Annotated in this window: 48 protein-coding genes and 1 pseudogene (2 of these 49 cut by a window edge); 18 read left to right on the forward strand and 31 right to left on the reverse strand. The window is 56.8% G+C overall.

What is annotated here, in order from left to right:
* On the forward strand, window positions 1–1,128 hold the 3' portion of the coding sequence (locus tag K227x_RS17100; RefSeq protein WP_145171345.1) for an Hsp70 family protein. The gene continues 723 nt to the left of window position 1, outside the view; only the last 1,128 of its 1,851 coding nucleotides appear in the window; its start codon lies beyond the left edge, outside the window; its stop codon occupies window positions 1,126–1,128.
* Window positions 1,092–3,971 carry a hsp70 family protein gene (locus tag K227x_RS17105; RefSeq protein ID WP_145171347.1) on the forward strand — a complete coding sequence of 960 codons (2,880 nt, stop codon included), beginning with the start codon at window positions 1,092–1,094 and terminating at the stop codon, window positions 3,969–3,971. The genes K227x_RS17100 and K227x_RS17105 overlap by 37 nt, the downstream gene beginning before the upstream one ends.
* Before the next feature lie 145 nt (window positions 3,972–4,116).
* Here the strand turns inward: K227x_RS17105 and K227x_RS17110 are convergent, their stop codons facing one another.
* Window positions 4,117–5,373 (reverse strand): PHP domain-containing protein, encoded by a 1,257-nt coding sequence (locus K227x_RS17110; RefSeq protein ID WP_145178009.1) that lies wholly within the window; start codon window positions 5,371–5,373, stop codon window positions 4,117–4,119.
* 459 nt (window positions 5,374–5,832) lie between these two features.
* On the opposite strand from K227x_RS17110, the gene K227x_RS17115 reads away from it, so the two are divergent.
* Window positions 5,833–6,075: a hypothetical protein gene (locus K227x_RS17115; RefSeq protein WP_145171349.1), complete on the forward strand. Its 243-nt coding sequence runs from the start codon at window positions 5,833–5,835 to the stop codon at window positions 6,073–6,075.
* 28 nt (window positions 6,076–6,103) lie between these two features.
* Here K227x_RS17115 and K227x_RS17120 read toward each other — a convergent pair whose 3' ends face one another.
* Window positions 6,104–6,919: a hypothetical protein gene (locus K227x_RS17120; RefSeq protein WP_145171351.1), complete on the reverse strand. Its 816-nt coding sequence runs from the start codon at window positions 6,917–6,919 to the stop codon at window positions 6,104–6,106.
* Between the two features lie 320 nt (window positions 6,920–7,239).
* Window positions 7,240–8,133, reverse strand: a complete 894-nt coding sequence (locus K227x_RS17125; RefSeq protein ID WP_145171354.1) for a ThuA domain-containing protein — start codon at window positions 8,131–8,133, stop codon at window positions 7,240–7,242.
* 381 nt (window positions 8,134–8,514) lie between these two features.
* On the opposite strand from K227x_RS17125, the gene K227x_RS17130 reads away from it, so the two are divergent.
* On the forward strand, window positions 8,515–9,183 hold the full coding sequence (locus tag K227x_RS17130; protein ID WP_246145868.1) for a hypothetical protein: 669 nt from the start codon (window positions 8,515–8,517) through the stop codon (window positions 9,181–9,183).
* A 19-nt stretch (window positions 9,184–9,202) separates the two neighbouring features.
* On the opposite strand, the gene K227x_RS17135 is transcribed toward K227x_RS17130, so the two are convergent.
* The 5 genes from K227x_RS17135 to alaS form a co-directional block, all read right to left on the reverse strand.
* Window positions 9,203–10,687 carry a serine/threonine protein kinase gene (locus tag K227x_RS17135; protein ID WP_145171356.1) on the reverse strand — a complete coding sequence of 495 codons (1,485 nt, stop codon included), beginning with the start codon at window positions 10,685–10,687 and terminating at the stop codon, window positions 9,203–9,205.
* A 175-nt stretch (window positions 10,688–10,862) separates the two neighbouring features.
* Window positions 10,863–12,923 (reverse strand): sensor histidine kinase, encoded by a 2,061-nt coding sequence (locus K227x_RS17140; RefSeq protein ID WP_145171358.1) that lies wholly within the window; start codon window positions 12,921–12,923, stop codon window positions 10,863–10,865.
* Between the two features lie 7 nt (window positions 12,924–12,930).
* Window positions 12,931–14,022, reverse strand: coding sequence for a DUF1559 domain-containing protein (locus tag K227x_RS17145; protein WP_145171360.1), 1,092 nt, complete (start codon window positions 14,020–14,022; stop codon window positions 12,931–12,933).
* The gene (locus K227x_RS17150) at window positions 14,019–14,759 is read right to left on the reverse strand and encodes a DUF2306 domain-containing protein (protein ID WP_145171362.1); all 741 of its coding nucleotides are present in this window, start codon (window positions 14,757–14,759) and stop codon (window positions 14,019–14,021) included. The genes K227x_RS17145 and K227x_RS17150 overlap by 4 nt, the downstream gene beginning before the upstream one ends.
* Before the next feature lie 197 nt (window positions 14,760–14,956).
* Window positions 14,957–17,782, reverse strand: a complete 2,826-nt coding sequence (gene alaS / locus K227x_RS17155; protein WP_145171364.1) for an alanine--tRNA ligase — start codon at window positions 17,780–17,782, stop codon at window positions 14,957–14,959.
* 722 nt (window positions 17,783–18,504) lie between these two features.
* Between alaS and K227x_RS17160 the strand changes: the two genes are divergently transcribed.
* Together K227x_RS17160 and K227x_RS17165 are read left to right on the forward strand one after the other, a co-directional pair.
* Window positions 18,505–19,365 carry a hypothetical protein gene (locus tag K227x_RS17160; protein ID WP_145171366.1) on the forward strand — a complete coding sequence of 287 codons (861 nt, stop codon included), beginning with the start codon at window positions 18,505–18,507 and terminating at the stop codon, window positions 19,363–19,365.
* A 182-nt stretch (window positions 19,366–19,547) separates the two neighbouring features.
* Window positions 19,548–21,293, forward strand: coding sequence for a proteasome accessory factor PafA2 family protein (locus K227x_RS17165; protein WP_218933321.1), 1,746 nt, complete (start codon window positions 19,548–19,550; stop codon window positions 21,291–21,293).
* Window positions 21,294–21,516: 223 nt separating this feature from the next.
* Here the strand turns inward: K227x_RS17165 and K227x_RS17170 are convergent, their stop codons facing one another.
* Complete coding sequence (locus K227x_RS17170; RefSeq protein ID WP_145171370.1) at window positions 21,517–22,692, reverse strand: DNA polymerase IV; 1,176 nt, start codon at window positions 22,690–22,692, stop codon at window positions 21,517–21,519.
* A 30-nt stretch (window positions 22,693–22,722) separates the two neighbouring features.
* The gene (locus K227x_RS17175) at window positions 22,723–23,397 is read right to left on the reverse strand and encodes an HAD family hydrolase (RefSeq protein ID WP_145171372.1); all 675 of its coding nucleotides are present in this window, start codon (window positions 23,395–23,397) and stop codon (window positions 22,723–22,725) included.
* Window positions 23,398–23,695: 298 nt separating this feature from the next.
* On the opposite strand from K227x_RS17175, the gene ubiE reads away from it, so the two are divergent.
* A complete protein-coding gene (ubiE, locus tag K227x_RS17180; RefSeq protein ID WP_145171374.1) occupies window positions 23,696–24,514 on the forward strand; it encodes a bifunctional demethylmenaquinone methyltransferase/2-methoxy-6-polyprenyl-1,4-benzoquinol methylase UbiE in 819 nt (272 codons plus the stop codon).
* Window positions 24,511–25,170 (forward strand): UbiX family flavin prenyltransferase, encoded by a 660-nt coding sequence (locus K227x_RS17185; RefSeq protein WP_145171376.1) that lies wholly within the window; start codon window positions 24,511–24,513, stop codon window positions 25,168–25,170. Before ubiE ends, K227x_RS17185 begins: the two co-directional genes overlap by 4 nt.
* 11 nt (window positions 25,171–25,181) lie before the next feature.
* On the opposite strand, the gene K227x_RS17190 is transcribed toward K227x_RS17185, so the two are convergent.
* Together K227x_RS17190 and K227x_RS17195 are read right to left on the reverse strand one after the other, a co-directional pair.
* On the reverse strand, window positions 25,182–25,520 hold the full coding sequence (locus tag K227x_RS17190) for a hypothetical protein (RefSeq protein WP_145171378.1): 339 nt from the start codon (window positions 25,518–25,520) through the stop codon (window positions 25,182–25,184).
* A 74-nt stretch (window positions 25,521–25,594) separates the two neighbouring features.
* The gene (locus K227x_RS17195; protein ID WP_145171380.1) at window positions 25,595–26,563 is read right to left on the reverse strand and encodes a UDP-glucuronic acid decarboxylase family protein; all 969 of its coding nucleotides are present in this window, start codon (window positions 26,561–26,563) and stop codon (window positions 25,595–25,597) included.
* A gap of 473 nt (window positions 26,564–27,036) precedes the next feature.
* Here K227x_RS17195 and K227x_RS31445 point away from each other — a divergent pair, with 473 nt between their 5' ends.
* On the forward strand, window positions 27,037–27,168 hold the full coding sequence (locus tag K227x_RS31445; protein WP_261343403.1) for a hypothetical protein: 132 nt from the start codon (window positions 27,037–27,039) through the stop codon (window positions 27,166–27,168).
* Window positions 27,169–28,187: 1,019 nt separating this feature from the next.
* On the opposite strand, the gene K227x_RS17205 is transcribed toward K227x_RS31445, so the two are convergent.
* From K227x_RS17205 to K227x_RS17220, 5 genes and pseudogenes are all read right to left on the reverse strand, one after another.
* The gene (locus tag K227x_RS17205) at window positions 28,188–29,501 is read right to left on the reverse strand and encodes a recombinase family protein (RefSeq protein ID WP_315854358.1); all 1,314 of its coding nucleotides are present in this window, start codon (window positions 29,499–29,501) and stop codon (window positions 28,188–28,190) included.
* A gap of 48 nt (window positions 29,502–29,549) precedes the next feature.
* Window positions 29,550–30,005: pseudogene (locus K227x_RS31225) on the reverse strand (recombinase family protein); the annotation flags it as partial.
* A gap of 272 nt (window positions 30,006–30,277) precedes the next feature.
* A complete protein-coding gene (locus tag K227x_RS30665) occupies window positions 30,278–30,454 on the reverse strand; it encodes a hypothetical protein (RefSeq protein ID WP_218933323.1) in 177 nt (58 codons plus the stop codon).
* 88 nt (window positions 30,455–30,542) lie between these two features.
* Window positions 30,543–30,914: a winged helix-turn-helix domain-containing protein gene (locus K227x_RS17215; protein WP_145171388.1), complete on the reverse strand. Its 372-nt coding sequence runs from the start codon at window positions 30,912–30,914 to the stop codon at window positions 30,543–30,545.
* Between the two features lie 273 nt (window positions 30,915–31,187).
* Complete coding sequence (locus K227x_RS17220) at window positions 31,188–32,072, reverse strand: GIY-YIG nuclease family protein (RefSeq protein WP_145171390.1); 885 nt, start codon at window positions 32,070–32,072, stop codon at window positions 31,188–31,190.
* Window positions 32,073–32,182: 110 nt separating this feature from the next.
* On the opposite strand from K227x_RS17220, the gene K227x_RS17225 reads away from it, so the two are divergent.
* The 4 genes from K227x_RS17225 to K227x_RS17240 are packed head-to-tail and all read left to right on the forward strand — an operon-like array spanning window position 32,183 to window position 37,396.
* Window positions 32,183–32,395 carry a MerR family transcriptional regulator gene (locus K227x_RS17225; protein WP_145171392.1) on the forward strand — a complete coding sequence of 71 codons (213 nt, stop codon included), beginning with the start codon at window positions 32,183–32,185 and terminating at the stop codon, window positions 32,393–32,395.
* Complete coding sequence (locus tag K227x_RS17230) at window positions 32,392–34,278, forward strand: SIR2 family NAD-dependent protein deacylase (RefSeq protein WP_145171394.1); 1,887 nt, start codon at window positions 32,392–32,394, stop codon at window positions 34,276–34,278. The genes K227x_RS17225 and K227x_RS17230 overlap by 4 nt, the downstream gene beginning before the upstream one ends.
* A complete protein-coding gene (locus K227x_RS17235) occupies window positions 34,275–35,564 on the forward strand; it encodes a hypothetical protein (protein ID WP_145171396.1) in 1,290 nt (429 codons plus the stop codon). The genes K227x_RS17230 and K227x_RS17235 overlap by 4 nt, the downstream gene beginning before the upstream one ends.
* Entirely contained in the window at window positions 35,561–37,396 is a 1,836-nt protein-coding gene (locus K227x_RS17240; RefSeq protein ID WP_145171398.1) for a CYTH domain-containing protein, read from the forward strand. Before K227x_RS17235 ends, K227x_RS17240 begins: the two co-directional genes overlap by 4 nt.
* A gap of 65 nt (window positions 37,397–37,461) precedes the next feature.
* Here K227x_RS17240 and K227x_RS17245 read toward each other — a convergent pair whose 3' ends face one another.
* Entirely contained in the window at window positions 37,462–38,169 is a 708-nt protein-coding gene (locus K227x_RS17245; protein WP_145171401.1) for a hypothetical protein, read from the reverse strand.
* Complete coding sequence (locus tag K227x_RS17250) at window positions 38,147–38,881, reverse strand: hypothetical protein (protein WP_218933324.1); 735 nt, start codon at window positions 38,879–38,881, stop codon at window positions 38,147–38,149. The genes K227x_RS17245 and K227x_RS17250 overlap by 23 nt, the downstream gene beginning before the upstream one ends.
* A gap of 175 nt (window positions 38,882–39,056) precedes the next feature.
* Here K227x_RS17250 and K227x_RS17255 point away from each other — a divergent pair, with 175 nt between their 5' ends.
* Entirely contained in the window at window positions 39,057–39,416 is a 360-nt protein-coding gene (locus K227x_RS17255; RefSeq protein WP_145171405.1) for a hypothetical protein, read from the forward strand.
* A gap of 179 nt (window positions 39,417–39,595) precedes the next feature.
* On the opposite strand, the gene K227x_RS17260 is transcribed toward K227x_RS17255, so the two are convergent.
* On the reverse strand, window positions 39,596–41,164 hold the full coding sequence (locus tag K227x_RS17260) for an AAA family ATPase (protein ID WP_145171407.1): 1,569 nt from the start codon (window positions 41,162–41,164) through the stop codon (window positions 39,596–39,598).
* 208 nt (window positions 41,165–41,372) lie between these two features.
* Between K227x_RS17260 and K227x_RS17265 the strand changes: the two genes are divergently transcribed.
* Entirely contained in the window at window positions 41,373–42,038 is a 666-nt protein-coding gene (locus K227x_RS17265) for a 7-cyano-7-deazaguanine synthase (RefSeq protein ID WP_145171409.1), read from the forward strand.
* Between the two features lie 1,412 nt (window positions 42,039–43,450).
* On the opposite strand, the gene K227x_RS17270 is transcribed toward K227x_RS17265, so the two are convergent.
* Both K227x_RS17270 and K227x_RS17275 read right to left on the reverse strand, forming a co-directional pair.
* Window positions 43,451–43,816: a phosphatidylglycerol lysyltransferase domain-containing protein gene (locus K227x_RS17270; protein ID WP_246145869.1), complete on the reverse strand. Its 366-nt coding sequence runs from the start codon at window positions 43,814–43,816 to the stop codon at window positions 43,451–43,453.
* Between the two features lie 125 nt (window positions 43,817–43,941).
* On the reverse strand, window positions 43,942–44,640 hold the full coding sequence (locus K227x_RS17275) for a DUF1003 domain-containing protein (RefSeq protein WP_145171413.1): 699 nt from the start codon (window positions 44,638–44,640) through the stop codon (window positions 43,942–43,944).
* A gap of 114 nt (window positions 44,641–44,754) precedes the next feature.
* Between K227x_RS17275 and K227x_RS17280 the strand changes: the two genes are divergently transcribed.
* The gene (locus K227x_RS17280) at window positions 44,755–45,000 is read left to right on the forward strand and encodes a hypothetical protein (RefSeq protein ID WP_145171414.1); all 246 of its coding nucleotides are present in this window, start codon (window positions 44,755–44,757) and stop codon (window positions 44,998–45,000) included.
* 87 nt (window positions 45,001–45,087) lie between these two features.
* Here the strand turns inward: K227x_RS17280 and K227x_RS17285 are convergent, their stop codons facing one another.
* The 5 genes from K227x_RS17285 to K227x_RS17305 form a co-directional block, all read right to left on the reverse strand.
* Window positions 45,088–45,780 carry a DUF502 domain-containing protein gene (locus tag K227x_RS17285; protein ID WP_145171416.1) on the reverse strand — a complete coding sequence of 231 codons (693 nt, stop codon included), beginning with the start codon at window positions 45,778–45,780 and terminating at the stop codon, window positions 45,088–45,090.
* 434 nt (window positions 45,781–46,214) lie between these two features.
* A complete protein-coding gene (locus K227x_RS17290; protein WP_246145870.1) occupies window positions 46,215–47,054 on the reverse strand; it encodes a phosphatase PAP2 family protein in 840 nt (279 codons plus the stop codon).
* A gap of 384 nt (window positions 47,055–47,438) precedes the next feature.
* Window positions 47,439–48,800 (reverse strand): DUF1552 domain-containing protein, encoded by a 1,362-nt coding sequence (locus K227x_RS17295; protein ID WP_145171418.1) that lies wholly within the window; start codon window positions 48,798–48,800, stop codon window positions 47,439–47,441.
* Window position 48,801: 1 nt separating this feature from the next.
* Complete coding sequence (locus K227x_RS17300; RefSeq protein ID WP_246145871.1) at window positions 48,802–51,546, reverse strand: DUF1592 domain-containing protein; 2,745 nt, start codon at window positions 51,544–51,546, stop codon at window positions 48,802–48,804.
* 557 nt (window positions 51,547–52,103) lie between these two features.
* Complete coding sequence (locus K227x_RS17305) at window positions 52,104–52,568, reverse strand: hypothetical protein (RefSeq protein ID WP_145171420.1); 465 nt, start codon at window positions 52,566–52,568, stop codon at window positions 52,104–52,106.
* Between the two features lie 319 nt (window positions 52,569–52,887).
* On the opposite strand from K227x_RS17305, the gene K227x_RS17310 reads away from it, so the two are divergent.
* Window positions 52,888–54,096 (forward strand): hypothetical protein, encoded by a 1,209-nt coding sequence (locus K227x_RS17310; RefSeq protein ID WP_145171422.1) that lies wholly within the window; start codon window positions 52,888–52,890, stop codon window positions 54,094–54,096.
* Window positions 54,097–54,325: 229 nt separating this feature from the next.
* Window positions 54,326–54,781: a nucleoside-diphosphate kinase gene (gene ndk, locus K227x_RS17315; RefSeq protein ID WP_145171424.1), complete on the forward strand. Its 456-nt coding sequence runs from the start codon at window positions 54,326–54,328 to the stop codon at window positions 54,779–54,781.
* Between the two features lie 331 nt (window positions 54,782–55,112).
* Here the strand turns inward: ndk and K227x_RS17320 are convergent, their stop codons facing one another.
* The 4 genes from K227x_RS17320 to K227x_RS17335 form a co-directional block, all read right to left on the reverse strand.
* Window positions 55,113–55,352 (reverse strand): hypothetical protein, encoded by a 240-nt coding sequence (locus K227x_RS17320; protein ID WP_145171426.1) that lies wholly within the window; start codon window positions 55,350–55,352, stop codon window positions 55,113–55,115.
* Between the two features lie 308 nt (window positions 55,353–55,660).
* Window positions 55,661–55,954, reverse strand: a complete 294-nt coding sequence (locus tag K227x_RS17325) for a hypothetical protein (protein ID WP_145171428.1) — start codon at window positions 55,952–55,954, stop codon at window positions 55,661–55,663.
* Window positions 55,951–57,096: a (E)-4-hydroxy-3-methylbut-2-enyl-diphosphate synthase gene (gene ispG, locus K227x_RS17330; protein ID WP_145171430.1), complete on the reverse strand. Its 1,146-nt coding sequence runs from the start codon at window positions 57,094–57,096 to the stop codon at window positions 55,951–55,953. Before ispG ends, K227x_RS17325 begins: the two co-directional genes overlap by 4 nt.
* Before the next feature lie 233 nt (window positions 57,097–57,329).
* Window positions 57,330–57,671, reverse strand: the end of a protein-coding gene (locus K227x_RS17335; RefSeq protein ID WP_145171432.1) for a hypothetical protein. Its footprint extends 1,341 nt past the window's final position; the window shows 342 of its 1,683 coding nt (coding positions 1,342–1,683); its start codon lies beyond the right edge, outside the window; the stop codon is at window positions 57,330–57,332.

Consider the following 57,671-nt stretch of genomic DNA (forward strand, 5'->3'; position numbering starts at 1 on the left):
GACGGTGAACTGAACCTGAAACGGTTGGCCGTGGGCAATCACCTGTTGCTAGGTGGCGACAACATGGACCTGGCGATGGCCCACCTTGTGGGAACTCGGCTGGCCGAACAAGGGCACGACCTTGATCCTTGGCAAAGCGTTTCGCTATGGCACGCTTGCCGCGACGCCAAAGAACAATTGCTGACAACCGATGGGCCCGCCGAACAAACGATCTCGGTCCTCGGTCGCGGCAGCTCGCTGATCGGCAACACGATCTCGACCCAGTTGTCGGCCGACGAAGCCAAGGACCTGATCATCGAAGGCTTCTTTCCCGTCTGCGAAAGTACCGATCGACCGGCTCGGCAAGCGGTCAGTGGTTTCCAGGACATTGGGTTGCCGTACGAGGCCGATCCGGCGATCACGAAACAAGTCGCTGCGTTCTTGGCCGACCATGCCGACAAAACCAACGGGCTGACGCACCTGTTGTTCAACGGTGGTGTGTTCCGCAGCCACCCACTACGCGATCGAATGCGGTCGGTGATCGCTGGATGGTGTCCCGCACCGCCCACGGTCTTAAGTGAATCCGGCGCTGGCGATCGCACGCAGGAGGCCGAAACAGATTCAAATTCGGCATCCGAATCCGCCACGGCACTGGATTCCGCCGTCGCGCTGGGTGCAGCCTACTATGGTTGGTCCAAGCAATCCGGCGGCATCCGGATCCGAGGTGGCACGGCTCGGTCGTACTACATCGGTATCGAAACCGCCGGGTTGGCGATCCCGGGCGCACCACGCCCGATGCGAGCGGTCTGTGTCGCACCGCAAGGAATGGAGGAAGGCACCGAAGCGGCTGTGCCGGGCGGCGAAGTGGGGATGGTGGTCGGGCAACCCGCACGATTCCGATTCTTTTCGTCCACGATGCGACGCGACGACGAAGTCGGCCGAACCCTGGATCGCTGGAACGACGAAGAACTGGTCGAAGGACAGCCGATCGAACTGACGCTGACGAGCGAATCGGCGGGCGACGATGCCTTCGTCCCCGTGCGTTTTGTCAGCCGAGTGACTGAATTGGGCATGTTCGAACTGTGGTGCCACGCCACGCGTAGCGACGAACAATGGAAAATGGAATTCAATATCCGCGAAAGCCAGTGATTCGCTTGTCATCGCAGGACAACATCATCGACCCCATCGATCCACCACCGCCGCGTTACGTCGTTGGGATCGACCTCGGCACCACCAATTGCGCCATCGCGTACGTCGATACGTTGGACGAAGATTGGTCGGTGGATACCTTCGCGGTCCCCCAGTGGGTCGATGTCGGACAGATCGAATCTCGCGAGACACTGCCGTCGTTCCATTACGAACTATCCGCCAGCGAGATTACGGACGCGAAGCTGCCATGGCAGCCATCTGCACCGGAGCCGCATTGCGTGGGTGTGATGGCACGTGACGTGGGCAGTCGTCATCCTGGGCGACGCATCTCGTCGGCCAAAAGTTGGTTATCACACGACGGCGTGGACCGTTCCGCCGATTTCCTGCCCTGGCACGGCGACGCCGACGTCACGCGGATGTCTCCGGTCGCGGCGTCGGCGCGATACCTGTCTCACCTGAAATCGGCGTGGGATCATCACCATCCTGATCACCCGCTCGACCAGCAAGACGTGGTGGTCACGTTACCGGCATCGTTCGACGAAGTCGCCCGCGAACTGACGATCGGAGCCGCCAAACAAGCCGGGCTGCGGCGAGTCCATTTGATCGAAGAACCGCAGGCTGCGTTCTATGCCTGGATCGATCGCCATCGGGGCGATTGGATGGAACAGGTACGTCCAGGACAGTTGATCCTGGTCTGCGATATCGGCGGCGGCACGACGGACTTAACACTGATCCGAGTCCAACCCGCCGGCGATGATGGCGACCAGGTCCAGTTTCATCGCGTCGCCGTCGGTCGCCACCTGATCCTGGGCGGCGACAACATGGATTTGGCGGTCGCAAAGCTGGCCGAAGCCAAAATCCGTAAGCAATCCGATGTCGAATTGTCATCCAGCCAATGGGACCGGTTAGTCCAGGCTGCACGGGGCGTCAAAGAAACGATGCTTTCGGCAAACCGGCCCGATCGCTACACCATCCACCTTTCGGCAGAGGGATCTAGCCTGCTGGCCGGATCGATTCAGGTCGAACTATCGGCCGCTGAAGTGGACGAGACGCTGCTAGACGGATTCTTCCCCATCGTCGACGCTGCGGAAAAACCCGATCAAGCACAGAGTGGTTTTCAGGAGTTCGGACTGCCCTATGCCGCCGATCCGGCCGTCACTCGGCACCTCGCCGAATTCCTGGCGCAACATCGCCGTAGCGGTCTAGACGATGATGACAACCAATCGGCTGACCGTCCCGACCTAGTGCTGTTCAACGGTGGGGTGATGGTCGGCCAGGCGGTCCGCAACCGGATCACCGATTCGCTGAAACAGTGGTTTGGCCACCCCAATGATCCGTGGCGCCCCACGGTGTTGTCGTCGCCAAGATTGGATTTGGCGGTAGCGCACGGCGCTGCCTACTATGCGATGGTGCGCCGCGGCAAAGGCGTCCACATCGCAGCGAACCTGGGACGATCCTACTACATGCAGGTTGCTGACCAGCCGCCGACCGCGCTGTGCCTGATCCCCGGAACAGCGGAAGCCGGACAACGGTTCCGCGCCGCCGATCATCCGCTGCAGTTACAAGTCGGTGCACCGGTGCAGTTCCCATTGTGGGTCAGCAGCACTCGATTGGCCGACCGAGTGGGTGAGTTGATTCCCATCGAATCGGTCGAAATGTCTCCCCTGCCTCCGATCTGTACCGCTCTGGTACGCGGCCGTCGTCGTGACGAATCGGAATTGAAGGTCTGTATCGAATCAGAGCTATCCGAAATTGGAACGGTCGGAATGTTCTGTGTCGATTTGGACAGCGGCAAACGCTGGAAGCTAGATTTCGACATTCGCAGCACTCTAGAGTCCGACCGCCAAGCACACGATGGATCGGGCGAAACCTCTGGCATCGTCGATGGCGAAACCGTTCAAAACTGTGCAGACGCGATTGCTGGAACGTTCGCTTCTGCTGCGGATCTAGCTGCCAACAGGCGGCCGGAGATCCAGCCCACCAAGCCGAACCAGATTGTTGGCACCCTGCAGAAGTGCACCGACAGCAACCGCAACGCATGGCCACCGTCGCTGCTTCGCGAAATGTGGGGCTTTCTGCTAGACCATGAATCCGGACGCCGTCAATCTGCTCAGCACGAAGCCCGCTGGATCAACTTAGCCGGATTCTGTTTGCGCCCCGGTTATGGTGTCGCGGTTGATGATTGGCGTGTCCAGGAAACGTGGCGGCGTCTCCATGGGAAGCTGGCATTCGCGGCTCCCCAGTCGCGGACCGAATCGCTGATTCTGTGGCGACGAATTGCAGGCGGACTTAGCAGCGGCCAGCAACAGCAGCTGGCCGCACCTCTGATTGCAGGCCTGCACGGCAAGACGGGCAAGATCGAATTGCACGAAGCGAGCGAGATCTGGCGACTGCTTGCGTCACTGGAACGATTGTCCGTTGGCGAGAAGCAACGGCTGGGTGAACTGGCCATCGTTGAACTGCAGCGTAAAAAGAACGAAAAACTTCGTCCCGTCTTGCTTTGGTCCATCGGCAGACTGGGCACGCGGCGACCGATCTACGGGCCTCTGAACACCACGGTCTCACCGGCAGTGGCCAGCCGTTGGATCGAAAAACTAGTGGATGCCAATCCGCCCGAATCTGTTCTGCCGCTAACGATCGTCCAGTTGGCACGCATGACAGGCGATCGATACCGGGATGTATCCAGCGAAGCACGCACGCTAGCCAGTGAGTTCCTTGAATCCCAGCAGGCACCGATCCATTTCCAAGACCTCGTCACCCAGGGCGGCACCTTCGACAGCGAAGAGCAGGCCGCCGTCTTTGGCGACTCGCTGCCGCTGGGGATCCGCCTGCTGCGAGGCTAGGCGGGCGACGAGATAGCCGAAGATCGCAATAGCCGCTCCCGATCAACCGCTGCGCAATCCGTCAAGGGTTTCGGGGCAAAGCGTTGACCACCGAAAGTCTTGGCGACTTGCGCTACCGGATCCTGGGCGAAATTCGAACGCGACATCATTCCCAACCGACGGGCTGGGTCCAGGCCTGCTGGGTTTGGTCTTTGAACGACGGATCCTGGGGCGGTTGATCGCTGCTGATGACTGCTCGAACATACAGCTCGCGTCCGGTCACCTGATAACTCGCTTTGACGCCTTCGACTGACTTGACGACTTTCCCGATTCGCTTTTCGGCGTCTTCGGCAGTCTCGTTCGGTTCCGGTGCCAAAGTCGCGATGAACTCAATTTTGTACTTGGCCCCCGGCTGCGGTTCGACTTGCAAAGAGAGCGTCTTGGTGCTGGGCTGATATTCCAAGTCACGGAGCGTCACGCCACTGGACGAATAGAAGTCGCCCGCTTTCATCGCTTTGATCAGATGTTCGGGCGACAAGTATCGACTTCGCACCATCACCCACCCGCGGCCAGGACGTGATCCTGGTTTGCCGTGGTATTCATGGCTGTCGTCGGTCGCCAATCCCATCAACGGTGGAATGTCCAGGTCCGTTCGGCGGATCGCGTTCGCCAAATCCCAGATTCGTTCGACGCTCGGGTGCTCGTGGTCGCCCATATGGTTCACGCCCGGATGCCCGTTGTAGACTTCAAAGAATCGCTCGGAAACCACTGCCGCTAGATCGTCTGCGGTCATCGCATAGTGGAAATTGGGGTGGTTGATGTGTGGCAACACATGTCGGCCATGCGATTTCTCGTGCGCCAAAATCGCACGCAGATTGTTCTGCATGACTTCACGGACCGTATCACCGCCCGACGGTGGGATCGCCTCTAAAAGGTTGGTGGCGTTGATGTGGACCGGTTTCCCCTCTGCCCGATCGCTGATCTCTTCCGCAGGGATCAAGATGAACTTTTCACTCTTTTCAAGCTGGGATCGAAACTCGTCCAACGGTTTCAGGCGGACTTCGGTGTCTTTCCCGTCTTGGATACTTCGCGTTTCCACCCACGAATCCCCGAATCGTTCCCGATAACGATCCAGAATCCCATCATCGCTGCGAGCCACGATCTTTTTCAGAGACATCCATCGGTCACCCTCGCTTAGCACGTTGTGGTCGGTGATCGCCAGAAAGTTGTAATCCCGTTGACGGTACCAATCGCCAATCATTTCAGGAAATTGGTCCCCATCGCTCCAAAGCGAATGCGTGTGCAGGTTGCCCTTCCACCATTTCAGCGGTGGATCGCCGGCCTGGGCGGAAAGCGGTGCCGCGAAACAAAAGAGCGTCGTGACGACAAAAGACAAGAAACGAAGCGGGTTGGACGGGTTCATCGAGAGTAGGTCTCCGGATTGATTGAGGCAGGATTGTTCGGCCGACGCGGTCATTGAAGACGAGATCCGTATCAGCTGGATCACGACGGCGAGAGGATCGTCCTATTAGACGATGACAACCGTTGGCTGGAGTCCGGCAAGGCAGCGGCTTCACGAATTTTTCATCCGATAAAACCGTTTGACGGATCCACATCAGCGCTGGTCGCACACGAATCTAACCTGCTGGGTTTGTCGACGCGAACGATCCAAGACTCGGGCGATTGGATTCGGCGTTATTATCGTGCGGCAATCTTGCTGTCTGAATCGACGATGCCGTACCCGCTTCGCGTGATCAGGTTGCCACCCACCGATCGCCCGTGACCCTACGCCTGTCATTCTCTGAAACACCTGTTCACTGTAGAACCTAATGGTCGTTGCAATGATGCACGACGTCAATTTGCTCGAACATGAGAAACGAAGATGGCCAAGAAGAAAGCGACCACGACCGCACGTGCGAAGACAAAGAAGGCCGCAGCCCCAACCTTGAACGACATTTACGACAAGGTAGCCGCCCGCGCGGACACCGAAGGTTTGAATCTGAACGTCGCTGCAACCAAGCGTGTTTTGGCATGCTTCTTTGACGTGCTAGAAGAGTACCCATCATCCACGGCGTTCGATTTTATCGCCAAAGGATTGAAGCGAGCCGGAAGTCGCAAAGCGTAATTTGGTCGACATCAAATCGAAGCCGGCGTCATCCTTCTAGGGTCACGTCCAATTGTTCCAGTTCGGTATTGTGCTGATCCCAATCGACATCCACGGGATCCCCAATTGGCACTTCGGCTTCGTAAATGCCAAGTGACAACGCCATGATGCGTCGATGGCGCCGTTGATCATCAATCAACGGGCCTCGACTGGTCGTCTGCAGCGGCAGTGCCAGCTGTTCGTCATGGTGATAGCGAGCGATGCGGTGCAGAGTCACAATTCGCACCCAATGCCACGGGCGTTCCACCTGCACATGGGTGCGGCACCACTTCCAGTCAGCGAAGTGTTCCAGGTCTTCGGATCGAAACAGAAAACACCGCACGCATTCTTTCCGCACAATGTTGCGATCCTCGCACGTCATGCAAAACAGCCACACACGGCGTGCGATGGGGCTGGTTGCCAACGAACCGCTGACGATGCTGATCGCATCGTTCAAAATTTCGAAGCCGATCCGACCGTCGGTTTGAATGACCGGCGAATTCAAAGTGGTTTGGGACGCCAATTTTCGCAGGGCATCCTGTGCCACAGGATTTTCGTAGGCCTGGTCAATGGTCCGCCGCGGTGCGACGTTGCGGAAGAACAAAACGTATTTCCCGTCGCCGGTCGGCTGCAGAAAATGAGCTTGAAAAAGAAGCTCGTCCGATTCACCCCGCTTCAGACGATCAAGCTGTTTCAACCGTTTGCGAAACAGCAGCCACCAACTGATCACCGCCCCCATCAGAACGCCCAGCATTTTCCCCAACAATTCAGGAAACAGCCGAGTCCATTCCAGCGATTGCAGCCAAGCCAAAGTCGTGTCAATCATGAAACCATCCAATGGAAACCAGGCGAGAAATCCGACGCCGCTGAATCGCAAGACCGATATTTTACAGCCATGCGATCTCGATACAGCCCCGCCCAGATGTCGGGTCGCGCGACTCGTAGAGCGTTTCGGCCAATTCCCGAAAAACGAAATCGCTGGCGGTTTCGTCGATCCAATCCCGTTTCGAATCGAAGATGAGCCGTTTGGGCGATAGCCCCGGTTTCTGGATGACTAACCCGAGGCGATCGCCTATCGAATCATGCAATCGACAAACGGTTGGCGACATTCGCGACGGGTTGGCCGAACGTAGAACTTGGTGCGAGCTACTTGGCAGCTGCCGCTGGTGCGACTTCTTTGCCAGCGCTGTCTAGACGTCCGGTTGTCCACAGAATGCCGCGTGTGACCAGATCAAGGTAACGTTCATCGGCGACCGTTTCGTTGAAGTGTCCCAGCGTGGTGCTAAAGACTCGCGTCTTCTTGGGACCGTACAGGTTGGTCCATGCAACCACTGCGGTCGCTTCGCGTGGCTTGGCGTCGGGATTTCGCTTCAATTCTTTCGGTGAAGGCGATTGCGTTTGCACGCCCGACGCAAGGACTTCGGCGCCACCAAAGATCCGAACGTTGTTGTACAGTTCGTCCTGATAGGTTTGCCAGTTTTCCAGCCCCTGAGTGATCGGGTGCTTCGAAGCGGAGTAGTCGACGTCGATGGGGAACTTGGGACCGTGTCCGGTCGACTGCAGGCCCAGCATCTCGTACCAACGCGAATTGTCAGCACCGATCTCGACAGGTTCGCGGTAGTCGCCCCATCGATAGCTGTGCATTGCACAGTGCAGGTTCACCGCAGGGACACCGGTCAGGTGTGCGTCGAGAATTCGGTCAACGTAAGGACGATCGGTCACAGCGGCCGAACACTCGTCGTGGATCACAACGTCGAAACCATCCGCCCATTTGTCAGATTCGTAGATTTCAAAAGTGGTCCCGGTGCTGGTATCAGCACTGAAGGCAACCGTGACTTCCGCATCCAGACGCTTCTCTAATTCGGTCTTCAGAATTTTGGACTGCGCCGCGTAATCATGGCAGCAACCACCAGCGACCAGTAAAATTTTCAGGGCGGGTTGGTCCGCGGTTTTGGTCTTGGCGTCGTCTTGTCCGCGGACACTTGTTGGGACACATAGCAATACGGCCAGGACGGCAGCGAAAAATGGAGGGCGTTTCATAGTTCAGACGTGTGGTTACCTATAGAAATCGGGTGATCGCCCTAGTTTAGCGTGAATCGGGACAGATGTTGCCAATCGCAATCGCAAGTTTCCCAAGAAAGGAACCGCCAAGTGGATCCGTGACATTCACCGCCGTGGAACGCAACTCACCCCCCCTTTTTGCGTGGTTGATCGATCCGGCTCGTCCGTTTCTGTCCAATTTGTAGCGACGATCCGCATATTCCTCATTGCCGATCCGTCTCCACCGCATCACGATGCAGGAAATCGGGCACCGTCGCCCGGCCTGGAATTGCCAGGCCGATCGCGGCATCCTTCTCGCAACCACTCGCTGGCAACGATCGAATCCTGCCAGACGATCACCTTTTCTAGAACGACGCCAAGATGTCCAAGAAGCTTCTGATCGCCAGCGTCCTGATCGCTGGAACTCTGTTGGTGGGCATTGCCGTTTGGGCTCTTTCACCGGTTCCGCACCTGGCTTTGGGCCAATCGCAACGAGAATTTGCGTTGGAGTGCGACTTTGCCAAGTTTCGGCAGATCATGGTGCGGCTGAACGCCACCGATGCGATCGTCAATCACGGCGGGATGACACTGCTGAATGAAAGCGTCAACGATGTTGCAATCGACACGTCCAAGGATGATCGACCGTTGCTGAATGCGATTCTAGGCAAAAGCAAAGCCGAACTGGATGCCGTCAAAACCATCACCGTTCGGGTCGCTGATGATCAGGTCGATATCGACGAACTCACGCTTCGTCAGACCGCCGATATCGACGAAGATCAAATGCTGGTGACGACCGCGTCGATCGGCCCACAGGGAGCAATGAAAAATTACGAGACCACGCTGTTCGCAACCGCCGACGGGAACCGAACCTCCGTTCGATTGACGTTGGACATGCAAATTGAAGTGCAGGTTCCCAAACTGTTCACTTCCAGGGCCGATGCGGGCGTCGCCGAAGCGACAGAAAAAGCCATCACCGGCCAGCAGCAAGCGATCACTGAATTCATCATTTCCAACGCGGGCAAGAACTTGATCCTGCCCGAGTTGAAATAACGCACGCGACGAATAGCCGTCAATCTTGTGACGTTGATGGCGGTGCACCATCCAGAACCGCAGGTGGCGTTGGCTGATACCCGGCTCGGTTGTGTTTGAACCGGCTTAGGGTGACAAAGATCAAACGTTCCAACAGGTGCGCGTTCAGATCGTTCTTGGATGCAAAATCATCGGCACCGGCGGCGATGCAGGCTTCGCCTACGGCCACATCGTCTTGCCCGGTCAACACGATGATCGGAATGCCGGGAAGTGCGTCACGTGCGCGGATGACCGTTTCCATCCCGACGCTATCGGGCAAACGCAGGTCCAATAACAACACATCGATTGAATCGGCTTGTCGGGTCGCTTCGATCGCTTCGGCTAACGAGTGGGCCTCGGATACGGATACCGATTGATTGGCGCGGCGCAGCATTTCGACCGTCAGGTACAGGTCATCCCGATCGTCCTCGACCACCATGATGCGAACGCCTCTGCGTTTGGAGGTGTCGGCTTGGATCAAACGCATCGACTGGATCGCGGTCGCAACATCGGCCATCGACTCGTAGCGGTCTTCCGCACGATGAGCGGTCATCCGGTCAATGATATTGGCCAAGTCGGTGGGGAATTCCGATGATGGAAGTTTGCGTATGTTCAAATTCCGAATCAAATTCGTGATCTGATCGTTCATCGATTCGCCACTGACTCGCGATATCCCGGTCAGCAAGAAGAACCAGGTTGACCCCAACGCGTAGATGTCCGATTGGTGAGTCGCAGCGCCCAGCGATCGAGCCTGTTCGGGTGCCATGAACTCTGGCGTCCCGCCAATCATTTCCAAACGCGTGTGGAACTTCGTATGGGAATCCGGTGCCGGTTCTTCGGTCAGGACCGCCAAACCAAGATCGGTCACTTTGATCTTGCCACCATCAAACATCAGATTTCCAGGTTTGACGTCGCGGTGGATCAGACCGCGATGGTGCGCATGTTGCAAACCATGCGCTGCGTCCAACATCAATTCGATCGTATCTTGCCAGGGGATCGGGCCCGACGTGCGAACATGTTGATGCAAATCGGGGCCTTCCAACTTCTCCATCACAATGTACAGCACGCCACGCAATTCACCGACTTCATAGGAAACGACTACGTTGGGGTGCGCTAACCGCTGGACCAGTTCCATTTCTCGCCGAAATCGATCGGTCGAACGCGTCTTTTTGACCAGTTTCAACGCCACCGATTCTTCCTCACGCCCCGGATGGAAGGCACGATACACTTGGCCAGACCCGCCCTGTCCCAACAGTTCCGCAAGTTCGTACTCGCCCACCGTTGTTCCCTTGGGCAGGTCCAAGAAAGACCAGTCATCGGCGGTATGCTGGACAAACTGGACCAGTTCTTCGTGGACCAGTTTCAGTTGTTCGTCGTTGAATTTCCCCGTTGCACGTAGCCGGTCGATCAACGCGTGGTCAAACACCCGAGTCGCCTGGAGGGCCCTCGTATGCGGATGCGACGAATGATCTGGCAACAGGTTCATTGCGCTAGTTTGCTGGCAAGTCGCCGAACGGAAAAGAGAAGAGTAGAGAGCAGCGTCGCTGCAAAGTGGCAACGCAACCCTCTTGTAACCTAGCCGATTCAGACACCGCCGGCGACAAACCACCGGAACTTCGCATCAAGATTGCAGGTTCGATTCCCACAAAAACGCACTGACATCAATTTGAATCATCAGTGTTATCCGGAATGTCGATCAGGAAAGTGCTGCCGACACCATCGTTGGACGCAGCAGAGATGGATCCACCGTGCCGCTGTGCGATTCGTTGGCAAATCGCTAGTCCAATGCCATTTCCGGGATAGCGATGCTGCGGGTGCAATCGACGAAAGACTTCAAAAACGCGCTGCTGATCTTCTTTCGCGATCCCGATTCCGTTGTCCCGGACGCGTATCATCCACGCGTTATGACCACGATCCGCAGAAACATGAATGCGAGGTGTCTGGTCGCAATACTTGATCGAGTTTCCGATCAGGTTGGTCAACATTTGCGACCACTGGGATGGATCACCGGAAATCGTAGGCAGCGGGTCGCTCGTCACGATCGCGCCGCTGTTGGCAATCTGCGATTCCAACAATCCAATCGCATCGACCAGAGCGTCATCCAAAGGCACCGATGCATTGGTCAGATCGCTGGACTGGACTCGCGAATATCGAAGCAAGTCGTTGATCAACTGCTGCATCCGCCGCGATGCCGCAACGATCCGCTGGACATAGTCCTCTCCACGCGGGTCAAGCCGATCGCAGTAGTCCGTTTCTAGCAATTGAGCGAACCCGACCACAGCGCGTAGCGGCGCCTGCAGGTCATGCGAGGCGACATAGGCAAACTGTTGTAGTTCTGTGTTGCTTGCCTCCAGCGCCTGATTAGCCTTTTTCAACGCGTCATTCAATTGACGCAGTTTTTCCTCGGACCGCACCTGATCCGAAACGTCGATATGGACTCCCAACACCCGCACCGGTTCGCCATCCGGTCCAAACGTGGCACGACCTTGGGCCAGTATCCAACGGTACGTTCCATCTTTGCAACACATTCGAAACGTGGTTTGATAATCACCCCGGCGCTGCTGAAAGTATTGGTCGATGCACGCCAAAGTCTTGGCTTCGTCATCCGGGTGCAAACGTGAACGCCAACTTTCGAACGTGTCCCAATGGGTGTCGCTGGGGAACCCAAGCTGAGTCTTGTAGGTAGGCGAATAATAGACTTTGTTCGTCTGCGCGTTCCAATCCCACAATCCAACATTGGCGCTGGTCAACGCCATATTCAGACGATCACGTGCGCTGACTAGATCAGCGTCCTTGGCAACAACGGAATCGCGGAGGCGTTGATTCAGTTGCCGGCGGGCGACTTCTAGCTGCTTGCGTTCGGTAATGTCACGTGCAAACAGACAGAACCAGTTCCCGTCTGCGCGAGGAACGGGAACCACCGATATTTCGACCGAAAACGTGCTACCGTCCCGCCGCCTAGCGGCAATTTCCAGGTGCCGATTGCGAATCGGACGTTTGGCGTTCGCGACGAAATAATCCAGCAGACGTTGATAAGATTGGTAACGATTCAGCGGCGCGACCAAATCAATCAACGGCCGTCCACTGGATTCTAGCATCGTGTAACCGAAGATCGTTTCGGCTTGCTGATTCCATTGATCGACAATCCCGTCGCGATCGAACGTGATCACCGCATCCATGGCTGAATTGAACAGCGAACGAGTGCGTCCTTCGCTGACCAACAGCTTGGAACGCTCATCTTTCAGTGAAGCGACAAGCCTCTGATTTTGTTCGCGTTGTGAAAGTTCGCGGTGACAAAACAGCGTCGTCAACCCGATGGCAAACAGGGACAGCAGACGATTCTCGATCGTCGCCCAATCGAACCATGCCGCTGTTGAAAGAATCCAGGCAACGATCGTCAGCACCGTGGTGGCCGCGGCAGCCCCAAGCACTTGTCGTCGTCGCCCCGCCAAGGAAACGAGGTAGACAACGGCGATGTAGGCCACTGCGATATAGGCCACTGCGATAGAGCCAATCGTGACATTGCCCACTGCGATATAGCCAATCGGGGTCGCGATCCCCACATGGATCCAAACATCGATTGCGAACACACCGATGGCTACGACCAAAGCAATCCAGAGATACCTTTGTGCGGTGTCACGGTGCGACTCCGGCGTACCGATCCCAGACTCGGACGACGATGCCGCGATGCGTTCGCCGGCGACCTCTGATGGCACTGACATGCGATTCCTAAAAGTCCTGTTGCACGGCGTCGTCGGCCGCTGACGTCCCCAACGCCCCCCAAAGACCGTAGGGGGTCGCAACGAATTCGCTGAGATCACCTTGAACACTGGATCCGATCGGTGCAGTTGACGCATTCGAATCACCGGCGTCGATCGAATCCGTTACAAACTTCACTGCGCCGTCGGCCATCAAAACATGACAACCGCCTACGTGTTGACTGCCGGCCGAATAGATTCCGTCGACGGCATGGTTCCCGACAACCGCACAGCTTGCACTGTTAGGGGGAAGAATCGTGTTGGCCAGTGAAAACCCAGACCCACCATCAGCCCATCGCGCCCCGCGGCCTTGAATCCCGACCGAAATGCCGTCGCGATAGAATCCGGGACGATCGGGATCCCGTGTATCGCCGCACTGAGAAGGGGAATCGAGCACCGATATGGGTTGTCGGTTGGCAAACTGACTGTTGACGCTGCCGTCGTCCAGCAACCCCATTTCGGTCATCGCGATCGTATTGGACAGCCCATCAAGGATTTGCCGGAACCTGGTTGGTTGCCGACAATTGAATATCCCCCGCGTCGAGTCCGACTTGTGAATTTGGCGAGCAGTGTCGCCGATGCAAAACGCAAAACTGGTGGTGCCAAACGTGGTTGACTGGTAGGGCGAACTCGGGCATTGAAGTACCGGCAGTTCATAACGCCACGGGTCGTACTTCAGCACCCAAGGTGCGGGCCCCATCGCAGGATAGGCGACCGAATCGAAGGTGCTAGGGTTCGAAATGGTTTCCCAGACAGGCTGTTCTTCCACGAAGGGCAAAATCGCAACCAACCCGCTGAGTCGATCGTGATTCGAGTTCAAGAAATCATCCGACTGCCCGGTTCCCCCCATCGCTTGGGGAAGCTGACTAAAACTGCTGTGGTAATTGTGAAGCGCCAGACCGATCTGTTTAACGTTGTTTGAACACGACATTCGCCGCGCTGCATCGTGCGAAAATCGCATCGAAGGCATCAGCAATCCCAACAAGACGCCGATGATCCCGATCACCACCAACAATTCGATCAGCGTGAACCCATGGCGAGTAGATTTGCGAGAGATCGTCATGACAAAGCCCTTTCATGCACGGAAGCGCCGCGGCGCGTGGAAGTCGGACACGGTGTGATCGATGAAACCGCGATGGGTGGCAACGACGGACAGTGACGGATCGAATTGAGATACAACTGGTAACCAACCAAGGGCACGATCCAGCTGAACCAAGCATTGAATTGGTAAAACCCTTCGGATTCGAATTGGGTGACCGCAGCGAGCCCAGCAGCAAACCGCAAGATCAGCGGTGACAGCAGCAACAGATAGCAGCGGGTCGCCCAACGACGATGATCCGGCATCCGGCTGCGACTAGCCGCCACCGCAGCCATCACCGCAGTACCAGCGGTGGCGATCGCAAGTGCCGCAAATCCAGCGCCGGCGATCGGCCCCGCATGCGCATGGATCGACATAGCGATTCCCGTTGGCGCGAGGAGGGTGACCAAGATCACGACATGAACTTTGGCCACTCGCCGGTGAGCCGAACGATCGCTGGGACGATTGCCGGAAAACATCAACCAAGTTGCGGACAGCAAGGCGATCGGGCTGACGATGATGTGGGTGTAGAAGGCGACCGGATACCAGCCGACAAAATAATGCTCGGATCCGCTCAAGAACGCAGACTGAAAATCGGCGGGAAAATAGAACCGATACTCGGCCAGCAAGAACCCCAGCACCTTTAGCAACAGCAGCGCGATCGCGAACTTCAGCGCCATCCGCACTTGGCTGCGACAGACCGGAAGATCGAACGCCTTCACATCACCGCCTCCCACCTAAAATGGTTCACCGGCGGCGAAAGACAAGTGAATGCGTCGATCGGGTTGCGTTTGATAAGCCTTGGTCGCAAAGCCTTCGACAGGCCGCCAGAGCCCATTCTAAGGGTGGCGGCGGTGGCTGTCGAACAAAACCTGCCCGCGAGGACGGGCGGCAATCGTTGCCTGCGAAACACGGACGCCTATTGAAGCTGCGAATGCATGCTGCTGGCTGCTTCTTTCAAGGCAGCCGGCAATTGGCTGGGGTCACTGCCACCGGCCTGTGCCATGTCGGGACGTCCACCGCCACCGCCGCCGACCATCTTGGCAGCAGCACCGACCCAATCGCCCGCCTTCAAACCGCGGTCCACCAGATCGCGACTGAGTCCACCGACCAGCAGCACCTTTTTGCCCTGAACGGCAGCCAGCAAGATGGCTGTCGGCGTATCGCTCTTTTTACGGATCTGATCGATCCAGCCACGCATCACGTTCGGGTTGGCTCCCGGCGTTTCCGCAACGATCACCAACGTTCCGCCAACGGTTTGGCCCTTTTCGATCAAATCATCAGCCGACAATTCGCCGCCTGCGGTGACCAGTTTCAGTTCCGCGACCAAACGGGATCGATCGGCCAACAATGATTCCAGTCGTTCGGTGACGTCGCTGAGCGCCACGTTCAGACGACGTGTGATCGCGCGGACGGCGGAACGGACCGAGTTGTAATCGTTGGTGTCGATCGGTTCATGCTTGCCGGCGTACTTGAACTTGGCAGCATGTTCCGCGGGCTTCCCAGCCGACAACTCTTTTTTCAGGCTGCGGACTTCGTTCATCAACGCTTCGGTCGCCGGCAACGCATCGGCCGGTTCGCAGCCGAGCGTCTCGGCAACCTTGGCCAACAGAACGCGAGTCTGTTCGCGATGCTCTTTCGCTCGTTGTCCGGTCAACGCTTCGATGCGGCGGGTGCCGGTCGACACGCTTTCTTCGACAACGACTTCGAAAGCTTCGATATCGGCCGTGCTGCGAACGTGCGTACCGCCGCAAAGTTCACGGCTGAATTCGCCCATCGAAACCATGCGACATGGATCCGGGTATTTTTCGCCGAACAACATCATCGCACCGGCTTCGCGTGCATCGGCTAGCGTAACGGTGTCCCAGCGGATGGGCTCTGCTGCGCCGACCAACTGCAGGACCTGTTCTTCGATCTTGACTAGCGTTTCGTCGGGAATGGCCTTGGGATTGGTGAAGTCAAAACGCAAACGATCCGATTCGACCTTACTGCCCTGTTGTTCCGCATGGCGTCCGACATGGTGGTGCAACGCGTGGTGCAGCACATGCGTTGCCGAGTGGGCGCGAGCCAGTGAATTGCGATGTTCGACATCGACCTTGGCCGTGCAGGTGGCGCCCTCGTGGATCGCACCACGCGTCAGGCGGCCATGGTGAACGATCAGTGCGGCGTGCCGCTGAGTGTCGACAACTTCGAACGTAAAGTCCTCGCCTTCGATCGTTCCGATGTCACCGACTTGGCCACCCGATTCCCCGTAAAACGGTGAATGGTCCAGCACCAGTCGCAGCATCGCTTCGTCGGCGCGATCCAGATGACTTAGCAATTGCCCTTCGTCGCCCTTGCCGCCTTCGCCCGTGATGATGCCTTTGACGGTCGCCTCGGCGGTCGTTTGGTCGTATCCAACAAACGGGGTTTCCCGCAAAGCTTCTTTTAGCGTTTCCAGCGGTCCAGTTTGGAACAGCACCACTTGCCCGGCACCGCTGACTTCGGCGTGGTCGTCCATCGCGGTTCGATAGCCAGCCCAGTCGAACGTAAAGTTCTGCTCGGCCGCCAACGTTTGCACCAATTCAGGTGGAACGCCGTAGGTCGTTTGCAAATCGGCGGCAACAGCACCCGGCACCATGACCTGGGAATCCGAATTCATCTGCGTGAACAGTTTTTCGATCCGTGACATGCCGCCATCGATGGTGGCAAAGAACGTCCGTTCTTCGGCTTCGATCGCTTCGGCAACTCGCGACGAAGTCTGCGCCAGTTCGGGGTACGGTTTGGCGTGCGCCGTGGCGACCGCATCGACCAGTTTGTACAGGAACGGTTCGCGCAAATTCATCTGATAGCCGTCCAACACGGCCCGTCGGATCAGCCGGCGAATCACATAGCGAGCGTCTTTGGCACCGGGGTAGACATTTTCGTGGATCGAAAAAACGCTGGCCCGCGCGTGGTCGGTGATCCGCCGCAACCGGCGACTGTTGTCGTTGCCGTATTCGTATTTGACGCCACACACATCGGCGGCGGCTTGCACGATCGGAAACAGACTGTCGATATGGAAGTTCGTCGGCACGCCCTGCAGCACGCTGGCGGTACGCTCCAGTCCCATCCCGGTGTCGATGTTCTTGCTAGGCAAAGGCTGCAAGTTGTCCGGAGGACTGCCGACACGATTGAATTGAGTGAAGACCAGATTCCAGATTTCGACGTCGCTGCCGTCGTCCAGGTGATAGTAGATTTCGCTGCACGGGCCGCAAACGCCATCGGGGCCTTCGCTGGGTGCGGATGCCGGCCAAAAGTTTTCGTCTTCGTCCATGCGGACAATCCGCGAATCAGGCAATCCGATTTGGTTGTGCCAGATCCCGTGTGCTTCGTCGTCATCCTTGTAGACGGTGACCGACAATCGTTCCCCGGGGATGCCGAGCCATTTCTTGTCGGTCAGAAATTCCCACGCCCAATGGATCGCCTCTTCTTTGAAATAGTCGCCGAAGGAGAAGTTCCCCAGCATTTCAAAGAACGTATGGTGGAACGCGGTTCGACCCACATTGTCGATATCCCCGGTGCGGAGACATTTTTGGCAGGTGGTCGCCTTGGTGAAATCCAACTTCACTTTGCCAAGAAAGTGGTCCTTGAACTGGTTCATTCCGGCTGGAGTGAACAAAACTGACGGGTCCCAGGCGGGCACCAGAACGTCGCTGGGACAGATCGTGCAGCCTTTGGACTGGTAGAAATCGAGGTACTTTTCGCGAAGTTCGTCAGTTTTCATCGTCGGTGACAGATTCGTTTTGTCGGTAAAAAGGGGACTCGGGCGGCAGCGGGCGCGAGCCGCCAACGGAAAGGCCGAACTGCCCCCCGGTATGGCTTGCAGCGACGATCATATCGAAAGGGACCGGATTGATGGAATGCCCAGCGTCTGTGCACGCCGCAAAGGCGCGCAGCTGACGGCCCGCAATCGGCCTGGCCCTTCAGTCTGGGAGCCCTCGGGACCCCGGTTCTGCGATTCAATTTCGAAGAAAGATCGACGCGAATAGGGCCATTTCACCTCCAAACCGCGCTGAATCCGTCGACCTGGCGAAAGAATCAAACGAGACCAATGGCGGCCGTAACCACAACCTCCCCGCACGTTTAGCCGCGCGTCCCCGCCCCCACCGTAGGCCGGACCAAGCGAAGCGCCGCTCCGGCATTCGTCGCAGCGCATGCCAATCCGGATTGCCGGATCCGCGTCGCTCCGCTCCTTGATCCGGCCTACATGGCCTACATGGGCACCGTTCCGCTTTGGGCTGGCGTCCCTTTCCTGGCTGTGCGGGCCTACGCGACGTAGGTGTGCATTCCTCAACGATCCAGCCTAGAATGGGCGGATCGAGGGCGGCAGCGGCGCACTGGTCGAATCGGATCCTCATCCCAGCCCAGCCAAACTCGGCTTCGCTGAAATCAGCCCCGCAAGCCTATTCGCCCCACCCCGAACACAAGAACCGAAGGACCGTGGTCATGTTCCTCCGAAAATTCACTCCGCTAGTCGCGGCTGGGATTCTGGTATCCGCAGGCTCCCTAGCCACGGCCGATCGCCCCTATTTACAAGATCTGCGTGCACAGGCCGCAGCAGATCATGCCAAGGCGACTTCCAGCCCGCCGTCGGTCCCGACCGTGCCGTCCAAGACGAACGAATCGACGCCCCCCATCGGGACTGCGCCGGATTCCGACACCGGGGCGTTGCCGGACGATTTGCCAACCGCGGCCCCCGTCCAAAGCTTCGTTATCGAGGAACTGCGAGGGGCGAAACGAACCGTGATGGTCCATTCAGGCGACGTTGTCACCATCATCGAACCCCGCATTGGCATCGAAATCCAGCGCCGCCAAACGATGCCGAACCTGTCCGAAAAGATCACCCGGCGGCGGTACCCCCATCGCGACGCAGCCACCGCAGCCGATCCGGTCACGATGGAAGCCTACCAATGGGTTTGCGTCGAAGGTGTGGCAAAATACGGGCCCGCAGGGTTCGGCAAGCTTTCCACACCCAAGCAACCAGATGCCGACGCCACCCGAACGATGGCCCAACGATCGTTTGAGTCAGCGAGTTTGTTGGAGCAACCATTGGCAGGCCGCCCCAGCGGAATCCCTGACATGGCGGGTCCGGACGTGCTGAAAATCCCCAACCCGCTTAAAAATGTTGGTCGCGTGTTCAGCCCATCCAGTTCCGAAGCGATGATGGACCGAATGAACAAGTCCATGTTTGGTGGGATTTCGAAGATGGAAGCCCAGCGAAAAGAGTTCGAAGCGGAAGCCAAGGCAAAGCAAGCCAAGAGCGATCGTCTGATGAACCAGATCCGCGAATCGGTCCGTGGCCGTTAAGAATTCACGACGGTTCGAAACGGCGACATCAAAGTTCCTGGAACGGGCATCTGGTAACTTCAGCATTGGGGCTACAATGGATCGATCATGGGCGGCACATGCGTTGGTTCCGCTTCCGACCTCGTCCGCCTTTTGGGCAAGTGATTCGCTTGACGCCGGCCTCTGATCCACCTGACCCGACTTTGCCCGAAAAAGCCGCAGCAGCGGTTCGGCCGCAATCGCCCAAGGTCCGCTTCCCCCGCAACCAACCTCTGGTCAGCCGCTTGGTGGGGCTAGAGACCGAATATGCGACGTTGGTCGCCGACCGACAGGACTTGGACCAAGAAGACCTGCCGCCATCCCAATTGGTTTACTCGCAGATCTGCGAAGCGATTCGACGTGACCAGCCGACGGTGTCGGGCCTATTCGATAGCGCGCAAATGTTTTTGGCCAGCGGCGGGGCGGTCACGTTCGAATCGCACCCGTCGATGCACGCCCTGCCTGGCGGGCTGGTCGAAATCGCCACGCCCGAGGTTCAAAGCCCCGACGACCTGTTGGCGTGCCAACGTTCGATCGACGCGCTGGCCAGTGACGCGACCGCTGATTCCGAAACCAGCTTTGACCTGCGTATCCTGAAAAACAGCAGCGACGCGTTGGGACATATCTACGGATGCCACGAAAACTACGAAGCCGAGGTCGCCCGCGGCATCGGACTGTTCATCTACCGCTGCTTCGTGATGATTTTGTGGGCCATGCAAGTGGTCAGCCTGGTGATTTCGCTGCCCCTGATGGCGATGACGTTTGCTGCCATCGGCGTTGGCCGGATGCTCGGCAAACGCGACGACACAGAATCGGATCAGGATCCCCAGGACGCCTTCGATTCGGTCCCCACCTGGATCGCCGCTGGTTTGATCGGATCGCTGCGAATCGTGCACTTCCCGACCGTGTTGATGCTGCGATTCGTCGCCCGGCACGTCGCATTCCGAGTCCAGCGCCGATACCTGACGTCGATGTTGATCTCGCGAGTCGCGCTCTGTGGTACAGGGAATCTGGATCCCGACGGCTTGTATCAGTTGAGTGCCAAAGCGATGGCGATCGACACCGTTGCCGACATGGGTGGGTTCCGTGGCGAACGCCCGATCTTTGTCTATGGCCACTGGCTTGGACAATACTGTGCCAAGTCGTTTCTATCGCTCGCGTCCACGCGGCAGATGTTACGGCGCCGCCAACGATTGCAAATCGGTCTATCGGATTCGAACATGTCGGACTTGGCCGAGTACGTCAAAGTCGGATCGGTTTCGCTGGTGCTGGACATGCTAGAAGCCGGCGCGACCACTGGATTGCCCGAGGTGAAACGCCCGCTGGATTCACTGAAGCGAATCGCCAGCGACTGGAACTTGGTTTCGCGAGTCCCGACCAGCCGGGGCGACATGTCGGCGCTGGAAATTCAAAAGAGCTTCCTGTTGGCTGCGGAATCATTCGTCGAATCGACGCCTGCCAATATGCGAGGTGAATCGAAGATGGTGATCTACCGGTGGCGCGAACTCCTGGAATCGGTGACCGCATTTCGCAAAGAATTTTCCGACGTGGACATGGCGCTCGGCCGAGTCGATTGGTTGACCAAACGGTGGCTGATCGACCAGTTGGGTGACGACGCCGAATGGATCGCGCGGAAAAAGGTCGACTTGCGGTACCACGAACTATCCGAAGACGGTTACCACGCCCAGTTCATGAAGACACGCCCCGAACTTCGCTTGGCCGACGAAGAAAATATCGCTCGCCGACGTCGGTCGCCACCGCCCAGTTCGCCCGCCGCCCGCCGCGGCTGGTTGATCCGCGAATTCGCCAACAGTGACGAATTGATGCAAAGCGAATGGGCCTATGCGGTGATCGGCCGCGGACGCCGAAAGCGACGCGTGGAGTTTGCCGAAACCGGCAAAGGCCCCTGATGGGTCAGCCGGGACACGCTGCATTGACTCTGTTGGCAGTACCGCCTTCACAGAGCGTCCAGCCTAGCCGCAGGGGACGTTTGGCCGTAGCGGAAGTCGCCAAGACTTTCGGCCAATCACGGTGCAGGCCGAAACTCTTGGCGATTTGCGCTACCTCAGCAATCCAATCGACGTTCCGTGCGAATGCAATCTGGCACTGCAAACGCTGCTGACACGGAGCGGGTCACGGTTTGCGGCGAATCCACTGGTGACTGGTCGCCCGATAGACCGCTTGGTCGCCGATCTGATTGCGCAGCTGGTCCACGACCTTGTCGACTTCTTTCTGGTTCGATTCCCCTTCGCGTAAATCGAACAACGACATCTGTTGCGGGGCATCCCGGTTGGAAAGTCCGCCCACCGACACACCGATCAACCGAACGGCCCTCGGTTCGCGCAATCGCATCTCGGTCAGCATCCCTTCGGCTGCGCGAAAGATTTCGTCCGTCGAATCCGTGGATCGATCCAGCGTCAACGATCGTGCAAAGGTGCGAAAGTCGTCGCGTCGGTATTTGATCGAAACGCTGCGTGCATGACGCTCGTGTCGCCGCAAACGCTGGGCGACCTGTTCGGCCAAATAACTAACGACCGCACGCAGCATCGTTTCGTCGGTTAGATCTTCGGCAAACGTACGCTCGTGGCTGATCTGTTTCGCGGTGCGGTCCGGCACCACACCGCGCGGGTCGATACCGTTGGCCAACTTCCAAAGATGTTCGCCCCAACTGCCGAAACTGCGAGTCAACCTTTCTAATTCGACGACACGCAGCTGGCCGATCCTGGTGATCCCCATCTGATGCAATTTGTTTTGCCCGACACGACCAACGCCCCACAACCGGGATACCGGCAGCGGGTCCAAAAATGGGATCACATCCGCCTTGGACACCTCGACAAATCCGTCGGGCTTATTCAAATCGCTGGCGATCTTGGCAACGAACTTTAGCGGTGCCACACCGACGCTTGCGGTCAGATCCAATTCACTGCGAATTTCGTCTTTGATACGTCGTCCGATCTTTGCTGCAGAACCGAACAGGCGGCGACTGCCGCTGACGTCCAAAAACGCTTCGTCCAACGATAGCGGTTGGACCAGCGGTGTGTAGCGATGAAAGATTTCGCGAACGTGTCGGCCAACGTCCGAGTAGTGATCGATCCGCGGCTTGACAAACACCGCATCCGGGCACAACTCCGCCGCTCGTCGTCCGGGCATCGCGCTATGGATTCCAAAACGCCGCGCTTCATAGCTGGCGGCGGCCACAACGCCGCGACCCGCGGATCCACCGACAACCACGGGCCGGCCACGCAGTTCCGGCCGATCCCGTTGTTCGATGGACGCATAAAACGCGTCCATGTCGATGTGCAGCAACATGGTGGGACCGGTGGTGACGTCGACAGAGGGCTAGCTGGTCAAGAGTTTCAGGATCGCGGGCAAGTCGGTCAAGTCGTCGGCCACCGCCAGCGGACTCTCCTGTTCCAACAACGACCGGTCTTGGCCGCCGGTGCAAACCGCTACCACCTTGGCGCCGATGCAGTGGCCGCACCGAATGTCAGCCACGGTATCACCAACCACGATCACGTCGGCTGTTGCGTCCGGACCATAGCGTTGCACCAACGCATCCGCCGTCCGCCGCGCCAATTCGTCACGGTCGCTGTCTTGGTCGCCGCCGAAAATCCCTCGAAAGAACCCGCCTAACCGAAAATGATCGAGCTTGTGCTGGCCGGTGACCTGAAAATTTCCGGTCATCACATAGGAACGAACCTCTGCGTGGCCTTTCAATTCCTCTAACAGCGGCATGACGCCCGGCATCATCTGACCACCGACCTGGTTCAGAACCTCGGGAAACCGCTGGATATAGCGATCCCGAAGTCGATCACGGTTGGCCTGGGTGTCCGGAAGCCCATTGGACGTCAACAGTTCGGTCAAAATCGACCGATCGGTCCGCCCGCCAAACTGAATATCGATATGAGGGTCCGACAGACCAAATTCGTCCGTCATCGCGTGACGCAGCGCCGTCGCCCCCCCACTGCGTGTGACCAGCAACGTCCCATCGATATCGAAAAGTAGCGTTCTCATGCCCAGATCCTAGACGGAGATGCCCGAACTTGGCGATGGCGGTGTTCGGTCACCCTTGCAGCTAGCCAGCAATTCAGCCGAAAAGTTTGCCCGCAGCCCGGCCTACGGAGACGTTGTCCGCGTCGCTATGATGCGGTTAAGACCGAGCAGAAAATAAGTGCCCCCCCCCTTTTGTGAAGATCACCCGAAGGGCCGGTTCCCGGCAAAAGGCGACGGACGCTTTTTTTTCTCGCGCGATCTTTCAGCCACCGGGCTCCCGATGCCCTTCGTTTTGATGCGAAAGTAAAAGTAGCTTTTCATGACCGGACCTGTCACCGAAGAACCCGTCTCCCGAACCGACGCAGATTCATCTGCCGTGACCGGCGGCGTCGATAAAAGCAATCCGCGGGTCCGCGAGATGTTTCGCCAGATCGCGCCGCACTACGATCGAATGAACCACTTGCTGTCGTTGAACATCGACAAGCATTGGCGTGTCCAAGCGGTCAAACGATTGAACCTGAAACCGGGACATCCCGTTTTGGATACATGTACCGGCACCGGTGATTTGGCGATCGCGATCGCGGCCAAAGCCGATCCATCGGTCAACGTCGTGGGCAGCGATTTTTGTCATGCGATGCTGGAAATTGCACGCGACAAACGACAACCCAATCACCCCTCGGCGGATATCGATTTCCTGGAAGCCGATTCGCAGGCACTGCCCTTCCCCGACGATACGTTCCAGTGCGTGACCGTCGCCTTTGGGCTGCGGAACGTTGCCGATACCGACCTCGGTTTGCGAGAAATGACTCGCGTCTGTCTGCCCGGCGGCCAAGTGATGGTGTTGGAGTTTTCTCAGCCACGGTTGATCGGTTTGCGTCAGGCCTACGGGTTCTATTTCCGCAACGTCCTGCCGCGGATCGGACAATGGTTCGCTCGCAATGACAAATCGGCCTACGAGTACCTTCCCGAATCGGTGGGCCAGTTCCCGGACGGACAAGCACTGGCCGATCGGATGACAGCCGCGGGCCTGTTGAACGTTCGCTTCACGCCGCTGACATGCGGTGTTGCGACGATCTACGAAGGAACCAAGCCGGGCACCATGCCTGCGCCCGCGTCTTCCCAAAGGGATGCCAGATGAACGACACCAAGCTGCCGATCGTGGTCGCGATCACTGGCGCTAGCGGTGCGATCTATGCAGTGCGTCTGATCCAGATGCTGTGCCTGAATGACCAGACGATTCATCTGGCGATCAGCCCCAGCGGAGCAACCGTGATCCAGCAAGAACTGGGTTTGACCTTGGACCTACGGAATTTGGATCTGGAAAGCCTAGTCGGTTACGTCGCCCCTTGGACGACTTCGGACGACATCCGCGAAAATGCGGCATCCGCCGCCGCCAAAGCCGCCGAATTGGTTCACTTTCATCGCCACGATGACTACATGACGCCGATCGCCAGCGGATCGTTTCGCACGTCGGCCATGGTGATCTGCCCCTGCAGCGGCACGACGTTGTCAGGCATCGCCCATGCGTCCGCAGCGAACCTGATCCAGCGAGCGGCAGAGGTGCATTTGAAAGAGCATCGAAAGTTGGTGCTGGTGCCTCGCGAAACGCCCATCAGTGTGTTGCAGATCGAAAACATGCACCGCATCGCCAAGGCCGGCGCGGTGGTGCTGCCCGCCATGCCGGGGTGGTACCAAGGAGTCGAAACGATCGACGATCTGGTTGACTTCGTCGTGGCCAGGATCTTGGATCAACTGGACGTCGAAAATGGTCTGATGCGACGCTGGGGCGAATAGCCCGGCAGTGATCATTTGCGATGGTACGAGATTCGGTATTCGGTTTTATCCGTTGTCGTTGCCGTCGACCGAAGATGCACTTTGTGGTGAACACCGTCGTTGGCATCCGATTTCGCATGCTCGTGACGATGGGTCACCAATCCGACCACTGCTTCTTCTTCGCGGTTGATTTCGTAGCCATCCGGAAAATGCTGCTGCATCAACTCGATCGCCTTTTCCCGATGCCGCGGTTGATTCGATGGGATCGCCACCACGCCACCTTCGGGTTCTTTCAACAGATATCGCGCGTGACCACAGCCGGCGGCTAGCAACAGCCCCGTGCAGATGATCGCAATGTGACATCGGTTCATGACGTGTCCTGTGGTTTCAATCCCTGGTTGACTGTCACCGATTTGGATTCGGCCGTTTCCGTGCGAACGGGTTCCTAGCTGTAGTTCGGTGTGGGCGGACGATAGTCGCCCAGATCAATGGATTTGAACCAATCGATCGTCTTCTGAAGTCCTTCGGCCAAGGGAACCTTCGGCTGCCAACCTAGTTTTTCTTTGGCCAGCGAGATGTCGGGACGACGGCGAGTCGGATCGTCGGCGGGCAGCGGACGTTGCACCAGTTTGCTCTTCGATCCCGATAGCTCGATCACCTTTTCAGCCAACTCGCGAATCGTAAATTCGACCGGGTTGCCGATGTTGACCGGACCCACGAAGTCGTCGGTGCCCATCATGCCAATGATCGCGTCACACAGGTCATCCCGATAACAAAACGATCGTGTCTGTTCCCCGTCGCCAAAGATCGTGATGTCGTGACCGGCCAAAGCTTGCCGAATGAAGTTGGACACCACGCGGCCATCGTAGGGATGCATCCGGGGGCCATAGGTATTGAAGATCCGCACGATGCGCACGTCAACGTTGTTGCTGCGGTGATAATCCATGAACAACGTTTCAGCGACCCGTTTGCCTTCGTCGTAACAGGCTCGCGGGCCGATCGGATTGACACTGCCGCGATAGCTTTCGACCTGCGGGTGCACTTCCGGGTCTCCGTAGACCTCGCTGGTACTAGCCTGCAGAATCCGGGCTCCGCAACGCTTGGCCGCGCCCAACATGTTGATCGATCCCAACACGCTGGTCTTGATCGTTTTGATCGGGTTGTACTGATAGTGTCCGGGTGCCGCCGGACAGGCCATGTTGTAGATCTGGTCGACTTCTAGAAAGATCGGCAGCGTCACGTCGTGGCGGATCAATTCAAAGTTGGGTCGATCCAACAGATGAACGACATTCGACTTCTGGCTAGTGAAAAAGTTATCCAGACAGATCACGTCGTGACCGTCGTCGACCAAACGTTCACAGAGGTGCGAACCAAGAAATCCGGCACCGCCGGTGACAAGGATGCGTTGAATCATGGGTGCGTGGGACCAAGATGCGAAGGACCAATCAAGACATTGTCCGACAAGCCTAAAGGATCCACCGCAATTCTGAAACGGCGATCAATACATTCCGCCCACCGGACGTGCCCACCACAGAAAAGTAGGCCGGATCAAGGAGCGAAGCGACGCTGATCCGGCAATCCCCCAACCCCAGCACACGAAAGCAAACCACCACAGAACTCCCCAATACCCGCCCGCCAACGATTTCGCTTCACTCCGCCGACACGCCCCAAACACAAAATGCCCAACCCAAGCAGACAGAAAAGTAGGCCGGATCAAGGAGCGAAGCGACGCAGATCCGGCAATCCCCCAACCCCAGCACACGAAAGCAAACCACCGCAGATCTCACCAATACCCGCCCGCCAACGATTTCGCTTCACTCCGCCAACATCCCCCAAGCACGAACACGCCCCGAAGACAAAACGCCCAACCCAATCAGACAGCCAGCAATGACACCCCATCCCCCCAAACGCCACGATGACGCCATCCGAAAGTGCCTGCGCAGCCAGGTTGCTGCATTGATCGGTCAAGTCCAACCGGTGCGTTACGGCAGCCTCTTTCTGACGCGACACTTTTCGTGAACGCGGATCAGCAAGGCAGCCCAGGCATCGGCAACGTCGTCTGGCAACGTTGGTCGGTCGTCGTCAGCAGCAGTTGTTTCAGTGGGATCCAAGGCGAGCCTCCTTGCTCAACAGAACGGTTCGCTAAAACGCGGGACAAACGACGGTAATCGCCGAGTGGAAAACTGCGTAGGCGCGTGCGGGCTGCTCTATCCGCACCGACTGGCGACGCTTTCCAATTCCGGAGTGCGCGAACCGTTGATCACGTCTTTCGCTCCTAGTAAATGTCGGAGAAAATTCATCTGTCCGGATGTGACCGGTAAACTTTAGTGACTTGAACGGGGGGCCGCATGGCAAAGCAGAAACGAAGTCGTCGTGGCACCTGCGCCATTTGCGGGAAGTTTGGTCCCACGACCCGAGATCACATTCCTCCACAGGGGTTGTTTGGAAAACCACTGCCAAGCGATCTACTTACGGTTCCAGCGTGCCGAGACTGCAACGGTGGTGCGTCTGGCGACGACGAGTATTTCCGAAATGCAATTTGCATGAGCACATACCGGGGCGAAAGTCGCCACGGAAAAGTCGGAAGCGAAAAGGCGATTCGGTCTCTTCAACGGTCCAGACGACACCGTGAAGAATTTGCGAAGAACGCAATGCAAGTCCCGATTCGCACTGCAGACGGGCAAATTGAGCGACTGGGCTTAGCGTTCACCGTTGATGCTGACCGCGTCAACGCGGTCATACGACGAGTGTTTCGAGGCATTTTTTACGTTGAGACAAATCAAGTCTTGCCGGCCGAATATGACATTTCCGTAGATACGCCAGAGTCGTATGAGCAATGCGCCCCCGAAACGCATACCTTGATGGAACGCAACGTTCTGTACCCGCTGAAGTCAGTTGAAGCGAGAGTATTTGCAGAGGACATGTTTCGCTACAAATTTGCACGACCGGACTCTAGTTCCTCGGTTTCCGTCTGTTGGATGGTTTTCTACGGAGCCTTGCCGGTCCTGTGCCTTTCGGGAAGAGACTGAACGACTTGATTACGAGACGACCCATCCGCCCCGGTGCCCGACCTTCATGATCAACCCAGCCAGCTCTGCTCGGCGGACATGGTAGGCCGCATGACTGGCGTCTTCGGTGCCGATGTGTCTGCAGAAGTCCTTGAGGTGCAGCGGCGTTTTGGATTGGCGGACTAGGTCGGCAATCTCTCGCCAGATCTTTCGTCGGCCGATAGCTTCATCGGGAATGGGCATCGGCCTCTTGGCTAGCGTTGGAATCACAGTGAGCTCGCCGAAAATTTCGGGATACTTGATGCCGCCCGTCTTTGCGTTTCGTGTCCCGATCGTTATCGACTCGACCGTTAGCCGGATGGCATGGGCCAATTTGACTCGGTCGGCAGATTTGATTTTGGTGAATGCTTCGCCGAGCCTCTCGATGACGTCAATCGCTTCGGGTAGCGGGGCTAGTTCGACGGCTCGGTTCTCGATTCGTGCCAGAAGGGCTGATTCTTCGTCGCGCCATGTGGAAAGCAGTTTCGAGATCGCCGCGAAATTTTCTCGGTCGGCCAGGGCTAGGTTCTCAGTTCCGCGTTCAATCTTCTGCCGTACCGACGCAAGTTTCCGTTCATCGCCCGTCACCTGCTTTGAGCGTTTGGTCTTGGCTCGCCGGATCGCGTCTTTGATATGCTCTGCCGCCTTCGTCTTCATCAGGTGCGTGCGGAGCGTGTCAATGATGAAGGCTTCCAAACGATCCTGGCGAACGACTGGGTGTGGGCACTTGGGATCGAAGCCCGGTGTTAACGGAGCGTTGCCGCATTGGTAAAAAATTTGAGGCGTCTCTCGACCGCGATCTTGTCTGTGGACGCCATGCATTCGATTCCCGCAGTGAATGCAGCGAACTAGACCGCTGAGCATGTACTTGCCCGCATCACCGCGTTGGTGGCTTCGCTTTCGGTTTGCCAACGTGGCTTGAACAGCGTCGAAAACGTCCGGGGAGACGATGGCCTCGTGGGCGTCTTCGACGATGATCAAACCCTCTTGGTCAAAGCGGCAGAATTTCGCTTTCGATGATCTGCCAGCGACAAGCTTTCCGGCGTAGGTAGGGTTCTGAATCATGCCGAGCACCGTGTTGTAGGTAAACGGCTTCTCGGCAATCGTCGTCAGTCCGCGTTCGTTCAAACCGCGACAGACATGGCCGACGGAATGCCCTTGGCGAACCGCATCGAACATCCAACGGATACTATCGACAACAGTTGCGTCTTCGGACGGGACCAGCTGAGAGGACCACGTTGGTGGCTTCCGAAACCGTTCTTTGAATCCGATGCGTTTGACGAGCTTGCCCTGGTCGTCGTACATCTCGCGATCGTAGCCCCAGAGCGTTCCGCCGATACGCTTGCCTTGGCTCGCCCGCAATCGCTGCCCGCTAACGACGCGGGTCGCGAGCTTGATCGATTCCTCGCGGGCTCCGTGCTGGTCAATGATGGCCGTGATGATTCCGCCGAGGTCATCGAAACGAAGACGCCCGCGTTGGCACGTGACAATATCGACGCCCGCTTCGCGAAGCAGTCGCCAATGAAACATGACGTCGAAAATGTCTTCGCGCGAGAACCGGCTTTGTTTATGCAATAGGATCGCCTCGAACCGGCCGCGCTGGGCATCGCGAAGGAGGGCTTGAAACTCCGGCCGGTTGGCGAACTCCGTTCCCGTTAGCCCGTGGTCCTCGTACCACTTCGTAACGCGATAGCCTTAGCGAATCGCTAGCTGCTCAATCTCCCGTCGCTGGCGTTCGGGACTGTTTTCTTGGCGATCCGTACTCATCCGGATGTAGCCAACGGCAGGCGTTAGTTTTCTCTTGGTCATTGGTCGCTTCCGTTTTCGCGAAGCATGCGTTGGTGGAATTGCCAAAGGTCAATCTCCGCATCCGTCGCCAGACGAACGGTTCGGATTTCGACAGAAATGTCTCGTGTCACGGGGCGCCTCGATGGGACCAGCAATGGGCGCTTTTCGTGCCCCCACCAATCTGAGGTGTGTCCGCAAATTCGTTCTTCGGATTTAAAGCCCCGAGGACGGGGCAACGGGCTGTAAATCCAAAAAACGAATTGGCTTGCGTTATCCATTTGGGTGGGGGCGTTTTAGTTGCCCACAGGTGGTCCCTTTTCGAGCGCCCCGTGACAGTCTCGGCCGTGCTTGGCCCGCAGGTCGGCGTACAACGCGTGCAGGGAATCTTGGCCTAACGATGCGGCTTCGGCTTCGTCGGCCGCGTCGACTAGGACGTAGCGGGCGAGCGTGGCAACGTAAAACGTCTTCATGGTTTAGTCCTCTTTGAATGTGCGAAATCGAGAAACCGCAAAGGGCGAGACCTTCGCGGTGGGAGTCAGCGCCAGCGGGCGGTTCGCTTTACGCGTTGGTGAACCGTCCGGGCGCTGGCTTCTTGAAGCGGGCGTCTTTGCCCTTTCGCATGTCGCGGAGGATCGCGGCGTACAAGGTCGCGTCAGGCGTCTTGCCGCCTGGGGAAGTCCAAAGCTTTGCCTTGGCCATCGCTTCGACCATTTCTTTGCATGAAAGCGGTTTGCGGCTTTTCTTCAAAACCGCCAAGGCCGCGTCGATCTGGCTGAGCTTTTTCTTAGCGTTCGTTTTCGTAGCGGCAGGCTTCTTTGCCGTGGTCGCCTTCGTCGTTTTGGCGGGCTGTTTTTTGGCGACCGGTTTCTTTGCCGAAGTCTTCTTGGCGGCAGCGGTCTTGGTAGCGGTGGTGGTTTTCTTCGTAGCCATGTTTGTGTTCCCGTAGTTGGGGTTTCGAGGTTCCGCGTTGGCCACCGTGGCCAACGGGACCACACAGTTACCTCTGTCTCGAAAACACATCCAGCGCTGTTCCGGAGTTATTCCAAGAACTTTTTCGCATGCCGAAAAACGCGGGGAAACGTTGGCCAACGGTTAAAAGAAATGCCCGCGACAAGGCCGCACAAAGGCGACGTCGCGGACGGGTTGGCTGGTTGGGTAGATAGATGCGTTGGCTTGCCGGCGCGGCCGACAGCGGGCGTTCGCTTACGAAACGTCTTCGCTTGAATCGTCACCGTCCTGGGTATCTCGATGGATTTCGCTTAGCGTTTTCCCGCTAGCGTCCTTCCACTCGTTCCATCCGTTTGCGGATGCACCGAGTACGCATGCTGCAGCGTTACTCGGCGAAGGAAAGAGATAGTCTTGTTGGAAAATGTAGATGCCGTTTATCTCCTCGATGATGCCGGCTTCGAGCATGCTTTTGCGTCGGTTGCCAATCGACTCCGGCATCGAAGCAGTGGGATCGATACGCGACTTGCTACCTTGAAAAACAACGAAGCCGTCCTCGACGAGTTCACCACTCGCATCACATCCGCGTGAACGGCAATAAAAACGCGGTCCCGCACTCACGGTTCGCGCCAGCGGTTCAAAGACCGGATAGCCAAGCGTTGAAACCAACGTGCTGATCGTTTCAAAAACGTCCAGCAGTTCGGCTTCCATTGGTTCGGGAACGTAAGTTGAGTTGTCAGGCACCTGACCGTTGTCGAGCGTGTAGCGGGCGACCTCTTTCGCTCGCTGCATGCAGTACCATTCCAGGTATCGAATGTGGGCTTGCGTGAAGTTTTGCGTTTTGGAGACGCAGAAGATCGCCGTCTTCCAAAACGTCTTCGTCTTGTTGTGGCTATCAAAACGCTTCCGCGCGTCTTCCGTCTGGCCGATGTAAACGATCGGCTTCGCTTCGTCTTCGCCCTCGCCGAACAGAAAGTAGACGCCAGGCAGATTGAGTTCCTTGCGAAGCTTTCCCTGGGCAAGATCGCTACGCGGGATCAAAACCGCTTGCACGATCCGTGTCGTGATTTCTGCAATACGAATCCCACGTGGTTCACCGGTCGGCAGATAGATTTGAATCGTTTTTGCGGTAGCGGTCGTCACACATTGCTCCTGGCTATTTCGGGTTGCCCCCACAGTGTATCGCTGGACTGCAGACTTTGATAGACTTGCGCGTATGCGATTAGGTAGCACGCATAAATTGGAGGGTTCCGATGCCAAAATTGACTGAATACGTGAAGACTGCCGAAGCGGCTGAGATACTTGGTGTTGCACAAAACACGATCCGTAAGTGGGCTGAGGACGGAAAGATTCCAATGCGACGAAACCCAGCGAATGGATACCGACTCTTCAAACGTGCTGATCTAGACAGCTTTCTCAGTCAGCTCGACAAGGCTGAAGGTGAACCAGGCCGAGGCACCAATTGAACGACCCGCAAGATCAAATGACAAACAAAGTGAAAATGCCAGCATCCCTCTGTCAGAGCGTGGCCGCAGGAGAAATCGTTCCCTTTGTCGGGGCAGGTGCTAGCCTCTCCGTGAAACGAGATCTATTCCCGAGTTGGACTGGTGTTCTTGAACGACTCGAACAGGAACTCGAAAGCGAAGGTCGTGAACCCGAAAAAACGTTGGTTAGAACCTATACCAACCTTGGCAGACTCTTTGATGCTGCGGGCGAAGCGTACAAGTCGCTTGGTCATGCCAGATTCGCGAAAGTTATGGTTGAGTTATTTCATAAGGCCAAGCCAGCAGATGCCGATCTCTCCCTCCACAAGCTCATCTGGGAAGTTAATCCCGATTTAGTTCTTACTACAAACTATGACTCCGCCTTGGAATGGGCCAATGAAAAAGCGACTCCAATTCTAAATGCAAACCGATCTGATCTCGCTGGCATTGCGAGCCAAAGCCGTCGCCAGATGTCTCGAGTATGGCACCTGCACGGCTATATTGCCGATTCTGAAAGCCTAATTCTTGCGCCTTCCCAATACGACAGGCTATACGTCGAGAGCACGAAAGATACTTACGAGGCTGCCCGTAAACAGTTGCACGCTATCGTCGCGAATAGGCCACTGCTGTTTGTCGGATTCAGCTTAGAAGATCGATACGTTATGGAAATGCTCGAGAAGGTACTAAATTGCTTTGCTGGATCTCTCGCGAGTAGCTACGCATTGTTCCGGAGCGGGGATGGTGACAGTGAATCGCTTTGGGAAAAACACAATATTCAAGTGCTTGAATATGAAAACCACGGAGCAGATCTCACACACCTAATCGAAGGTGTATTAAAAGACAAAAGAGACAGGACTTCAAAAACCTCTGTTGCAATGCCAACGCAACAGGAATCTGGTTCGACGATAGAATCAGATTGGCCAGGATGCCGGATTCAGCGAGCACCTGCCAACTCCGAATCTTTCTTGGATCTGTTCCGAGTTCTTGAGGACAACTTTGCATTTCGTTGGGAAAGAGAATCGTTCGAAGAGCAAACAAATCCCATTGTATACTGGCCGGTTCGACTGCGAGAACCGAGTGCAATTCACGCAGTCCAATCCTTCGCTGCTGCTGCGCTCCAACGACAGGGCGCACGTGTCATTTTGTGTCTGGATGATTTTGGCGATAAGAAATACGAGGCGTCGCGTTTCATCAAGCGTGTTCATCGCTGGATTAGCAAAGTTGGCGGGAAATCAGATCAACTAGAGTCCCGAACGTTTAAAAATATTCTCAATACGCGAGATCCGCAGATTGCTTGGAATCATGTCCAGAAATGGCTCGGCGGCGAAAGCTATAAGCTCGAAAAAGTTCTTCTGATCTGCAAACTCTACAAGGTCGGCATGGGACTTGAAGAGTACATGTCAAAAGGAACGGGACGACTACTAACTCCGGGCGTGGTTTGGGCGTGCTTGAAGCACCTTATCGATGAGTTTCCAGGTTCTTCATTACTCACACTTGGTGGACACGACGAGTGTAATCTTTGGCAGGCATGGAGGGAGCGGATTTCCGAGGGAGATCCGTTAGTCGGCCACCTCTATATTCCTGAGCTCTCCAATACCCACATGGAAACTACTAACCTCCGCTGGAAGGCGAAGAGTGATGTCCAAAGAACATTAGAGCTCAAACTTGGTGGCCAAGATGCAGAAACGGATTGGCGATCCGAGAATGCTATCGTTCCTTGGAGTTTGGCGGGTTGTGTGTTTTCACCCGAATACTTGACAGACCCGAAATGCGTTGCGTCAAAAATCATTGTCAGCGCGGAGGCGGAGTCGAGCACCCTGATGAGGCCCACGGTCGATGCCGTTGCGAATTGGGTTCTCGAATGATGACATCGAAAAAAAAGTCAGCCAAACTCACAAGACAACATCCATCACCTTTTTTCAGTCGTTCATATGGTGGCTACACATCGGACCAAATTGATTTTTTTGCAAGTGCGATTGGCGAATCAACTCGCAAACGAACGATCGTCGATCCGATGGGTGGACAAGGGGTTGCGTTATCTCGCAACGCGTGGAAGGGAGACAACGTTTGGCTAGGAGATATCAATCCAGCCCTGTCGTTCATGGCCTGCCTTCGATCTCCCAAACTAATATTGAATTACAAAACTCTGGCCGAGGGATTGAGAAAGAAAGTCCATCGCCTCAATCGGAAGCGGCGAAAAGGAGGCCAACCCGAGTACGTGGACGATTGGTTTGCGCCAACCATACGCGATGATCTTTACGATTTTGGGCAGCTTGCAAATCTCTCAATGTTTGACGACCCATTTGGCTGGGACAACGACTTTTGGAGAACATCCGAAGAATCACAGTTTGAGATAGGTATCGTACTGCTTGCAGCACGTGAGTTTGCTTGTTGTCGTTCAACCGACAACCCGACCTGGTCAAAGCCTGGTGGCATACCTAGAGAATTTCGCTTGGCTCCGACGGTTCTTCGAGCACTTTCATTGTGGGAGGCATTTGCAGAGGAGAACGTGAGCAACATTTCCAGCAAACGGATTGGGACGTTAACAGTCCAACGTACAAATGCGGCGAAATGCCGGCTTTACAAAGCTCCGAAGGCGCACGCAATAATCACTTCCCCGCCTTACGCTAACCGTCTGGACTACACGAAACTATGGGCGCCTGAAAGCGAAGCGTTGGCGTGCATATGCAATCGATCAATGACAGAAATTCGGCGAGAACAAATTGGGTCGACGGTAATGCGAGGAAAGTCTGCCTCGTTTGCAGAAAACCCGAAGGAACTGCCAAGAGTGGCAGAGCGAGTCCTTGACGAAATCAAGAAAGACAAGTCCGCTTCAAGCGCGAACTACTACTACCCATTTTTTAGGTCGTACGCGGAGGGCCTAACTTCGGCCATGGAATGTACGGCAGAGAGATTGAAAAAGGATGGCGTGATGGTCGTTTTTGTTCGCGACACTGTTCGCAAGGACATCCTTTTCCCGACTGGGCAAATCGTAATCGATGTTCTTGAGTCGACCTGTGGCCTTGAATTAGTCAGCGAGACAAAAAAGATCATCAAAGGCCACGTTGGGCAATTACGTCAAAAAGCTAAGAGCGGGCTCTACGGGCTAGCGCAGCAGGAGTGGTGGCTCGCATTTAGGAGGCCAGCATGATACGCGTGAAGAAGAGCCGGGGCGTTCGGTATAGAAGCGATGTGTTTGGCGGTGTCGTGTATGTTCCTGAACGAGATGATTTTTTTGCAATTGATCGCGAGCTTGCACCATTCGCGGCTGCGCTGTCAGACAAGTGGGTCGAGGTTCATGCCCCGGAAGAAAAGCTCTACCGGGCTTTCGCATCACTTGGAATCTGCGAGACCGATCCGAAGACAAAGCAGATTGCATACTCTGGCCCATCGTTTCTTGGCAGATTTATTGAATTGCCGACAGTAACTGACCCATTGGTGCTTAACTGCTTCTGCACGTCGCACTGCCCGTTGATGTGTCGCTACTGTCATGCAGACGACTTGATGCAGTCGTACCGCGAGGGTGAAAGTGAGCAAGATCTTGATAACGTCATTGCAACGGCAAGCATGATTCCCGCGATGGTTGCGGTGATCACGGGAGGAGATCCGCTCTCAGCCCCAGAGCGTGCGAATTCGCTTATCAGACGCCTTTCTAAACAGAAGGCAATTGTCATTGACACATCCGGCGTCGGTGATATCGACAGATTGCTTCCGGCGATCGTTGAAACATTTGCTCATGTGCGAGTATCGCTTGACGCAGCTTCTGACGAGAATGCGAGGGTCAGGCCAGCCAATCCGAAGTATTCGAAGGACAAGGACGCCTCGCGAGTTGGTGCGGCCAAGACGATAAAAACTTGTTTGGAGAACGGTGTCCCAGTAACTGTGCAAACTGTCATAAGTAGCCACAACGAGAATCTCGATGAGCTTCGTAATCTTCGAGATTTGATTTCAACATGGGGCGTCAAAAATTGGGTCCTGCATGTCGCTATCCGAGGTGGCTTGGCCCGGCAAGTTGAAGATCAGGCTGATAAGCAAACCCGAAAACGTGGAATCCTTCCTTCAAGCGGCGTATACGGACTGGTAGAGAAGCTCATTGCGGACACCGAGCGTCAGAATATCCAGCTTGACATTCGTTGCACGGACACAAATCAAACCCCAAATTCTGTCTTGCTTGTTGGGAGCACTGGCGATCTTTTCACCGAGGGCTTGGCACACCATGGCAAGGTGCCTCTCTACAAGGCAGGGGAAGGTCGTCCTGACCTAGTTAGATCGTTATGGCATCACGTTGATAGATTCGGGCATGCGAAACGCTACTTCAACTGGAACCCTTGGATGGGTAACGGTAAGAATCTGGAGGGCTTATGTTTTCCAATTCCAAAGGCGACGCAAGTGCCGTCCGTCTCCGGAGCGACCGTAGAAACAGAAGCTAAATTTCCGGTTAAAGACGGGAAGGCGTTACGGGAACTCCTCGAGGTTGAAGGGTTTGCCGTCGCGTGCGAAGAGAAGCAGAGAGACGAGTATTATGACCGTGAAGACAAAGCTTTCAGCAGCCTCGATTTTGTCATCCGGCTTCGGGACACCGAAAATGATTCAGTAATCGGATTGAAGGGACCAAGGTTCTACACTGAGAGCGGAGAATACTCTCGTGTGGAGCTTGAATTCCAAACCAGGTCGCGAGAAGCATCAATTGAGTCGCTTTCTTCGAAGGAATTGTCACCGTATTGGTTCTTCGAGAAGCGGAGGACCACCTACCGCCGATCAAGAGATGAGGCCATCGTCTGCCTAGATGAAATTCCATTGCTCGGTGAATTTATTGAAGTTGAAGGGGAACTCAAACAGATCCGTGACATTCGAACGAAGTTCGGTGAATGTATCGGTGATCCCGAACGTCGAAATTACGGCGAGCTATTCAAAGATCACATGGTAAACATGGGAAGTGAACCATCCGAAATTAAAGGAGCGGAGTTCGGGCCAACCGAGTGATTCTTGCAGCAGGCGAGCTCGATTGCCCGTAACAAGAAAGCACTCTGTGTTGCCAATGCTAGCGTTTACGGATCGAGCAGGCGATCTTCGATTTCCGACAAGCGTTCTTGCAATGCGTTGACGGTGTATTCGGCGGGCTCGTATTTGGCGCGCAGGTCGGCCAGGATGGCTTCGTGAGCTTCGGCTTGCTCTTTGTAGCGGTTCGCTTCGTTCTTGAAGGGTGTCGCCTTCCCTTTCTCTCGGTCCTGGCGAGCCCAGCTTTCACGCTTGTCCATTTCCTCGGCGAGGGACGCTCGCGCGTGGTCGGCCGCGCTGAGTTCTTCGACGACCGAATCGTATTCGACGACGAGTTCGCGGTCCTCGCAGGTGTTGCGTAGTTCCATGCGGGCCTGGGATGCTCGCTTGCGGATCGTGTTGATCTCCGTTCGCCGGATGTAGAGCGGCGACATTTCTGATTCGTGCTTTGCCGTCAACGCTTCGAGGGTTTGCTCGGCAGCGTCGATCTGCTTTGCGAGCTTGGTCGCTTCGCTTTCGAGCGGCGCGATCGCGTCGTATTCGTCACGCAGCCTTCGACGGCGGGCCAGTAGTTCGGCGTCGTGGCGTAGTTCGTCGAGCGTCCGTTCGTTGTCGGCCAGCACGGTAGCGATCTTGTCGGCGTCTGGTTCTTTGCCGTCGCAGATGCTGGCGACCAATCGCCGGTAGTCGGACCACTTGGTGATCCGTCGCTGGCGTTGGCGGTTGGTGATCGTTTCAAGTAGTGATGTCAAATTCATCGTGGCTCCTTTGCCTTTCGGGGTGGGCGTTGATCCAAGAACGTTTGTCGGCTTCGTAGATGGCCTTGAAACCGGGCGAGACGGGTTGCGAGCAAATTTGCCGGAACGACGCGGCGCACAACGTGTCCGCTTCGGGGTTGATCGCTTGCGCGTACTTGGCGGCCGGCGACATGCCGAACCGCTCGGGGCTGTAGACTTCGTCCGCTCGGATGTCATAGCCGAGAACGGCCGCACGATGGCGCAGGTGGGACGCGATCCGCATGAACCGGGATTCATGCGTGGTCCACGGAGGCGTCGAACCGTCGCCATCCTCGTCGCGGGAAACGGCGTCGGCGATTCGGATGGCTTCGGCGCGGATGTACTGCTGGTTGTACGGGCGCGGTTGGAACAGCGACGGGCGTTCGAGAATGTGGGCCAGTTCGTGTAGCGTCGTCCCGAGCATCTTGTTGTACGTTCGCTGCGGGAAGTCTCGCTCGATATTGAGATTGCCAAGCACGATGACTGGCCCACGGATGCCTTCCCAATCGGCGAAGGTATGGTGCAGGTGCATATCGAGGCTTGGCGACGTGTAGCCGTAGCAGACCGTGTTGGCTCCGAGCATCGGTGGTAGGTTGGTTTGCGGGACAACCCATAGCGGCGAACCAGTTAGCTCAGCGGGCGCGACGCGGTAGCAGAGGTCTTTGGCGTCGGCAATAAAGCGTTCCATGTCCATCGGTTTCGTCCTTGGGGGAAAATGGGCTCGCCGAAGCGAGTTTTCGTGTGTTTTGCGGGCTGAAATTCGTTCGGACAAATCAAACAAAGTGTGCCTATAAGCGTGGCTGTTCCCGTAGGCGTGACGGGAGAACCGATTTTCGCCGGAGTACCTAAAACATTTCAGGGAGATTGATATGGGACGAAAACCGCGTCGGCGGATGGTTCATTGGGTGACGTTTGGATTCAACGACGGTTCAGTCATCGCTTGTGCTCCGGAACGAAAGTTGTCATCGAAGCGAATCAAGGAAGAACGCATTTACGTTTGCCCCGATGGCGTTCAGCGCGAATACATGCACAAGCCCAACGAGCTTTGCACTTGGAGCCTTGAACAACGCATTCGGTCCTGCGACATCCTTTCAAACCGGCTGAATACGCGTCGCGCTATCCGTGAATTGGTACTGCCCGAAATCGCTGCCCTCGCCGATACGCTCCAACGGATCGAGAAACGGCTAGACGCTATCGAGCGTTATATTGGAGACGGCGAGGCCTCGTAGCTTGGCCACTCGGTCGCACACGTTCGCCCGTGTCGCGTTTGGTTTGGTTGTTGGCGTTCTCGTTCGCTCGTTCGTCCGCCCGCGTTTGCACGCACACAAACCCGTCGCCCCTGGGTCGTGCGTCCGCGCACGCACCCAGGGGGTACTAGGGGGTGTGTGCGCGCACGCGGGGCAAGCGGTTAGCCGGTTGGTTCGGTCGGGTTTTCGGGCTGGGGTTGGGTCGCGAATTGGTGCCTTTGGTTGGGTGCGAACCGCCAACGGTGGGCCAGACCGGTGGCCTCGGCCTGCTTGAGCAAGGAACTCGCCCGACGTTCGGACAGCCCTGCCTCTTTCGCCTCGGTCGTGATCACCACGGTTGGCTTCGGTTCAACACCCACAAACGCTTCCACGAACCGCTGAGCGGTCCACTCCGGCACGTCGGCCGGTTTGTCTGGCTTGGTCTTTCGGCGTCGGGATTCGTTTCGCAGGTTGGTTGGGTCGAGTTCCATCTCCACATCCCACACAGGGAAGTTCCATCGCAGGCAGACCGGATCGACGGGCGGCCAGGAACGTACTGCCGCGTCGAGCACGATCGCTCCGTCTTGTTCATGCGGCCGAAGCACCAGGTGCGAATCGGTCGCTCGAGCTTGGCTACCAGCGCCCGCTCCGACGTCGGTGATTGATTTGAAGGACTGGTTGCCCTTGCTGGTGTGGTGGATCAACACGAAAGCCGAACCGAGCATTTCGGCATAGCGATCAATTGTGTTGTAAACGCTCGCCATCGCCGCGTTGTCGTTCTCGTCAGACTCGGCCGGAAGCATTCGGTAGAACGCGTCGATGACGATCATCTTGAAGCGGTCTTCAAAGACGTGGTCGAAGTATGCGCCGAGCGAACGGATGTCTTTGAGGTTGCCGCGAAGGTTCGAGACGAACAAATGGTCGGCAACGTCGTCCGGCGTGATGCCGCGAGCGTCCATCACTTTCGGAATCCGGTTCGCCGAAGTCGTCGGGTGCAGTTCGTTGTCGATGATCAGTACATCGCCGGGCTCGGTGTCGAACCGACCGAGCCACGGACGCCCGGTAGCAACGGCGAGAGCCATGTCGCTGGCCAACCAGGACTTGCCGACCTTCGGTGACGCGATGACGTTCATCGTTTCGCCGGCACGAAGTAGCCCATGAATGATTGGCGGCTTGAGCAGCGGATACCGATCGAGCAGTCGTCGTAGACTCCGCGGTCGAATGTCGGCCGCCCGAGGCAGCGTATCGTGTGTCAGTTCCCATGATTGGCGAATCTCGTCGAGGCGGTCTTGCGTACTGGCATCGAGGTCTTCGTGTGGCCGAGGCGGAACGATGATCTGGTCGGGGCGCAGCAAGCCTTTGCACCAACGTTGCACGCGAGCGTTCCATCCCGTCATCGCCACGGTGCGAATGGTCTGCGTATCGAAACCCTCGCGACTGAAATGCCTCCACCCTTCGATAGCGATCCAGACCGCCTGGGCTCGCCCGCGAGCTTTCGACGCTTCGATTGGATGGTCTGGCCGAAACACACAAACGCCGTGGTCCGCACCGACAACGGCTTTGGCACGCAACCGTTCCCTGGCCAACATCAGTTCGCGAAACAAGGTCCGGTTGGGTTTCTTCCATGCTGGAACGCTCATCGCGGTCTCAGCAAACCAATCGCGATACGCCTTCTCCGCTTCAACGCCCATCGTGGTTCGCGGGAAGCATGGTCCGTCGTTGTAGATGCGGGTTGGTGGTGTCTCATCCATGAGCGAACCTGTGCTTTGTGTGCGGTACGGGAGCCATTCGACGAACGAGCTGGAGCCATCGTGCGGAACCAGCCCCCCCAGCAGTTGACGCAGAGTTTGGAATCCGCGAAAATCGGAATTTGGCTGGATCTCACCCACCGGTGATATTTACCTCCGACTGCAAACCACACGTACCTCCTTACCCATTTACTCGAAACGGAATACCAAGATGGCAAAACCAAAATCCAAGTCTGATGAAAAACGCCCAGCACTCTTGCTGCACTCAGGCGGACTTGATTCAACGATCCTTGGTGTGTATCTAAACAAGAAGGGAATCAATTTTCAATCTCTATTTATTGACTACGGACAGACCTCGGAGGTTGGTGAATTAGACGCCGTGACTCGAACTGCTGCGATGTTGCAAAGCAATCTCGATGTAATTCGGTCTCCCGAAATCTTCTCTGCGTTCACGTCTTCCTCACTTGCGTTTTCGCAATCTGTCGGCAACCCTGGACGCCACGTCCTTGAGCTTGGTTCTGTACTTCTTCTTGCCCCTGCAATCGCTTACGCACACCGCCTTGGCTTATCAACTGTATATGTTGGCTACACTAAGCTTGACGCAGACTATTCTAAGGAATACACGCAAAAGTTCCTCTCTGCTTTCGCGTCGCTTTCGTCGATTGCTGGGTATCCAGCGATCGCAATTAAGGCGCCCTTCGTTAAAAAGACAAAGGGACAAGTGGTTAAAATTGCTGCTAAGCAAAAAGAACTTCTATCTGCAACGTGGACTTGCCATCTAGGTTTAAGTCGCCAGTGCGGCGTCTGCGAGTCATGCCTTGGGCGTAAAGAAGCTTTTAGATCTGCAAAAGTCAAAGACCCAACGACCTACGAGTGACTTGCTGGTCAGTTTCGGATTTGAGTTCACCCAACCAGGTAACCACGACGTCCACTTGAGGACGAAACGAGGCCTCGCAAGTAGAAAACAAACCGCCGTCTTCATTGAACTCTGACGTTCGTCTTTCTGGCTAATGATCAATCTCTTAAGGTAAAAAAGGTGACGGTACGCTATTCATCTACATCCGAGGATTCGGTGTCGGCCGCTGCATCCTTGGCTCGTCGTTTTTCCAGAGCATCCAATAGCATCCAAGCAGTATCTTCGGCCGCAGCCTCCGCATCGGAATGTTCGTCATCGGTAGTTCAAGATAGATTTCTGTGTCTTCGTTCATGCGTCCTTGCTCATGCGGCTAGGGAGATAGCGGAGTCCATCCGCGATGCGTTTCGGTGCGAACGACGAGCCCCAGCGTATCGGCATGGAAGACCAATCCGGTACGCCTTCTCCGCTTCAACACAGGAATGCGACCATAGCCCATATCCAAACTTACGTGCTTCTTAGCAATCAAATGACTCTTTATCACTTATCAAAAAACAAAGACCTTGATCGAATAGTAGACTCATCGAGATCGGAACTGCCGAACGCTATTTCACCAAGGGTCCCGAGAAAATGCCTCGCGGAAGATCAGCGAACCAAACGTGTTTGTGTTGCCCCGACAATTTGGCAGTGTCTAATGTCGATGCCGGATGCAGATTGGATTTACGTCTACCGAATCGATGAGGAGGTTGCATCAGCCCCACTTGGGAATATTGGAGATAGCAGCCTTACTCAAGAGAAGTGGGTGACTGACGAAGACATCTCTCGTGCTGGAGGAGAGATTCCCTTGGTCTATCGGGGTCGAGTTAATAAGACCAGGCTTCTGCGTGAGTCATTGAATGTCGCGAGCCGCATGGGAAAACTGCCAACATGTTCAGTTGAAGAGCAATCCGTTTGGATCGAATTGGACGGTGAGTTCAGATTGCAAGATGAGTTTCAGTGTCGTTGACTATCAGCTGAGTTGTTGTGTTCTTCTGATCCGTTTCGCGTTATGCAGTCCGGTTTCGATCCGCCATCTTGCTTAGCCTTCTCGTGAACGTCGATCAGAACTGCAGCCCAAGCATCGGCGACGTCGTCAGGCAACGGTGGTAGGTCGTCGTCAGCAGATTCTTCATTGGGATCCAAAGCGAGCCTCCGTGCTCAACGAAACGATCCGCTAAAACGCGGAATATACGACGCCAATAGCCAAGTGGAAAACGACGTAGGCGAGTGCGTGCGGGCTGCTCCATCACGAGTTGACGCGTTTTCAATGCTTCCGTCAGAGGAGCTTTCGTGGCGTCCGTGAAAACGGATCATGATGCATGGTTGGCTCGTCGGGGCGACATGTTAGCGGCGCAGTAGTTTGCTGAGGCCGCCGGCGATCAGGGTGGTGACGTCGGTCAGTGCGCGGGCGATGGCGAGGCCGCTGGGGGCTGCTGAGTACCTGGGGGGACACTCGGGATCGAACTGGCCTTTGTACGCTCGCGACCCATGGAAGTTGTAGAAGTGTTCGCCATGGCGTAGTTCTCGGCATGCCCGTACAACATCAACTCGACGAACAGCAACTCCATCACTCCGTGCGGCGCATCGGGGACATGTCGCATCAGGTCGATGGAAAGTTCGTGCTTGCCCCCGCCCCGCCAAACGTTCGCAAACGCAAACAAGGTTTCGCCTTGCTCGATCACGGCGGTGATGGGGATCGAATGGAAGCTCGTCGCGACGTCGGCCGCTTTGTGTTGCTTGTACTCGTGATCCCACGACCACAACGCGATCGCAAAGAACCCGATCGACAGTGTCGGTTTCAGCCAAGACGCAGACGCCGCCCAAGCAGATTGCAGGCGTCCGGGCGGTGTTTCTTGGATTCCCGGCGGTGCCTAGCTGGCAATCTCGATCATCGTTTGTTGCTCATTTCTTCCAAGAGGTCCGTCTGGACTTGTTGGATTTCCAGAAGCCGCTGCCATTGATGCGTCAACAACAAATCCAGCTTGGAATGCAGGTGACGAATCTCCAGTTCCGCTTTCAGATTGACTCGATAGTCGTTGTCTGCTTTCAGGCGATCTTTCTCATTTTGGCGGTTCTGGCTCATCATGATGATGGGAGCCTGGATCGCGGCGAGACAGGATAGTACGAGGTTTAGCAAGATGAACGGATAGGGGTCAAACGGATTGCCCAACAGCGAAACGGCATTGATGGTGATCCAGACGATCAACACACCACTAAAGATCGAAATGAAGATCCAACTGCCGCCAAAACTTGCAACCTTGTCGGCCAGTCGCTGGCCCAGGGTGGAAGCATCGTCAACGGAGACGTTCAAGTTCTGCGTCAGCACATCATGCTCGCGCAAACTTTCGATGACGTCCTTTTCCAATGTCGTCAGTTCGCCTCGCTCCTGCTCCAGAACGTTCTGCACGTACAGGCTGCGGTAGTGGTTCATGTCGGCGAGGCAGATGAACGCATCGGCGTTCCAATCTGGACAGTCGGCTGCGATTCGCTCGGCAACCAACGGGCGGACGAAGCGGCCGGGTGTCAGATCGGACATCCCGAACAGCTTGCCACAAACGGTGCAGTGCGTCTTCGTGCTATTTTTCATTTGCTGGGCTCTTGCTGGAATCACGGATGATCACGACGATCGGTCCCCCCCGTGACGAATGGGTTGCTGCGATTGGATGTGACGTGGATCTACGCCCATCGCACCCAAACCAGAATGCGATTCTGGAACGGCCCCGATCGACAACCGACGATCGCACAGCCGATGATCGCACAGCCGACGTCGCCAAGCGAAACGATCCGCAGAACGTTTGTTCGCCGATTTGGACACTCCAACACAGCGCGACCGATCGTCGCCATCGTGCCGCGATCCATGGAATGGAAGATCGCGTCGATCGATTGTCGGCCTGCCAAATCCACGATCGCTTTAGCAGCCTATCCGCAAACCGGATCGTCGTCCTGATCCAAACCGGATCGCCACCCTCCGATGGGCGAGGAACATTCCGGCTGGGCCGCTGCCGACCAGGATGAATGGTCTTCTAAAGTGTCGTCATGACGGGGTTTTGGGCGGCTTTGCAAGCACAGTCCCCGCCGGGACGACGGACGAAGTCATGACCCCCAATGAGAAATAGATTTGCATCAGGTCCTCGACCCCCATGTCGACGACCTGCACATGATCGACGGGAATGAACATATTGAATCCGGTCATTGGCATCGGCGCGGACGGCAGATAGATGATGTGACAATCCTTTTCCTGGAATCGATATACATCCGTGCTGGGCAGCAGTCCCAGGAAACCAGCCGATTCGTCTTCGCCGACATAGCAATGCACGACCTTCATGCCCGTCATCGCCGACTCGTCTTGCTTAGAGAACATTTCGACAACCTGCTTGACCGGTCCATAGACGCTCTTGACGACCGGGATCTTTTTGAAAGTTCCGTCGATCCATTCTTGCAGCCGATACCGAGCGGTGCCGGAAACCACTAAGCCGACCAACCAGATCGCGGCAATGACGAAAACCCAGCCAATCGCCGTGGCAAGCCATTGATTGGCAGCAAAGTGAAGTCCGATCGAGCGGAGTCCCTGACCGAGTAGGCTCTCGGGCCCCACGATCCCGCGCAGCATCCCGGCAACCCAGTTCATGATCCACAACGTGACCACCAACGGCAGCAAGGCGAACAGCCCTGTTAAGAATGTTCCGATGAATCCGCGTCGCCAAAGTGTCAGCAGAAATTTTTGCATGTTGAAAACGTTGGCTTATAGCGATGCTAGATGAGGAGGCTATCCCGTGTCGCGGAATCAAGTTGCTTGATTTCTTTGGACAGCGTTTGCGCCAATGGCAGAATCGCATCATAGTCCTCTGACGACGCTGCCATCAATTGGTCACCAAGCAAGGGGTCGCCGTCACCAACCATTTCCAGACAACGCAACGACGACCGAACAAGATCGCACCGAGCGATTGAATGGCACAGCAGTCGCCGGAGGCGGATTGCCACTGTTGAACGCGCGAGCGGTACGAACCGTGGCTATCGCCAAAACGGTTCAGGGGAAGTTCTAAACCACTATCTCGCAGGCAAACTCGCCCAACGGTTGTTTTCCACCGCCCCCATCGCCGCATGCTGAGAATCTGGCAGGACGCCACACAAGTTCGGTCCAATGCCTATGGTCGGTTGCTGCTAGAAACGCCATTCGAACATTCCGCCAGTCGATCCATTGTTTGCGACGAAGGGATAGAACGACAAATTGCCGTTCGCCACTTCGGTACGATCGATCGCGGTCGCCGCGACGTAGGCCATCCACCAACCGAGGGCGATCTGCGACGGGTAGTGCGCGTCGTCGTTGATGCGGGAGAGCGGACCAAGGAGCGAGCCAGCGTAAAAGGCTGTTTTCAAGAGTGGTCGCTCGGTCATCTTGGCGGCATTGATGAACGGTAGCGATGACATGAAGGCGTGTCCGCTGACTCCATTGTTGTCATCGAAAGGTCGCCAATAGGACGCTCGTTCTTGTTCCCCTGGACGCGAACCGCCCGTCAGTCGCTGAGCCAGAATCAGGGGTGGTGCCCCGATCAGGAACGATCGAAGCGAGCGTTGGCCCCAACGTCCCGTCGTGACCAGCATCGGGGAATCATCGAAGAATGCTCCGGCGGCCCAGGCGGTCGCAAAGATCGGCAGCGAGTATCGGCCGTTGCCCAGTTCCTTGCTACTGTGCAACGACTCGAACCAGTCGTCACTGGTCGCGCCGCGAACGCTAGTCTGAAAATGATCTTGAATCTCTTGATCCAACTGCGTATTCGCCACAGCAGATCCCACCAGAAAACCACTGGCGAGCAGTCGGAACGATTGCCTATCGTAGTAGTTGCGATGATCCGATCGAATCCGATCCCAAAGCGAACCGCGGAGTCCATCGCCGCGACCGGTGCGGTAGGAATCGTCTGCGAAATCGGCAATGTCTAGCACGGACGGATCAAACGAACCGTCGCAGGTCGCCGCAGATTCGTCGCACAATGGCGATCGCACTGCGGCATCCGCTGGGACAACACGCTCAGTCGATGTACGAATACCGCCATCGGTCGATGGTCAAGCATCCTGGCAATGCGCTGTCACCGACGTAAGCAGTGCGGCAACGAAGCCAAGCAATCCGCGTGCGATGCATCGCACTGGAAAAAACGCTCGGCAACGAGCGGCGCATGAAGCGATGCAATTTCTCATCAAGCGGATCGGCAGAATGAATGCGAAAGGGTTTCGCATTCTACTACGAAAGTCTTCGTAGAAACCACAAGCCCAGTCGGGCCTGGATCAAACGTGCGCCCAATCCCTGCGACGCGAGAGGTTTCCCCTCGCGTCGTGATCCTTGGCGACGCTAACGTCCGCACGTTTATCCGCCACGTTGTCGCGATGCGGTTACGCCAATTCGTTCAGACGACCTTTGCTGTCGCCGATCGATTCCGCAGGGGTTCCCATCGCATCCAGCATCGACATGAACAGGTTCCCCATCGGGACCTCTTCCTTCGGCTGAATGTATCGACCGGTTTGGAAGCTGCCGCCGGCGCCGCCGGCCAAAACAATCGGCAGGTCACCGTGTTGGTGGCGGTTGCCGTCGCTGAGTCCACTGCCGTACAGGACCATCGACTGATCCAGCAACGTGCCGCCCGATGGATCGCTGATCGAGTCCAGTTTTTCCAGGAAGTAGGCAAACTGTTCGGCCAGGTAGTAATCGACCTTGCTGATCTTCGCCACCGTTTTTTCTTCGTTACGGTGGTGACTCATTTGGTGGTGCCCTTCGGTCACACCAATTTCGGTATAGCGCCGACTGCCGCCTGCGTTGTCCAACATGAACGTGGCAACACGGGTGGTGTCAGTTTCGAACGCGATCGCCATCAAGTCGTACATCAACTGCGTGTGTTCGCGGAAGGCTTCGATTCGTCCGAATGGAACTTTCAGATCGGGCATCGCCTTCTGATCTTCTGTTTCGGCCCGTTCGATTCGCATTTCGATTTCACGAACGCTGGTGAAGTATTCATCCAGTTTTCGTCGGTCGGTTTGCCCCACCTTTTTCATGATCCGATTCGCATCGTTCTGGACGACATCCAGGATGCTTTGGCGAACCGAATTCCGCTCGCGCTGCTCGGCCGTGTTCCCGGAACTGAACATTCGCTCGAACGCTGCCCGCGGCGTGATTTCCTTGGGCATCGGTTGGGTTTCATTGCGCCAAGAGATGTTCGACGAATAGGCGCAACTGTAACCCGAATCGCAACTGCCGCTGCCGCGATTGACGTTCAGCCCCAATTCGATCGATGGCAAGCGTGTTTCGCTGCCAATCTGTGTCGCAGCGACCTGGTCGACCGAAACACCCAAGCGAATGTTGCCGCTCGTCTTTACCGGCCTTGCGGCGGTTAGGAACGTGGCTCCACCACGGGCGTGGTCGCCGGCACCGTCACCGTTGGCGCGGCCGTTGTCGTGCGCCAGATTGCGAATGACGTTCAATTTCTGCTTGAACGGTTCCAATGGCTTCAGCGTCTTGGAAAGTTGCCAATCGGTTTCGGTACCGGTTGGATTCCAATCGGGCATGATTGCACCGTTCGGAAAGAACACGCACGCCATCCGTTTGGGCGATGCGACCTCCGCGGCGCCAAAGGCCGACTTTGCCATCGGTGTCATCGATTCCAGCATTGGCAGGCCCAAGGCCAAGCCAACCCCACGCAGCAGTGTGCGACGATGAATCCCGTTTTCGTTGTTGTCTGCTTTCGCTGAATGCAAATTCATTTCAATTCAACTCCGTATCGGTGTGGTCGGCTGCGGAAGTAACTGTAGCGGTCGTGGTAAGTCCGGTCTCGTCGATGCGCCAGTCGTAAAACTGGAACGGGCGGCTCATGATGACTTCGACGATCAAGTCGTCGAATCGGTAATTGTCTTTGGCGGTCTTTTCCACCATCGCGTCCACGGTACATCGGTCCGCAGGAGTCAACTCGCGTCCCAACGCGAATGTCAACAAGCGGGTAGCGACGGTACGGGCAAACGATTCGGTTTCCGTTTCGCCCAGGATGCTGGTCAATTCGACAGCCCCATTGAACTGACGGCGTCCGGGCAGTTCACCGCTGGCATCGATCGGCAACTTGCCTTCGACGGTTCGGAACTGGCCCACGGGATCAAACTGTTCGAGCCCAAATCCCAATTGATCCATCACTCGGTGACAGGATGCACAGGCAGGATCCGCGCGGTGCAGTTCTAGCTGTTCGCGGAACGTTGCATCGGCGCCTGCTGTCTTGGTCTCACCCAGCTCGGGGACTCCGGGCGGCGGATCCGGCGGAGGCGTTCCGAAAATGTTTTCTAAGATCCACTTCCCACGACCGACCGGCGAAGTGCGGTTGGGATTGCTGGTCAACGTCAACACGCTAGCGTGACCTAGCAGACCGCGACGCGGCGTACCGGCCAACGAAACGCGTGCAAAGTTGTCACCGTCGAATTTCGGCAGATCTTTGCCAGTCAATCCATAGTGCTTGGCCAGTTCCGCGTTGACGAAGGTGTAGTCGGCGGTCAGCAATTCCCCGACGGGACGGTTGCTGCGCACGATGTGTTCGACGACCGATTCGGTCTCGCGGATCATCGCTTCCTTCAACGTCGGCGTGAAGCTTGCGAATTGCTTGGTGTCGGCTTCGTGTTGATTCAGTTTACGAATCCCCAACCATTGGGCGGCGAACTGTGTCGCCAACGATCGGGACTTCGGATCTTTCAACATCCGGTCAATTTGTTTCTGTAGTTCTGGGCCAACCAATTTGCCCTTGTCTGCCAAGTCCAGCAGCTGATCGTCCGGCATGCTGCTCCACAAGAAATACGACAACCGGCTAGCCAGTTGATGCTGGGTCAACGCGACCGAATTCAGTTCGCCTTCACCGCTGGGGTCATCGATCAGGTCATCGGGCGAAGGCTTCCAGTCATCCGCAGGAGTCTCGATTCGGTACAGGAATCGTGGCGACACCAAAACGGCGCTGACCGCGATCTGAAGCCCGCGATAGTAGCTTTCCCCACGCTCGGTCGCGGACGAAACCAGCGACACGTAGGGCTTGATTTCCTGATCCGACACGGGGCCACGGAATGCACGCCGCATCAGCGGACGCAAACATTCGATCGCGGCTTCATCAACGTTTTTCCAGCTCGAGCCTTTGCGACTAGCGGTTTTTCGAACAATCTGTTTCTGGCTGGGCGGGTACACACTGTCGGGCAGTACCGCGGGGCCTTTCACCGAAAGCGACCGAAACAGTTGTGAATATTCGTCTTCGTTGATTCCACGATCTGGTTTCAGCGGCGTCTTGGCCGCCTGTTCCGCTTTCTTGGCCCATTCAGGGTTCAGATTATCGAAGTCTTTGCGATAGGTCTTGCCAATTTCCAGCGGTTCGCCGGAATCGAAAAGCGTCGCCATCAGCCGCTGCTTTCCGGGTTCCAGCTGGATTTTGAAGGTGCCGCTGCTACCGCTGCCGCCGCTTCCGAAGTGTTTCAGCTCGGTCGTGCCGACCAGAATGCCTCGATTGTTGAACACACCCGCGGTTAACGATTTGACGCCTTTGGCTGCCGCACCACCGCGAACGGTGACGGTGTATTCGCCAGGCAACTTCACATCGAAATTGGCCCAAACGACGCCGCCGGGCTTCATGAACAGACCGAAGAAACTGCCGACTTTCAGATCTCCGTGAGTCAGCAATTGGTCACTGGGCCAGACTTCGTCAAGTTTTTCGACTTTGTCCGGATCGATCACGACAGCTTCGGAGACGATCTCTGCCGCTTCCAGATACTTTTCCATCAACAGCGGCGACATCGACAGCACGTCACTGTTGTTATCGAAACCAGCACCGACTTCGTCCGATGGGAAACGATCGGCGGGGCGCAGGTCGATCCCAAACAGGTCGCGGATGGTGTGGTTGTATTCGGCGCGATTGAGCCGTCGGGCGGTGACTTTGCCCGGACGTGGACGAAGGTCACACGAGACAGCAAAGATCGTTTGATCCAAGGCAGCGATCAGTTGTTTTCGTTCCGCCTCGGTCGGCAAATCCGCATCTTCGGGCGGCATGGCGCTAAAGCGGACCATTTCCAGGACCCGCTGCATCGAATTCGCGCCGCCACCGACTTCGTCTAGGTTTTCAAAACTAGAAAGATCCCACTCGGCTTCCGGGTTGTCGGCGTTGTGGCAATCCACACAGAACCGCTGCATCAGCGGCCAACCGACTTCTTTCCAATGCTTGGTCGCATCGGCTGGTTCCAAGTCACGCTCGGCAGCAGGGTTGGCGGCAGGGTTGTTAGGGTTGGCAGCGGCAGCTTTATCCGCTTCGGCAGCGGTATCCGAAGCTTTGTCTGCTTTGGACGTGTCGGCAACAGCAGCGGCGTCGGCAACAGCAGTCACCTCGGCGGAAACTTTATCGTTGGCCGATTCGTCTGCCCACGAAGGCGTGACGTCGACCGTGGGAACGAAACCCAACAATATAAGCGTGGTCAGCGAGGCGATTCGAAAATCGAACACGATGGCGAGACCTAAACGGGTTGGCGGCAGGGCCAATCGACCAGAGAGTGCCGGGCGTCGCAAAATGACGACGGTGATGATCCGACAAACGATACGTCGGGCGTCGAGCCCAGCGTTGGTCGAAAGGTTGGGGTGGGGAGTGAGGCGGGAGCGTTCTATTGACGCTATCGTCTTATTATAGCGGAATCACCACCATTTGCTAGTCGCATTTGATCCCCGTCGATGGGGGCCCCACCTGCATCCTGCCTAGCCATTCCCGACACCGGAGCCGTTATTTACGGCAGAAGACAACTTCCCGAGGCTGTGAGCCAACAAAAAACGCCTTGACCCCACAATGGCGGTCAAAGCGTCGAAGTTGAATTGGGTGGATCCACCGTGCCTTGGTTTGCCGAATCCGTTGGCTTCGGAATCCGATATTCCCCGAGTCACCGGGGGGCTCGGGTTCGCGGCGTAACGCGGCGATCCTGGCTGTCTGGCTGTCTGGCTGTCCGGCCAGCGCCGCAGCCTCTGAGTTTTTGGTCGGCGAGTCGACTTAGAACGAGTCGGCCGAGATCCGATCAAACGTTGGCGGTATCAGACGATTCGCGAATCTGGCTCTTCAGCGATTCGTTTTCAGTCTTCAGGTCTTCCAGCTTCTGAAGCATGACGTTGAAATCGACGGCTGCTTCCTGCCAAAAGTCGCCGGCGCGGAAATTGATTGGACCGGTGGGCTGATCTTGGGCGACCGACCGCAATGCGGTTCGAAGTCGAAACATCGGCCCGGCGAAGCGATTGCTCAACTTCATCGAGTCTCGCATGAACACCGGCAACAGCATCAACATGACGATCGCCATCGGCATCTGCGTTTTCAGGGATTCGACCACGGTGGTCCCCATCGATACGTCACCACCGGTGAACATCACGCGGACCATCGTGCAGATCGCGATCAGGCATACGAGAAACATGCACCAGTGAGCGACAAGCCGCCCCACGATGGTCCACTGAACTTTCGGATCTACCAGGATTTTGGATCGTACGTACATGCTTCTGTAGTGATTTGGCGGATAATGGTTGTTGGCAGGACAGTTGCCATAAGAACGATGCGAAACCCTAGATTGCAGGTGAGAATCGAGAGGCAAAATTTCACCGTGCGGGCCAAATTTGGGGTGCCCTCCCCCTCGGCCAACCGTCATAGCCGCGCTGATCCTTGCCATCTGCTGCCGATTCCAACAATCGTGCCGGTGCTGCCCCGCCCGCCGCGTGATGGGGTCGCTAGGCGCCGATCACTTGGACTATCCGTTTGTCGCATTTGAATCGAACAAACGGAAACCGCTTGTGATCTGCCCGAGGGAAACCCGAAACATGAATGCTGATGCTGTCCAAGTCACCAAGCTGACTTCGCGCCGTTTCACCTGGATGAACGCCCTGTTGATGGATCACCCGGCGATTTGCATGGAAACCACCAAGCGGGTCGTGGTGGCTGGCGCCATCGCTTTGGGCGCGTCCTGGGCAGGCTTGGTGCACGCCGATCAGCCGCGGCCGATTCAACAGTTCGGGCGATGGTCCGGTGCCGGCTGGGGCGACGGATACCACGCGTGCAAAGAATCCAGTGGCTGCCTGACCGCCGACCTGCCGCCCGGGTCGTTCGCGACGACTTTCGGTGATCACCAGAACCATGGTTGCGCCGACGGTTGTGGGCCGATTCTTAACCCACGCACCCTGTACGATCGATTCGACGCTGGCCAAGCCGTTCATTGCGACAGCGTTGCATCGGGTTGTGACGCCGCCACCTGCGACGCGATCGGATCGATCCCCAACGGCTGGGAACCATCGATCGCTGCACCAACGAACCATCACCACGCTGCACAGAACGATGCCTACGGCGCGACCATCATCGACCCCATTGCGAACCGCCACGGTTCTGTCCCCGCGCCAGCACGAGCCACCGCGCCGGCACATGCCCCCAACCAGCCAGGTGTCCCGTACCGATCGACATCGAATGCATCCGCGGCCATGTTGCCAACGAATTCCGCCGACCGTTTGATCCATGATCTGCAGGATCGTTCGCCCCGCGCACCAACGGTCCATTCGCAGTTGGCGGCGCCCATCCTGCAGGCACCCATTCTATCGGCCCCCCTGCGTGAAGCACTGCAAGCCGCCGATCGTTCGCAAGCCGCCGCGAAGCCCAGCCCGATCCGACCAACAATCGGGACACCGGTTGCGCAGTACGCATCCACGATGCAGACGCCATCCACAGCGCAGGGCCGCATGATCGCGGTCCCGGTCTCGGTGACGACCAGCCGCATGCCCACCCCCATCGCCCCGATTCACCCTGCGGCGACACCCGCAGCGACACCCACGACAGAGATAGCAATGGCACCTGCCGCGAGCCCTTCGCCGCGACCATCCCGATTGCCCGCGACGGGCCGCAACGCAGATTCCGCATCGCATGCATCACCGCCGCAGGCATCGATCGATGCCCCGATGCAGCTGATGGCGCCCGCCGGATTCAGCCAGCCAGAAGATCCGTTCGGGCGATCGACCAAGAACCCGTTCTTTCAAGCAAACTAGCCGCGACCATCCCGGCAGCCGCGAATCATCCCCAGGGGCTGGAACCCAGCTGCCCCACGCAGCGTCCCCACCCAGCGGCCCAATTGTGTCTGCCGGTTCGCCGTTTCAGTCGGCTTCGCGCCACGCGCGATCCACCCAATAATTCGGCTCGCAATCAACCGATCATTGCGGGTGACCATGCGGTTGCCTCTGTCCTTTGACGCCTACAGATTCAAAAAACGAGAGAACGATGCAACGTACCTTGGTGCTTCTAAAGCCGGACTGTGTTCAACGCGGATTGATGGGCCGCATCATCAGCCGATTCGAAGAAAAGGGGCTGCAGATCGCCGCGATGAAGATGCTTCACGTATCGCCATCGATGTCGCGCGAGCACTATGCCGAACACGTGGAAAAGCCGTTCTACCCCAGCTTGGAAGAGTTCATCACGTCGGCTCCCGTTGTCGCTTTGGCGATCGACGGACTGAACGTGATCGAAGTCGTCCGCGGAATGCTGGGTGCCACCAATGGGCTGAAAGCTGAATCGGGAACGATTCGTGGCGACTTCAGCAGCAGCCGACAAATGAATCTGGTTCACGCCAGCGATAGCCCGGAATCGGCCGAGCGAGAACTGAAGATCTACTTTGCCGAAGGCGCCTGCGACTATGAATCTGTCGCGAAGAATTTCCTACGCGCGGCCGACGAATAGGGGCCGACGAATAGGGGCCGACGAATAGGGGCCGACGAAGAAGGGGCGACCCATCGGGTCGGTTCTGGTTGCGTCGATGGCGATTGAGCGCATCGAGATCGCCGGTGGCCCAATCACCGGTGGCCCAGCGGACCGCACGATCGCATCCAAAGACGCCGTCCATCGACCGACCTTCGCGGGTCGGCATGCGGCGGCCCACTGCGACGCCAACGATGGCAATCAACATCACCGCCCGCCGATTGCGGCGGTGGCCATCGTTTGCCTCCCGGGTTCTCCCGGGTTCACAGGGTTTGGTTCGCTAATGATCGATCCTGCAAAGGGAACCGAATCTTTAGCGACGATTAGCCTTCTCTTCGGCAGCAGCGGCTTTCAATGCAGCGGCTTCCCGAGGCAGTTTGAACTCAGGCCCCGATGGGAAATACTGAACGTCGTCCTGCAAATAGTAAGGACTCGGCAGCGTTTGTCCGTTCATCGAAACTTGGCACCCGGTGGCACCGATCAGGCATACGGCTGCGGCCACTGCCGAGGCGATCGTGGCCGAGGTTCGTCGAAATTTGGCGTTGCGTGTCATCTTTGTAGCCTTCGCTGTCCAATCTAAATCCGGGTGGATCGAACGACGATGGTTCCGCGGGGAATCCACCGTAGCTCTCGATGCAGGTGTTATCGACCGGACAATCGGCATATCTTTACTCGGCCGCAGATTAATCCTCAGAAAATCTGCAATCGTCATCGTCAGCGGCTTCGAACGGTGCGTTTGAATTGCCGCAGCGACGATGGTTTGCCGAATCCAGCGGTCATCCCCGGCGAACATCGCGTGAGAGAGCGGATCGGCCGGCCCGGCCAGCCAGCCGGCCAGCCAGTCAGCCAGTCGGTCGTGGGCTAAATCACCAGAAGATCGGCAGCCCCGCCGACCGCGATTCGGCCCTTACCTCTCCCCCCCGGTGAGGCATCCGTTCCGGTCATCGCACGGACGAAGCGGGACGAACATCGTTCAAACCCGACACCGATGTCACTGCCGATTGCCAGTTTCACACCATCGGTAACCAGCAGCAGACGAAACAGCAGACAACCAAAATCCACCCAAAAACGGGTCCCGTCGATCGATTCGCGACCACTGTTCGCGACCACTGCTCGCGACCACTGTTCGGGATCACTGTTCGGGACCGACATCATTTGGCCAACGACTTGGTTTGGATGATGGCGTCGAGTTCCTGTTTCAGTCGCGGCAGGATTTCGTCGTATCCGAATGCGCCCAAAGCATCGGTACCGCGTTTCAAATTGACCTTGGCCGGTCCGCACCAAAGTCCCAGGTCGGCATCGTCAGTTTCGCCCGGCCCGTTGACTCGGCAACCCATCACGGCAATCGTGATTTCGTAGTCCTTGGCGTACTGAGTCATTTCCTTGACGCTCTGGGCCAAGTCGATGAAGGCTTCGTTTTCGACTCGCGAACAGCTTGGGCAACTGATGATATTCAGCGCCTTGTCGTCGAACTTGACGACGCTACGAACACGACCGGAATAGATATCATCGACGATCTCTCTGCCCGCGGCGATTTCTTCTGGCTTTCGATCATTGGGAAGGGTCAGCGAGACGCGGACGGTATCGCCGATCCCTCGACCGATCAGCTGTTCGAACGCAACTCGCGTCTTGATGATTCCATCGGGTGGCATGCCCGCCTCGGTGACGCCCAAATGCAGTGGCACATCGGGACGCAGTTGGGCAAACCGCTGGTTCACCTCGACCACCTTGGACGGATCACTGTCTTTGAGCGAAACGACATAGCGGGTGAAGCCCAGCGAATCGACGAACTCACAGTGCTCGATCGCGCTCTCGATCATCGGTGTGATCGAATCCTCGGGATCGTACTTTGCCTTTTTGGCCGGGTCGACACTGCCACAGTTGACGCCAATCCGAATCGCACAATCGTGATCAACGGCCTGCTGGATGATGAAACGCACCTTATCCTGCCACGGCTTTTCGCGTTGGTGGTGGTACAGGTGTCCCGGGTTGTATCGAATTTTGTCGACAAAGGGCGCGACCGCCTCGGCCAGTTTGAAATTTTCTTGCAGGTCAACGGCCAAGTTTGCTGTCGTTTGGCGGCGGATTTCGCCCAGCGCCTCGGCGTCCTTGTCACTGTCCACCGCAACACGAACCACGCCGGCCCCCGCCAACCGATAGGCTTCGGCCTGCTGAACCGTGGCGTCGATATTTTGCGTCTTGGTGGCCGTCATGCTTTGGACGGCAATCGGATTCCCGTCGCCAACGGTGATGTTCCCGATGCGGACGGCACGAGTCGAATTTCGCGTTATTTTCATGATCATCTTCGAGAGGAATCGGAGACAAAGCTTGCCATGTTTCGGCGTCAATCGCCAGCACCCAGCCAATCGGTGGGGGCGAAGCGTCAGGCCCCAACGGTGCCGCTAGCCAATCACACGTCGGCCGGCACCAGCGGATTGTGCCGGCAAACGCTCGGGGATCGCCCCCACGACAGCTGCACCGGCGTTCTGGCTTCCGAAATCGGCGGTTGCCGGCGCCGGCGTCTTTCTATTTACCGTTGCTGCAGGGCCGCAGCCAACTGGGCCACCGACGGAGCCACCTCGGCCAAGGCACGCTGCAGCGTTTCGGCCCGGCGGTCGCTTAGCCCATGCCGATTCAATTCGGCGATGTTCCGGTCTAGCACCTGCCAAGCTTCCAGCAGATGCTCCGCTTCGCGTTGCAGTGAATCCAGGTCGTCGCGGTGGCTGACCCGTTGGTGCAGTACCTTGGAATGCTGATACACCTCTTGGGCGGCGTCCATCGTGGACTGGCGATAGGTTGCCGGTTGCAAGTACCGCTCGTAGCGACGCATGTCCGCCAAGAAATACTCGCTTGCCCCCTCCACCGCCGCCGC

Source organism: Rubripirellula lacrimiformis, assembly GCF_007741535.1.
Lineage (GTDB): Bacteria > Planctomycetota > Planctomycetia > Pirellulales > Pirellulaceae > Rubripirellula > Rubripirellula lacrimiformis.

Coding starts and splice junctions, on each gene's coding strand:
- ubiE (WP_145171374.1), top strand. CDS start 23,696: ATGACCGGACCTGTCACCGAAGAACCCGTCTCCCGAACCGACGCAGAT.
- K227x_RS17140 (WP_145171358.1), bottom strand. CDS start 12,923: ATGTCAGTGCCATCAGAGGTCGCCGGCGAACGCATCGCGGCATCGTCG.
- K227x_RS17265 (WP_145171409.1), top strand. CDS start 41,373: ATGGCAAAACCAAAATCCAAGTCTGATGAAAAACGCCCAGCACTCTTG.
- K227x_RS17145 (WP_145171360.1), bottom strand. CDS start 14,022: ATGACGATCTCTCGCAAATCTACTCGCCATGGGTTCACGCTGATCGAA.
- K227x_RS17250 (WP_218933324.1), bottom strand. CDS start 38,881: ATGGACATGGAACGCTTTATTGCCGACGCCAAAGACCTCTGCTACCGC.
- K227x_RS17110 (WP_145178009.1), bottom strand. CDS start 5,373: ATGAACCCGTCCAACCCGCTTCGTTTCTTGTCTTTTGTCGTCACGACG.
- K227x_RS17260 (WP_145171407.1), bottom strand. CDS start 41,164: ATGGATGAGACACCACCAACCCGCATCTACAACGACGGACCATGCTTC.
- K227x_RS17205 (WP_315854358.1), bottom strand. CDS start 29,501: ATGTACGACGACCAGGGCAAGCTCGTCAAACGCATCGGATTCAAAGAA.
- K227x_RS17280 (WP_145171414.1), top strand. CDS start 44,755: ATGCGATTCTGGAACGGCCCCGATCGACAACCGACGATCGCACAGCCG.
- K227x_RS17285 (WP_145171416.1), bottom strand. CDS start 45,780: ATGCAAAAATTTCTGCTGACACTTTGGCGACGCGGATTCATCGGAACA.
- K227x_RS17295 (WP_145171418.1), bottom strand. CDS start 48,800: ATGAATTTGCATTCAGCGAAAGCAGACAACAACGAAAACGGGATTCAT.
- K227x_RS17105 (WP_145171347.1), top strand. CDS start 1,092: ATGGAAAATGGAATTCAATATCCGCGAAAGCCAGTGATTCGCTTGTCA.
- K227x_RS17255 (WP_145171405.1), top strand. CDS start 39,057: ATGGGACGAAAACCGCGTCGGCGGATGGTTCATTGGGTGACGTTTGGA.
- K227x_RS17215 (WP_145171388.1), bottom strand. CDS start 30,914: ATGGCTACGAAGAAAACCACCACCGCTACCAAGACCGCTGCCGCCAAG.
- K227x_RS17120 (WP_145171351.1), bottom strand. CDS start 6,919: ATGATTGACACGACTTTGGCTTGGCTGCAATCGCTGGAATGGACTCGG.
- K227x_RS17325 (WP_145171428.1), bottom strand. CDS start 55,954: ATGATGTCGGTCCCGAACAGTGATCCCGAACAGTGGTCGCGAGCAGTG.
- K227x_RS17175 (WP_145171372.1), bottom strand. CDS start 23,397: ATGAGAACGCTACTTTTCGATATCGATGGGACGTTGCTGGTCACACGC.
- K227x_RS17305 (WP_145171420.1), bottom strand. CDS start 52,568: ATGTACGTACGATCCAAAATCCTGGTAGATCCGAAAGTTCAGTGGACC.
- K227x_RS17185 (WP_145171376.1), top strand. CDS start 24,511: ATGAACGACACCAAGCTGCCGATCGTGGTCGCGATCACTGGCGCTAGC.
- K227x_RS17235 (WP_145171396.1), top strand. CDS start 34,275: ATGATGACATCGAAAAAAAAGTCAGCCAAACTCACAAGACAACATCCA.
- K227x_RS17310 (WP_145171422.1), top strand. CDS start 52,888: ATGAATGCTGATGCTGTCCAAGTCACCAAGCTGACTTCGCGCCGTTTC.
- K227x_RS17195 (WP_145171380.1), bottom strand. CDS start 26,563: ATGATTCAACGCATCCTTGTCACCGGCGGTGCCGGATTTCTTGGTTCG.
- K227x_RS17245 (WP_145171401.1), bottom strand. CDS start 38,169: ATGAATTTGACATCACTACTTGAAACGATCACCAACCGCCAACGCCAG.
- K227x_RS17170 (WP_145171370.1), bottom strand. CDS start 22,692: ATGTTGCTGCACATCGACATGGACGCGTTTTATGCGTCCATCGAACAA.
- K227x_RS17135 (WP_145171356.1), bottom strand. CDS start 10,687: ATGAACCTGTTGCCAGATCATTCGTCGCATCCGCATACGAGGGCCCTC.
- K227x_RS17115 (WP_145171349.1), top strand. CDS start 5,833: ATGGCCAAGAAGAAAGCGACCACGACCGCACGTGCGAAGACAAAGAAG.
- K227x_RS31445 (WP_261343403.1), top strand. CDS start 27,037: ATGACACCCCATCCCCCCAAACGCCACGATGACGCCATCCGAAAGTGC.
- K227x_RS17190 (WP_145171378.1), bottom strand. CDS start 25,520: ATGAACCGATGTCACATTGCGATCATCTGCACGGGGCTGTTGCTAGCC.
- K227x_RS17240 (WP_145171398.1), top strand. CDS start 35,561: ATGATACGCGTGAAGAAGAGCCGGGGCGTTCGGTATAGAAGCGATGTG.
- ispG (WP_145171430.1), bottom strand. CDS start 57,096: ATGAAAATAACGCGAAATTCGACTCGTGCCGTCCGCATCGGGAACATC.
- alaS (WP_145171364.1), bottom strand. CDS start 17,782: ATGAAAACTGACGAACTTCGCGAAAAGTACCTCGATTTCTACCAGTCC.
- K227x_RS17275 (WP_145171413.1), bottom strand. CDS start 44,640: ATGAAAAATAGCACGAAGACGCACTGCACCGTTTGTGGCAAGCTGTTC.
- K227x_RS30665 (WP_218933323.1), bottom strand. CDS start 30,454: ATGAAGACGTTTTACGTTGCCACGCTCGCCCGCTACGTCCTAGTCGAC.
- K227x_RS17225 (WP_145171392.1), top strand. CDS start 32,183: ATGCCAAAATTGACTGAATACGTGAAGACTGCCGAAGCGGCTGAGATA.
- K227x_RS17125 (WP_145171354.1), bottom strand. CDS start 8,133: ATGAAACGCCCTCCATTTTTCGCTGCCGTCCTGGCCGTATTGCTATGT.
- K227x_RS17320 (WP_145171426.1), bottom strand. CDS start 55,352: ATGACACGCAACGCCAAATTTCGACGAACCTCGGCCACGATCGCCTCG.
- K227x_RS17160 (WP_145171366.1), top strand. CDS start 18,505: ATGTTCCTCCGAAAATTCACTCCGCTAGTCGCGGCTGGGATTCTGGTA.
- ndk (WP_145171424.1), top strand. CDS start 54,326: ATGCAACGTACCTTGGTGCTTCTAAAGCCGGACTGTGTTCAACGCGGA.
- K227x_RS17130 (WP_246145868.1), top strand. CDS start 8,515: ATGTCCAAGAAGCTTCTGATCGCCAGCGTCCTGATCGCTGGAACTCTG.